This window comes from Scytonema hankhaensis NUACC26 (genome assembly GCF_045865695.1).
Lineage (GTDB): Bacteria > Cyanobacteriota > Cyanobacteriia > Cyanobacteriales > Nostocaceae > Scytonema.
Genome location: NZ_BAACAP010000234.1, coordinates 1 through 57,671 on the forward strand (window position 1 = coordinate 1; position 57,671 = coordinate 57,671).

A 57,671-nucleotide genomic window follows, 5' to 3' on the forward strand; every position below is an offset into this window, starting at 1 on the left:
CCCTATCTCAAGCGCGGAGACGCTTCGCGAACCAGTGACCAGTTAACAATAATGAATCAATTTCTTTTTTTATAGATAAATTCCGAGACTTGTACCGTATAAATAACTGCATAATTATTACTGGTCACTGGTTCGCGAAGCGTCTCCGCGCTTGAGATAGGGTCACTGATTACTGGTCACTGATTTGCCTTTGTTGCGAAAGAATAGAAGGGTTTTGCTAAAGATTTTCTATTGTGGACTAGTCTGTAATGTGTAAATTTATATACTTATTACTTATTGTTTTTTTCCAAGTCTCTTGAACAGCCTTGGAGTTTGACAAAAATCGCATACAGACTATGAAAATCTCCCGTAAAACTATCAGATCGTTCATTCTTGCTGGATTGGTTGCAGTTACAATTGTATTTGGAACCCCAGCAATTTCCTATAATGCTGAGCCTCACAAGCACGAGCAAGCAAGTACTAATACCAAACTAGCAGCACTCGATATTAATCGTAATAGTTCTGCTAGCAAATATTCCGATAGTCTTCGTCTTGCTCGCCAACAGGTGGTGACTGCAAAAGTGAGAAAGAACGTTGTTGATTTGACTCCAGAAGAGAAACATGCATTTGTAAAGGCTCTGCAAAAACTCAAGCATACCTTTTCAGAAGGTAGTCAGATAAGTATATACGACCAATTTGTTGCAGTGCATGTCGCAGCGATGGGCTTAATGTTTGATGGCGCACAAGGTCCGGCAGCTGGACATGATGGTGCTCATGAAAGCGACCTCTTCTTACCTTGGCATCGTGAGTTTATACACAGATTTGAACAAGCATTGCAATCAGTAGACCCCAACGTCACCCTTCCTTACTGGGATTGGACAGATGCTCGAGCATTATCAGTTATCTTTCAAGATGACTTTATCGGACCAAATGGTCAAGGAGTCACCATTAGCATACCCTTAGATTTAGGCAATGCTCAAGGAGGTTCACCTTCATCTTCAAACGATGCTCCAAACGGTGCTCCAAATGGTGCTCCAAATGGTGCCATACCACCGAACAGTTCAGATGAAGGTTCTGGTGCTCCAAATTTGGTAGAGGTTCAAGGGGGACCAGTTTTATCCGGACCTTTCTCATTAGCAAACGGATGGGTTTTAAATCCAAACTTGCACTTTAAGCCATCAGGGGAAACATTAGGCAACACAGTCTTACGGTTTTTGCAAGTGCCTCCCACAAATAATTATCCCGTTCCCAAAGAAGATGTCGAGCAACTCTTCCCCATTAACGATTATCCAACTTTTCGCCTAGCTTTAGAAGGTTTTATCAAACCAAGCTCTACAGGACAACCAACACGAGGAGTTTTTCAACATAACTATTTCCATAGCTTTGTTGGTGGAGCTACGTTTGACCCAACGGTAGGTCGTCCCGAACCTTTAGGTACAATGGCTGACCTTGCTGCTTCTATCAACGATCCCGTATTTTGGCTGATTCATTCCAATGTCGATCGCCTTTGGGCTGAGTGGCAAGAAAAAGGTCATGCTGGTAGTGCTTATTATCCTGCTTCTGGTAACAGATATGGAGAGAACCTCAACGACCGATTATGGCCTTGGGATGGAGGTGAATCCACTCCTGCAAACTGGGGTCCTGGAGATTTATTATCTCTACTGCCTGCTTTCTCTTCAAATGATATTGTTACACCTGCCGATACTTTGAATTACAAAAAGTATGGTTATACTTATGACACTCTGAAAGTTTCATCTCGCCCACATAAAAGTGGAGTAAAGAAAGTAGCAAGTCTTTGAGAACTCATAGGACTTTCCGTCTGTCGATCCGGTGGCTCTGCCTTGCTCGTTCCCAGGCTCAGCCTGGGAATGCATATTAGGAGGCGGAGCCTCCACAAAAGCAGTTTACTGATACTATAACCATAAAACAAAATAATTTAACAAGATCGAGGCAGAGCCTCGAAGTACTCATTCCCAGGCTCAGCCTGGGAACGAGAAGTACTGGTCATACATTTCACACTACTTGATAGATGAAACTTAAACTTGCCCATTGATTCACATCCAATACATAAGAATCAGAGGCTGTACCATTCATGTCCCTAACTGCACTAGCATTGTGTAAATCTTGAAGCACAGCTTGTGCAACTTCTAGAGGATTCATCACAACTTGAATGTGCTGCTGTTCTGCTTTTGGGTTTTTAGCAGTTTCCAGAGCAGCCAGAGTTTGAGTAAAGGGCGCTGTGCTAAAAATAAGTTGGGTTTCAGCTAAAGAAGCTGGTGCTTGTACAACCCATTCAAAACCGGATGTTGTTTGCGGGAAAACACGGATTTCTCCTGGCGGAATTACTAAATTGACAAGCTGTGATTGACTTTCCGAGTTTTCGGTTTCAGTTATTTTATACCAAGGAAATAACGCGATCGCTGTTTTACTGCTATTTAATCCCAACAACATTAAATATACAGGGCGATCGCTTGTATTTTCTATCCGATACTGTATCCGGTTACCAATGGTGACAGTAGGTATATCCCCAGTTTCGGGGCTAAATGTCTTTTTACTCGATGCATCTGGACTTTGAGTTCGCAATGTTTCTCTTTGCATTAAAGTTCGCGGTGCTAGAGTCCCAAGCATCTCTAATGTTGCTTTCACACCCAATAGCGATGAACCCTCATTTGCTGTCAGTCGCCAGAGTTTTGCTGCTAGCAAGGTTTGTAGTTTTGGCACTAAGCGGAGGGCTGCTACTTTTACAGCTTCTCCTGCTTCCCCAAAGGTACTGGGGGTATGTTCGCCACCTAAAGAAAATAAACCGTAACGGCTTGGAGAAACCACTGTTGCATTTGTGATGGTCGATTCTTTACTCTTGGATTCTGGGAGTTTTCCAAACACCCAGTCAGCGAATTGTTCTCCTGCTACCGCAGTAGATACGCGAGACACTGTTGAAAAGGCGCTTGTTGCATCTACTCTTTCTATTCTTTCTAGTTTGGTGTCAAGAGCAACTATTAAGCCCACATTTTTAGGTAACACGCGCACTGCTTCTTGAATGAGTTTCCCTACTTGTGGTTCGCTCTCATTATTGACTATTTGCGCTTTTGCTGTTAAACCAGTGCGCGATCGCAATACCAGTTGAGAGTTTGCTATTGATGGAAGGAGAGTCAGGCGGGAATGAGATCCTAAATACTCCAATACGTTTAAAGGTATACCTCCCAACCACAGATGAAGAGTTTTCCCATCCTCCTCAATTCCCGTCACCACTCCGGACGCCCCCAAGTTTGAGTCTGGAAGAAAATGATTGGCAACAAATGCCCGTGCTTGTTGATTATTTTTATCAATTTTATCAGCTATTATTGCAGGCTGCTGTTTAGTACTACCTATTTGCTGTAAAGAACCTGCCACGTGAGATATACAAACTTGAACTGTTGTTGCTGGGGTCGTTTCCCAGAGATATTGAGTTAGGGCATATGTAAATAATCCCGCACTAAACCCTGATAATTGTATCTCTCGTGCTTGTTGTTTGGGTTGAGAGGTTGCTGTCAGTACAACACTAGGCGAGGAACTAGATGCTTTATCCTTTAATTGTTTTTGTAACTGAAGTTCCTCTGCTACCACAACAGCATCTACTAGAACTGGACGACTCCGAGTTTTCAATCCTGTAGGTAACGATGTTTGGGGAACGTAGTAACTTGTATCCAAGACTGTTGTTGCGCGATGCGTAGGTAGCGATCGCACCAATAACAGCAAAGTTTCCTCTAATAAATAGTTGACATTTTTATCATCTTGTGGATTTTTCTCTTTAACAGGAACTAGAGCGTTGTACAGAGTATCTTGGGAAGTCTCCAGTCCAACGCGACTGCCATAACCACTAAAATGAAACACAGCTGCATCATCGGGCTGAACTTGCTTAACAAAGTGTTCTGAAAAAGCCAGCTCGATATCTTCCCTAGTTGCTTGAGCGTCCGTCAAGCAAAGAATATCCGACGGTTGAAAACCAAAGCGGTGAATCAACAGTTCCTTGTGCAGTTCTACATCTGTCAAACAACCTGCAAGCTGTGAAAGTTGTGGATACTGATTAATGCCTACCAATAACGCCAACTTGCGCGGTGTTGGTAGTGCCAAAGCTTGAGAATAGCGGTTTCCCAAAGTCAACCACTCGTTGTCAGTGACACCCATTACCGCGAGTATAGAGCCAATCCTTTGTAAAAACTTCCGCCGCTTCATAGTTAGCTATCAGCCCTCAGTCCATCCGCCCTTATAGTTTGCCAGATGCTCGCACAAAAAAACTTTCTTTTTGCACTGGATTCACTATCAGCTTAAGGGCTGAGGTCTGTAGTGTAAAGTAAAAATTTATACTTTATTCTTTGTCCCGAATGTGCCTTAGACAGGTAGTGGCACTCGCATTGCTCTTGCCAACTCTGCAGCCACTTCTGGACGAGAAAATTCTGGTGGCGGTAACTCTCCGCGACGCAGCATTTCCCTCACTTTTGTTCCTGATAAGTGAATGCGTTCTTCAAGGCTACTTGGACTAGTTTTACTTGTCGCCATTTGCTGAGTGCGCGTGCAGTAGAAAGCGTGTTCAAACTTCATCGGTATAATGCCCAATTCTTCAGGTTGAAACTCATCAAAAATGTGTTGAGCATCATAAGTCCCATAGTAGTTTCCTACTCCTGCGTGATCCCGACCCACAATAAAATGAGTACAGCCATAGTTTTTGCGAATTAAGGCATGGAAAATTGCTTCCCTTGGGCCAGCATAACGCATTGCAGAGGGATTAATTGCCAAAATGACGCTGTTTTTGGTATAATATCTATCCAGTAAAATTTCATAGCAGCGCATCCGCACATCCGCCGGGATATCATCTTCTTTTGTTGCGCCTACTAAGGGGTGCAAAAATAAACCATCTACAGTTTCTAAAGCGCACTTTTGGATGTACTCGTGAGCGCGGTGGATGGGATTGCGAGTTTGGAAACCAACGATAGTTTTCCAACCCTTTTCCCTAAACATTTGGCGCGATACAATCGGATCGATTTGATAGATGGGAAATATTGGATGGGGGTCGCGTTGCAGCAACCACACATCTCCTGCAAGGTTTATCGCTCCCTGATTGTATAACACCTCTACGCCGGGATGCTTGGGATCGTTAGTACGGTAAACGTTAATCGCTTCGAGGCTCTTATCGTAGTGGTACTTCTGTGTGAGTTCTAAAACACCAATGTACTCACCTTCTGGATTATCCAAACGAATTAATCCGCCTTCCTCCAACGATGCAGCAACAACTTCATCTACAGACAGCGTTACGGGAATTGACCAAACACTACCGTTAGCCAGTCGCATTTCTGTAACAACGCGATCGTAATCCTCCTGGTTCATAAAACCAGTGAGTGGACTAAAACCACCAATCGCGATCATTTGGAGATCGGAAACCGCTCGTTCATCCAGTTGCACTCGTGGTAGAAACTCAGCTTTCGAGAGAAATTCCTGCCTTTGTTCGGGTGTAGCGATACGATTCACCAACTGCCCGCCATGGGGCGCAATAGCGTCAAGATGATAACTCAAGGTTGTGCCTTCTGTGTAATAACTACAGTTTTTTTTAAGCTATCTAACTAAGTTACCAAATATTGAGCACTAGTTAAGTGTTAGTGGTTCGTGGTTAGTTGTTGTCACTGGTCAAGTCGTTACTGGTCAGGTGGTCAGGTGGTCAAAGCGTCATCCTCAAAATATTCCGCTTTTGTCGGATTATGCTGTAAGTCGTAGCGGAATTTACGAAGAAGATTAAAGCATGGCTTTTTTGATTGATACAAATATGGTTCTCCGTCTCGCACAGCTAGAACATCCAATACGCTCTGATTCTTTAAATACTCTTACTACATTGAAAGCACGAGGAGAAGACTATTATTTAACATCATAAAACTTAATTGAATATTGGCGCACTTGCACTCGTCCAATTGAAAAAAATGGTTTGGAAATGAATGTTTTTTTTGAAACATTGGACAAAGAAACAAGATCCCCAACTTCTTTAAGAAGTCAGGGATCTAATTATAATCTTTACAATTCACCCTTTTACACAAACAACTTGCTTAAGAGTTGCTACAACTTCAACTAAATCGGCTTGATTGTTCATCACCTCATCTATAGGTTTGTAAGCACCTGGAATTTCATCCAAAACACCTTCATCTTTACGACACTCTACACCTTTTGTTTGCTCAATTAAATCGTCAAGAGTATAAACATTCTTTGCCTTATTTCGAGATAGCAAACGACCTGCACCATGAGAGCAAGAACAAAAACTATTGGCACAACCTTTGCCTTTAACAATGTAAGATTTTGCCCCCATTGAACCAGGGATAATGCCATAGTCGTCTTTTTCTGCACGCACTGCACCCTTACGAGTGACGTATACATCCTCGCCAAAATGCAGTTCTTTTTCAGCGTAATTGTGATGGCAATTGACCTCTAGTAAAGGTTTAATTGATTTACCACCTGCTAAATGTTTCTCAACGATGTGCTTGAAACGTGCCATCATTACCTCACGGTTGACACGCGCATAGTCCTGCGCCCATTGCAAATCGTGCCAGTATGCTTGGAATTCTGGCGTACCAGCAATAAAATAGGCTAAATCTGGGTCTGGCAATTTATTGTCTGCCATTTTTGCTAAATTTTTAGCAGTGTTGATATGGCATTGAGCAAGATTATTGCCAATATGACGCGAACCGGAATGCAACATCAGCCAAACTTGGTTCTCTGTATCGAGGCAAACTTCTAGAAAATGATTTCCAGATCCGAGAGAACCCATTTGTTTCATCGCTTTACTTTGTAAATCTTGCACCCCTGGATGCAAGTCCTTAAAGTCGCGCCAGCTTTGCCAGTTGGTAATAGTTTTTTCAACCTCTTTATTTTCGTTAAATCCAGTAGGAATTGCTGCTTCAATATCCAAGCGGATTTTTTTCAGTTTTCCTTCTAGTTTGTCACCATTAAATGGTGTTTTTATCGCCATCATACCACAGTTGTGAACGAAGACACCCGCTTTCAAAGCAAAGTTGTGATATTCAGGTACTGTAAAGCAATAAACATCTTGTGTACAGTCTAAAGATAGAACAGCTACAACTTTGTGATTACACTGATGTTCTTTTTTTCGGTGATTGTGTAAACCAATTGGAGTTTTGATTTGTGCATTACAAATGTCACAGGTATAGTGCAAATCACCAGAACGATCGCGATCGCCCATGAATTTTAAATTCTCAGGTCGGTTATCTGATTCATTAAAGTTTTGATGATGAATAACTGTTCTTTGTCCTTCAAATCTAGGAACCTTTCCTAGCAAGCCCGATCTAGCAATAATCCAATGTGCTTTGTGCCATCTACCTGAGTAGGGCTGAGCGATTAAGGTATAACCATCTTTGTCAGTGGTTGAGTAGAACGGCATCAAAGATGTTCCAGATTGAAGATGTTGTGCTTCCTCATAGTTTCCATCTCTAAGCATAAATTGGTGATCTGGAGTGCAGATAATTTCTTCACCATTGTCCAGAATGACTTTTACAAGAGGAGCATTACGTCTAGTTAACCTTGCTTTTGCCTTAGCTGCTACGACTTTTCCAGTGGAGGTACAAGAGTAAACTATAAATTCTTCATTACATTCAGCTAAATCTTTTATAGAATACAATTTACCATCGACTAAAGGAATAAGAGTATCACCTACAAAGCAGCCAATATCCACGCCGACAGCAGCTGGGATAATTGCTTCTTTTGTGGCAATGACTGAACCAACTAAGGCTCCTTTACCTAAGTGAACGTCTGGCATTAATGCTACGTGTTTAAATACAAATGGCAGTGATGCTACATTCTTTGCCATCTTGGTTTCTTCTGTTCCCAATGGGTGGTTTGCCCAAGACAGGACAGGTGATGGTGTGGAAAGTTCTAATTCTTCGTAGGGCATAATTAAATTTTGGATGCGTGGATTTTAGATGCGTGGATGCGTGGATTAATTGGATTGGATACTTTTACACAAGCTAATTGCATGAATTTCACTAACCTTAATACTGCTTGGGTAAGCCATAAATTTCAAACCGCGTAGGTTGGGCTTACCGTGTGAGAAACCCAACTTTGTTCGTGCTTTGTTGGGTTTCGTTCCTCAACCCAACCTACCTGTTTACTATTTCTATTTGTAATATAATTGTAGTATAAGAAATTAGCGATGGCAAGCCTTTAAAGTTCGCCCACAACCAAGCACGAAAATCCCTACTCCCTAACCCCTAACCCCTATTCCCTGTAAATAATGTAACATTAGTTATAATAGGTGAAGAAAAATAAACAAACTTCTATGGCAGTTCGTCAAGATACTATCTGGGAACGCTTTTTATCCCCTGTGGTGCGTCTCCTCATTGATGAACAGGGATGGCGGCGATATGCAGAAAGTGTTGATTGGGAAAAAGAAAGCGATCGCTATCGACGTGCTGATGTAACGATTCCCACATACTACAGCAGTCAAAACTTTCACGGAATTAAGCGCGGGTATCTTAACTCTGGTGCAGCAGTAACCTATGACCCCATTACCCAATATGTTTTACCTCCTAACGAAACCATTGTCCGTCAAGCGTTAATTGATGCGATTCAGGTACAACCGCGAAGGATTTTAGATTTGGGTTGTGGAACGGGTTCGACTACTTTAATGTTAAAACAGGCATTCCCCCAAGCCGAAGTCATAGGTTTGGATTTATCGCCTTATATGCTTGTGAGGGCTTCGCACAAATCACAAAATGCTGGTTTGGATATTTCCTGGAGACATGGTGATGCTGAGAGAACTGGTTTTCCAGATGCTTCCTTTGATTTGGTAACTGCCTCTTTATTATTCCACGAAACACCAACTGTCGTCTGTCAAGCAATTTTACACGAAGCCTTCCGGTTACTAGTATCTGGCGGACAAGTGTTGATTTTGGATGGCAATCAAAAAACTATTCGGCAATTGGATTGGCTGAACAATGTTTTTGAGGAGCCGTATATTGAGGAATATGCATCTGGAAGCGTTGATGCTTGGATGGGTGCTGCTGGATTTGGCTCCGTACAAACTCAGGATGTTTGGTGGATTAACCAAGTCACAAGCGGAATTAAGCCGATTGTGTCTGGCGCTCGCAGTGTTCAAAGAAATGCCATGCATTACACTCCAGGGGACACCACAGTAGATAATGGATTGCAGGGATTTCCATTACCAGCTTGTAGTATACTTCCATGAGTCTAAAGGCGATTCTGTTTGACTTTAATGGTGTCATCATTAATGATGAATCCATTCACGAGCAACTTATAGAGCAACTTCTAATTGAAGAAAACCTAACGATAAAACCAGGTGAGTACCGCAAAGTTTGTTTGGGGCGTAGCGATCGCGCTTGCGTAAAAGAATTGCTAGCCAAACGAGGGCGAGTGGTGAGTGAGAACTATCTCACTCAGTTGCTTCACCGTAAAGCAGAAGGTTATGTTCGGGAGATAGAAAAAATTGAAAAATTACCTCTCTACCCTGGTTTAGAAGACTTACTCTTTCAAGCGCGTGCTCGTAATTTAAAAATAGGAATCGTCAGTGGCGCGATTCATAAAGAAATTGACCTCATACTCAATCGTGCCAACCTAGCTCAACATTTTAACCCGATTGTTGCAGGTGACGATCTTCCCACCAGTAAACCAGACCCACACGGTTATTTGCTGGCGGTAAAACGCCTCAACCAGGAATATCCCGATTTAAACTTTGTACCAGAAGAGTGTTTAGCGATTGAAGATACCTTTGCTGGTATACAAGCGGCGAAACAAGCGGGAATGCAAGTGGTGGGAGTCGCGCATACTTACCCCTTCCATATGCTACAGCGCCAAGCTAACTGGACAATAGATTATCTGAGCGATTTAGAACTCGAACGAGTTCAGGAAGTTTACGAGCAGAAAAATGGTTAACTCACTGTTGGTAGTGTTCTTGTAAATAAAGCAGGAGTGGTGCGATCGCTTCCGCAAACGCAGACAACACAGTTAAACTGTGGGACAAAAACGGCAACTTGTTGCACACCTTAATAGGGCATAATGCTCCGGTAGGGTCAGTCGCTTTCAGTCCTGATGGTAAAACACCTGAGCAAGCGAGGACAGCAGGCTCATTCTCTGGGATTTACAGAGGATTCTCAATTTAAATGACTTGGCATATGCGTGCAATTGGATGCGGGATTATCTGCGGACGAATGCGGAGTTGGGGAAGGGAGTTAACTTAGATCGGACTCAAGAGGCCCGCTCTTTACGTGATGGGATTGTTTCTTACCAGTAGCAATTGATGGGTAATGCAGGTACAATCGATGTTGTAGCTGACGCGATAAGCGCTCTTTCAGCTTCCGCTTCGCGAACGCAGTTAAAATCAAATAGTTAAGCTTAAAGTCTAAATTCTTGAAAGACACAATAATATGACTGAGACTGCGGAAAAACTCAAGCTAGAACTTTCTCAACTCTCTCTACAAGAACGTGCCGAACTTGCACGCTTTTTGATTCATTCCTTGGATGAAGGTGTAAATGATGATGTAGAGGCTGCTTGGGATATAGAATTAACCCAACGGTTGGAAGATATTCATTGCGTAACGGCGATTGGCGAACCATCAAATCAAGTGTTTTCCCAGTTACGAGAGAAGTATTTGTGAAGTTTATAGGTTGTTTAGGTAATTGCCATCGCACATGGAAAGCGCAAACCGGATTACTAGAAAAAGCGACAAATTGAGATGTAAAGCGCTCGCTTGAGACAGATCGATATTTCAACATATAGGCGAAATATGACTACAAAAGTTTTTATTCAACCAGAAGAAATTATTCATTTATCAGGTATCAGTTGGCAAACCTATGAAAGTTTACTTAATGAATTGAGCAAAAATCGCCGTCTTCGGCTAACTTACAACCGTGGTAATTTAGAAATCATGGCTCCTTCTCCAGAACACGAACGTTACAAGACTTTAATGGGACGCTTTGTTGAAACCATAGCTGAAGAATTAGAAATTAGAATTGAACCATTTGGTTCTACTACTTATAAATATCCACAGTTGAGTGGAGCAGAACCAGATGAAAGTTTTTATTTAAAAAACATTGATATTATTCGTGGCAAAAAGAGGATAGATTTACAACAAGACCCTCCACCAGATTTAGTTGTTGAAATTGATATCACTAGTAGTTCGGAGAATCGATTACAAATCTATTCTGATATAGGAATAGCCGAAGTTTGGTGTTACAATGGAGAAGATTTTAGTATTTATATTCTTCAAAATCGAGAATATGTTAAAACAGAGCGAAGTTTAGCTTTTCCAAATTTAGCAATTTTAGAAATTGCAAGGTTTTTAGACAAAGTTGGAGAAAAAGATTATTTGGAGTTAGTAAAGGAATTTCGTCAATGGTTGCGGAATCACAAGTAGAGAATTTAGGTAAAACTTTCTCTAAACATCAGAAACTTGTTTATTTAGATTATTTTCTTGTGGTACGGGCGTCCTCGCCCGTACATAGCTATCTATCTTTCAGAGAGGAGAACCAGATAGCAAGAGGTTAGATAACTTTACGATCGCTATTGTTTTATCATCAGATCCGACACCAACTACAGTTGTACCATCAGGACTCAGCACAGTATGACGATTGAGTCCATCAATATCTGAAATGTGTTTGTTATTCATCCAATCCCACAACTGTGTATAACAACAATCATTAAAAATAATTATTTTGCCATCAGAGCTAATACTTAATGACTCTAAGGAACTACTACTATAACCCTGCAATGTTTTTAGCAGTGTTAAACTTGGAGCATCCCAAATCTTGACCATCCAACGAGTGCTCTCAATATTATTCTTATCAACTTGACGATCCATACCACCAGTGACAAGTAATTTACCATCTGTGCTAGTTGAAATAACCTCTACTTCACGAGAATGAGCAGCTAAGCTTTTTACAAATTGCTGATGTGGCAAATCCCAGATTTTTATATCACCTAACGTTCCAACATATAAAGTTTGACCATCATGACTTTCCGCTACTGAAAGAACTTGAACGTGAGTGTCTATCATATGTTGAATCTGACGGCGATTCAAATCCCAAACTTTCACAGATGTATCTTTCCAACTGCTACTCACTAACCTTTGACCATTATGACTGATTTTTAAAGTTTGAATTGCTCCAAGATGAGCGGGAGATAGTATTTCCTGTAGTATACCAAGCTTATGATTCCAAAGTTGGATTGTACCTGTTGATGTGCCAACAATTAAGGTTTGATTATCTGGACTAAAGACAAGGGATTGTATTTTGCTAGAAGAAACAGTCAAAGTTTGTCGTAGTTTTTTGCTCTGAATATCCCAAATTTGGATCGTACCGTCTTCATTGCCATTAGCAACTGTCTGATTATTGGATGCGATCGCCAAAGCTTGAATATATCCTTTTCCTTCTAAGCGTTGCACAACGCCATCGCTTTTGAGATTTTCTGTTGAAATTTGTTGTTTGAGTTCGGAGTGAATTTGAGGAAGTTTGAACAGTGGTGCGATCGCATATACTCCAAGTAAAAAAACTGTAACAGTCATCCAAATCCATCTTTTTTTCTTGAGTTGTTGCACTTGAAAGTTAGTCTGACTAAGTAATGGTGTATTTTCGCAATTGCAAATAGGTTCTGCATTTTGAACCAATTGTGCTAATAAATCTGTCATTGCTTGATTTGCCAATTTTAGAGGTACGTACCTCCTGAATTGAAAAAACTGGAACTCGAACGGCAATTCTGTACGACTAGCTACAGAGAAACCTAGCCCAGTGAAAAACTGTCTATCTGCAAGCGAGCAATTAAAATAGAGAGGTCGTGATATTTGATGGCTGAGACGTGCTAACAAGAACTTGCTAAGATATTGTTGTTGATATTGCGGTTCAATATGTAAGTTATACAATATCGAACAGTCTCCTCGTTCGGAAAAGTGAATGTAACCAATTGGATAACCATCTTGTTCGAGAATCCACTCTTGGCTCTGAGCAAAGAACCATAACAAACAGATTGAGAATAACAACACCCATAAGGCAATGGTTATTCCTGAAAATTCGATGCCAAAGACAGAAAAGTTAAAATAAGCAAACTCTGTAAACCCAAAAATTGCTTCAAAACCCCAAATAAGTCCACTGAGCACAACAAAAGGACGGCTAGATATCAAAGCAATTACAGTTAACATATTGAATCGAGATTGCCTAAATCGTTTCCTACGCCAAAAAGTTTTGTAAATGTACCATTGCTCCTCAATTTCTTGGAAGGAACGAATTGAGAGATGAGGTAACAGAGGTAGAGTGGATGACTGACTAGTTATTAGTGTTGGTTCGTGCAACAATCTCATCCCAAGTAGTTTGGAAAATTGTAGTTCTTTAGGCATATCTTGTTTGGGAAGAGCAACAAACCCAATACGTGCATAGAATCCTTGTAGGTGAGGAGAACAGATAAGATAAACAAGTTTTCTTGTATTCTTCAAACAGTACCAAAGTAAGTGCGCTCCAACACCTTGTAAGCGATGTTTGGGATCGATGTAAATTGCAGAAAGCACAGTATAATTTGTTCGTATCAAAAGCGATGCCCGTCCAACAATTTGCTGTTTATGCTCGGCTACCCAGATCGCACTATTAGAAGAGCTTCTTGATAGTAACAATATAGTAAGGAAATAAGTTCCAACTCCCGTTCCAATTGCCAGTCCAATTCCCACAAAAATAGATAGATCGATTGAGCTTAGTATCGAGAAAATTTGTTGCCAATCCTGTAGGAAATTATTTGGTAAATTTCCCATCTCGTATATGTAGGCTCGATAATAAACTTGTAGTTTCTCCAAAGCTGTTTCTAGCATTGCTCGGATACCGATCGCAATCGCCAAAATAGATAGAACAAGAAGCGTGCAAAATAGAGTTTTCAAGCTTCGCAATAGTATTTCTCTAACAGTACCTCTCCGGAATGAGTACCCTGGGGGTGGAGTATGGGATTCAAGAGGTAGTTTTCCAGATGAGGACATTAAAATATACCTATGACAAACTGCACGTTTCTCTTAGCTTTTCACGAGCTTCAAATTATCGAGAACCGCAATTACACTGAAAAAAAGGAAAACCTTTTATAGCAGTCTTATCTGATTTGTGAAAAAAATGAAGTACTGTAGTAAGTACGGCTATGCCGTTAAAATTAAATAGTGGAGCCAAAGAATATACACTATGCCTTACAGTCAATTTGATTCTATAGGAAAAGTTAAATCTGCTTTTGGAATCTCCACAGTTGAGGGAGTGCGTTTTTTTCCTCAAATATCACCATGTGAACCTTCAACTTTAACTGAATTTTTAGAAGAAAGTTTACCCTTAGCGATCGCAACTGGAAGTGAAAAAGCTCATTCAGAATTAATTATAAGTCCCGTGCTTTTAGAAGTGCGTAAGATTCTTAAGCGTCAAATTAGTTTATTCTCTGGTGATAATTTTGATGTAGACGCTTCAGTTAGTCTAAATGGTAGATGTGACTTTCTCATTAGTCGTTCGCCGGAATTGTTAGAGATTGAAGCTCCTAGAGTTATTATTGTTGAAGCAAAACAAGCCGATTTAAAGTTGGGAATAGGTCAGTGTGTTGCAGAAATGATAGCCGCTCAAAGGTTTAATGAGTTAAAAGAAAATCCTACTAATACTATTTATGGCAGTATTACAAGCGGTACTCAGTGGCGATTTCTTAAGTTAGAAGGGAAAATTGTTACAATCGATCTTACCGATTATTCTTTACCACCGATAGACCAACTTCTTGGGATTTTAGTTTGGATGGTACAAAACGCTTGACTAAAAGAAATTTAAGCAATTTTTCAGTAATTACCCACTACCATTTAATATTTTATGTGCTACATTAAGTAGTATAGTAATACATCAGCAAAACTGTGGTTCGGGTTCTACATACCCGACTGGTGCGCCAACCTATGGATTGAGCGTATACCGTTCTTGCAATGCATTGCTAAACCGTTTGATTAGCTCAGTTGGTTAGAGCAACCGAAGCCATCGGTCGGACGTAGGTTAAAATCCTACATCAAACTCCCCTCTTTGAAAGTGAGCTCATTGGATAGAGCGATCGACTCATAATCGATTGGTTGCAGGTTCGATTCCTGCACTTTCCACCAAAGAAAGTCCGGGTCAAAAGACACTACCCTGTCACGGTAGCTTTACATGGTATGGGAGAAATCCCAAGACGGTTCGACTCCGTTGTTATGCAAACTCTGCAATGTGGGTGCTCGCGGTTGGACGTTACTCAGTGATGTTCAATCGCCACAGTGAAGAAGCCTGTGCAATTGTCTTCTCCTTAATTTGAGTTTGTTCGAGCGTTTGTCATATCCATTTTCTCTACGAGAATTCTGGAATTGGCAAATGCAACGGCAAATCTGAGTGCTATTTTTCCTTGTAAGAGGAATTATAGCAATATGGCGATAAGCTGGGTACAGCTTGCGCTAAGAGCGATCGCTACAACTGGTAATAACCAGAGTAGTGTTTTGCCCTCTTAATCCAATTTTAGAGACGCAATTTGCCCGCAACTGAACTGCAAACACCCACACTTGTAGAGTTTCAATTAATCACTGGTCACTGGTTACTGGTCACTGGTCACTGTATTATGTGGAAAACATTTTATATCAAACCTAACGAAATCGGAATTTTATATCACAGAAGTGATTTCAAGAAAATTTTACAGCCCGGTACTTACACTTATATCGGACGCCATTGGCAAGTCAAAACCTATGACCTCAACCAACCAGAAGCCAAGATTGAGAACCTCGAACTTTTGTTGAGAGATCGTGGCTCCGAGTTACAACAACATCTCATAGTCGTGCGAACAGCTTACAACCAAGCAGCTTTAGTACGCTTGGGTCAAAATTGGATGAGCATTGCACCCAATCAACTACGGGCTTTTTGGCGCGGTTTTATTGAGGTAGAATCCCATGTCTTCAACTTGGAAGAAAGCTTGGAATTACCAACAGAATTCGTACAGCAAGTACGCGGAATTGCTTTGAACGGACTGAAAAAGTTTCAAATTTCAGAGTCTGAAATTGGTTTGCTGTACGTACAAAATAACTTTGTCCGACCCCTAGAACCAGGAGAGTACGCTTTTTGGTCGCAAGACAAAGATGTTTCACTCCGAACGCTCAGCCGGATTGTACCTAATCCTAGCTTTCCCCTCGAAGATGTATTGATTGAAAAACATCCTGACTTTGTTGCAGCGTATTGTGAAGTCGTACAATCGCTGACTTATCAAGTCGCAATTGTGAGATATCAAGGGAAAGTTATTTCCATCCTACCGCCATGCGATCGCAAATTGTTTTGGAAAGGTGTTGAGGTGGAGACGATCGACATCAGCACTGATGCTAAGTTACCTTCTCGTTTGGTGGCTGAGTTAGTTTCCGGTAAACCTGAAACTCTAGCTTTGAGCCGCAATTCTTTGCATATTCGCGAAGTACCAACACAACACCTGGGGTTACTCTACATCAATCAAGAGTATCAATCACAACTCCAAGCAGGAATGCATGCATGGTGGCTGTTTGGGCGTTCTTTGCAAACAGAAATCTTTGACCTTCGTTACTCAACACTTGAAGTATCCGGTCAAGACATTCTTTCTAAAGATAAAGTCCCTTTGCGTTTAAACTTAACTGCTGGCTACCGCATTCTCGACCCACTTAGAGCCAAGAATGGTTTATCAGATATTACCACTTACCTATACAAAGAACTACAGTTTGCTTTGCGTGGTGCTGTTGGGGAAAGAACTCTAGATGCATTGTTGGAGGATAAAGGCGCAATTGATAGCAGTGTCTCCGAATACATTCGCTCCAAAACTGCTGACTATGGAATTGAAGTCGATTCAGTTGGGGTAAAAGATATTATTCTTCCTGGTGAGATTAAGACGATTCTGAGCAAGGTTGTGGAAGCAGAAAAAGCAGCCCAAGCAAACGGAGTCCGTCGTCGTGAAGAAACTGCTGCAACTCGCAGTATGTTGAATACTGCTAAGGTCATGGAAGATAATCCCGTTGCGTTGCGTCTCAAGGAGTTAGAAGTGCTCGAAAGAATTGCCGAAAAGATTGAGAAAATTCAAGTCAATGGCAGTTTGGATAGTATCTTGACGGAGTTGATTCGGATTAATCGCTAGTAAACTGATAAAGCTAACTAGTCAGGATAGTCATTTGTCATTGGTCAATCGCTCGCTTACATCTGATACAGTTCTTGTGGGGTGGGCATCTTGCCCGCCTAGAATAGTTATTGTAAATTGATTTTCAAAATTAGTGTAATATACGTCAAACAATTAAGAACGCTAGAATTATCAATGTAATGCACGTTATCAGCCGTAAAAAGTTGCGAGAATTTTGTCAACGACATGGAGATTGCTATGAAGTACTAGACGACTGGTATAAAATTGCAACTAAAGCTCACTGGAAAAACTTAGTGGAGGTTCAAGCCGCTTATCCTCGAGCGGAAGCAGTTAATAATTTTACAGTTTTTAATATTAAAGGTAATAAATATAGATTGATTGTTAGTATTAATTATGAAAAACAAGTTATCTATATTAAATATGTCTTAACTCATGCAGAATATGACAAAGATAACTGGAAAAATGACCATTACTATTAATTCAGAAATGTATAGTCAATTACTTTCTAAATATCAACCTCGAATTATTAAGACAGAGGCTGAAAATGAAGAATTTTTAAAGGTAGTGGAGGAATTGTTGGCTCGTCAAAATCTAACTCCAGAAGAAAGTACAATTTTAGAGTTACTGGTAAAGTTAATTGAAGATTTTGAAGATAAACATTATCAATTAAACTATTCTACACCACGTTCTCGAATGATTCATTTGATGGAAGCACAGAATATTACAAAGGATAACTTATTAGAAGTTTTTGGTTCATCTGATATGGTTGATAAAGTCATAAATGGTGAATTAGAAATAGGTTTACCAGAGGCTTTAGCATTAGGGAAATTATTACACGTTGATTCTAGCTTATTTTTCTATGATTAAAAATTAATAGGAATAGGGAGGAACGACCCATTCCCTGTTCCCCGTTGCCTTCTTGTTGAAAATTATTCCGACTTTGTTACGGCTTATTGTAAAGTCGTACAATCGCTAACTTACCAAGTCGCAATTGATAAGATATCAAGGAAAAGTTATTTCCATCCTCCCACCATGCGATCGCTGTCTAAGGAACGTAGTAAATTAGCAATTCCGATTGTTGCTCGTCTTAGTTCTACCCGCTCTTCTTGAGCCTGATTTTCCACTGTAGTTAATCCCTCTATATTGTGCGTGAGTTCAGCAATCCAATCTGTTAATGCTTGGATAGCACGACGACTATTCGCTTCGACAATTTGCTGAAGTTCATAAAATTCCATTGCTAGATATTTTGCGGGTAGTAAAACAGTATTATTTTACTCCCATCCCGTCAGAAGATTACTTAAACAAGTAGGTGGGGCTATGCCCTACAGAGCGATCTGGTGGGCAGTGTCTACCCTACTACCGCGTCCACCTTAAAATGGTCGGTGAAGACAGCAGGGGGAGCAGGGGTGCTCTTGCGCTCTTGAGAAAGAATCTAGACTCATTGACCGATTAATTTCTACCCACCAATTAAGCCTAGATACACTACTACAAAGATCGGGAATTTTAGAGCGTCCAAGGAGTAACGCCAAAATACTACTCTATAGTAAAGAGTGCGTTTCAACACATTAGAATCTAGAGTAATTGGGATTTTGAGGGTAAAAATTCTTTATGTATCAATATAGTATTAGTTTTTTATTTATTATCTTACTTGCGGTAAACTTAATGTTTCCTCAGTTGGCATTAGCAGAAGATGAACTTCAAACACAATTCTTAGCTCAGATACAAAGCCCAAAACAATCAATGTCTCCCAAAGCAGCTTTAGAAAGATTATTTGTTAGCAAACAAATACAACCTGATTGGTTTGCATCAGAATTTTTAGCTCAAGTATCCATAGTGCAAATACGACAAGTCATTGCTGAATTAAAGAAGCAGTTGGGAAATTATCAAGGTATACAAAATAATGAGCGAGATTACTTGGTACTTTTTAGTCAAGCTTCAGTACCTACTAAAGTAGTTTTAAATCCCAAAGGTCAGATTTCAGGTTTGCTGTTTCAACCTCCGCAAGCTAAAGTTGTTAGTTTAGAAGAAGCGATCGCTCAATTTAAAGTATTACCCGGTCAAGTTAGTTTTCTAGTTCAAGAAAACAACACGACAAAAGCTGAATTAAACACTAGAACACCTCTAGCTGTTGGTTCAGCTTTTAAGCTAGCCGTACTCCAAGCACTGAAATCAGAAATGGCTTCAAGCAAAAAGACATGGAAAGATGTCGTGCAACTGATACCGGGTGAGAAAAGTTTACCATCTGGAATGTTACAAACATGGCCAGATGGGTCATACTTGACAGTGCAGACACTTGCAGCTTTGATGATTTCTCTCAGCGATAATACGGCAACAGATATATTAATTAACTTGCTCGGACGAGAGGAAATTGAGTCTGTGTCACCCCGTAACCGTCCTTTCCTGACAACCCGCGAAATGTTTGTTTTAAAAGGTTCTGGAAATCTGGACTTATTGAAACGTTATCAAACAAGCAACGAATCTCAACGCCGTGCAATATTGAGAGAGATTGCCAAAAAACCGCTTCCTGATGTGAACGAATTTATAGGGACTAACCCAGTTGCTTTGGATGTAGAATGGTTTTTTACGGCAGAAGAACTCTGCGAACTCATGAAACAAGTTGCCGATTTGCCACTGATGAGTATTAATCCTGGTGTTGCTAATGCCGAAAATTGGCAACAGGTAGCGTATAAAGGGGGATCTGAGCCTGGTGTTCTGAATTTGACAACTTGGTTACAGGCAAAGAATGGTAAAAATTACTGTATGGTTGCTACTTGGAACAACAGCAATGCAGCTGTAGAAGAGTCGAAGTTTACGGCATTGTATGGTGGGGTAATTGCTAAACTAGCAGCTAATAATTAATGTCATGCACGTTATCAGGCGTAATTTGAGCTACTTATGAGTCGAATACGCATTGTTTGGGCAGAACAGAAGGTAGGAGTTGCAAGGAATGCGAGCGAACAACTTTTGAATTAGCATTGAGTGTAATATGGTATTGCGAGCGCTTCCTTAGTAGCTTGGAATTAAACTCCAGAGCTACAGAGGATACAAAAGAAAGCGTTTCTGTATTTTCCGTACTTTCCAGAAGAAGACAGAGGTTACAATCAAGGTCGTGAAGCCAATGCCTGTAGGACTCGGGGACTATGAGAATTAAGCAAATTTCCGTCAGAGGCTTATTCGGAATTTTCGATCATGTGATTCCATTGAACATGGATGAACGCATCACTATCATTCATGGTCCAAATGGGTTTGGTAAAACTGCAATATTAAGAATTTTAAATAGTTTTTTTAACTCTCGATATGCAGAATTAAGAACTATCGCGTTTAGAAGTTTTCGAGTAGAGTTTAATAATAGTAATGTTATTGAAATTATAAAAAATTCTGATAATGAGAAAGGCGAACCCAGAAATAATCTTGTTTTTTATTTCTATCATCCTAATTCAGATATACTTTCTTTTTCTCCAAGACCAATTAAGATTCGTACTGACTTAGACATTCCTATTAGTAGTATTTTAGATGAATTGATACCAGGATTAGAACGTATAAGTCCAAGAAAATGGTTATATATTCCTACTGAAGAAACACTTTCTTTAGAAGAAGTTATAGAGCGTTTTGAAAATTTATTGCCCTCTGATTTTAAATTGCAAGAATCACGAGAAGAGCCTGAGTGGCTAGAAAAATTAAAGAGCAATATTCATGTGCGATTAATTGAATCGCAACGCTTGCTTAACTTTGTTCCTAACCGTTCTTCCAGAAGAAATCTGACAACACCTTCAATGTTGTCAACTGTATCTGCCTATTCTGATGAACTTGCCAAGCTGATGCAAGATAAATTTAAGGAGTACGGTACAATATCTCAATCTCTCGATCGAACTTTTCCCGTAAGAGTGGTGAAGCAACAACCAGTTTCAGATTTAACAGATGAACAGCTTCGTCATCAACTAAACAACCTTGAAGAGACTCGCTCTCATCTTATAGAAGTAGGTTTGTTAGATAAAGATGAAGATTCAGAATTTCAAATTCAGCCTCAAGATATCGATGAAAGCACTAAAAATGCTTTGTCAGTATACGTTGAAGATGTTGAAAAAAAGCTGAGTGTTTTTGTTGAAATAGCTGACAAGATTGAGTTGTTAAGGACAATTATCAATAACAAATTTGCTTATTCCTACAAAAAGATAAGCTTTAGTAAGGATAAGGGATTCGTTTTTACAACACATAACTCTCCACTATCTAATTTAAAAACTCTTTCATCAACAGATTTATCATCTGGCGAACAACATGAGTTAGTGCTTCTCTACGAACTGCTATTTAAAGTCCAACCTAACTCTCTAGTCTTAATTGATGAACCCGAACTATCTCTTCATGTAGGATGGCAAATACAGTTTTTAAAAGATTTACAAGAAATTATAAAGCTCACAGATGTAGATGTTCTAATGGCTACTCATTCACCAGATATCATTCAAGATCGCTGGGATTTAACAGTTGAACTCAAAGGGTTAGAAAAGTGAGAGAGTTTCTGACGATTGACCGGGAAGCCAACCAAATTCGATTGCGGCGGAGTACTTTTTCAGGAACTTTTTTATTAGTGGAAGGTAGTTCCGACAAAACTTTCTACGAGCGTTTTATTGACAAAGCAGCTTGTCAATTAGCCAGCGTTTCGGGAAAACCTTCAAGTAAGCTGCGTGCGATCGCTGTTTTAGAAATTTTAGAAAAATCAACTTTCCAAGGAATTCTAGCTATTATTGATGCAGACTTTGAGCGCCTTGAAACTTTAACATACACCAGTCCTAATCTGTTTCGCACCGACACTCACGATCTTGAAACTATGCTAATCAACTCACCAGCACTTAACAAAGTAGTTGCTGAATTTGGCTCTGAAGAGAAAATAGCTCAGTTTAATCGAGAGATAAGATTAGCATTGCTTGAAACTGGAATGTCAGTAGGTTATCTGCGTTGGCTTTCTCAGTGTGATGGGTTGAACCTAACCTTTGAGGGTATTACATTCAGCAAATTCATTGATGAGCAAACTCTACAGATTGATGAGCTTAAACTGATTCGAGAAGTGAAAAATAAATCTCAAGCCTTTTCCTTGAAAGATGAAGATCTGCAACAACGGCTCATGAGCCAAAAAAACAAAAGTCACGATTCTTGGCAAATCTGCTGCGGTCACGATCTAGTGCAACTTCTGTCACTCGGCTTACGCAGAGCGATTGGCTCTAACAAAGTTGCTGATGTTGAACCTAACAGTCTTGAGCGTAATTTGCGGCTTGCCTATGAAGAAGTTTACTTCTGTAAGACACAGCTTTACCTAGATGTTCGCATATGGGAAAACAATAATCAACCGTTTAGGGTTCTCCGCAACGAAGTTTAACGATGCATATATTCCGTTTGTTAATATTTACCTTTTTTTGGAAGCACCTTAATTTTTTACTAGTAGCTGGGAACTATATCACTGTAGTCTTTTACAGTGGTGAGTCAGCTATGACGTTTAAAATTCTTAGCTTAGATGGTGGTGGAATCCGTGGTGTAGTTTCGCTACAAATGCTACAAGAGGTGGAACGTGAAATCTGGGAAACTTATAAATTAGAGTTGCATCAATACTTTGACATGATTGCTGGTACTTCCACTGGTTCAATTATCGCTGCTGGGTTGGCAAAGGGCTTAAATACAAAACAACTTCTTGAGCTATACAGAAACAATGCCAAGGACATCTTTCCTTACCCGAAGACAGTATTTGGAAAAGCTTGGCAAAAGGTCAGAAGTATATTTTTTCCCAAATATGCTCATGATGGATTAGAGCAAGCACTTTCACAAAAAGGTGCTTTGGGCGATACAAAAATTTGTGACATTTCCCAAACTCTATTGTTAATTCTTGCTTATGATATGCGTTATCGCAACACAACTTTTTTTACCAATTTCCATCCCGATTTGGGACTACGCTGGTACGATGAACTTCCACTAACAGATATATGTATTAGTTCCGCATCAGCACCTACTTTCTTCCCACCACGTGAATTGAAAGCATTTGATGAAAAGAAGTTTGGTAAATGGTCATTTCCCCATATTGATGGTGGGGTTTGTGCTAATAATCCATCTTTAGCCGCAATTAGCCAAGCTTTAAAGATAAGCCGCAATCCTAAAATCTCTGTAGAAGAGAAGCAAAAATATAACTTAGAGAATCTCAAACTAGAAAATATTTCTGTACTTTCTATTGGTACGGGTAGAAGCGCAAATCCTTATGAATACGAACAAATCAAAAGATGGACTTCATTGAGTTGGGTAGCACGACTTGTGGATGTGTTCATGGAGCCGACAGGTGAAATAAATGCTACCATCTGTCAAAATATTATCGGAGGTTTTGAGTCGGGACGTTACCTTCGACTAGACTTTGATTTGAATGAAAGATATAAAGTTCTAGTTAACGAGGATGATAAAACCGCTCGTTCTCTGATTGGAAAAAAGGAGAAACGAAAAAATAAGTATTTAGTGGAAACTAAGTATTCATTTGAAACTGTTAATGAAGAGATGGATAATTCCACATCAACAAATATTGAGACTTTAATTGCAGCGGCTCAAGCCTTTATTAACTCTGGTCTGATTTATGATTCTAGAGTATACGGCAAAGGACCTAAAGTCAAAAATGCAATTACGGAGTTTATTGCTAACAATCCTGTTGCTCGCAATACTACAGACCAGTTTCAGGAACTATCAAGCATTGAGCCATTAATTCACACATAAGGGAACATCCTTTTTAGCAAATTGCGATTTGGAAAAATCCGGACACAATAACTATTTGTGTCCTAAGAATAGTCCTAAAAATAATCGCTATTCAAGTCATGGAAAACGATTAAAGTGAGCGGTGTTGTGCGTAAATGTGAGTAAGACGCGACCGCTCGCACTTCGATTGGAAACGGACTCATAGGCAACATTTTAATTGATGAATATAATGCGATTGCTGCTCTTATACAGTTTTATCAATAACTGTCAAAAGGTGAAATTGAACCAGCAGAGCAAGAAGCAGGGTTAAATAACGGAGTATGAGGGAGCGCAGAAGGTACAATAGCTACTAAAACTACATTCCCTTTAGTATCAACTACCCATCCTTGGGCTTCTACAATTGGAGACGAATTGACAAAATCTACTTTTTGTGTATTTCTCTGTGTTGCGACAGTCGTGTTTCGGATATCTGTAACATTATTCTCTCCCTCCGCCTTCAACGTTACCCAATTTGCCATCACTGCATCACCCATCAACGGTTCTGTAGGGCTAGATGATATTCCTCCACGTCCTGTCACAATCATAGAACTTTTTCTTTGATTTCCATCTCCACAGCTAGTAGCAACTTGCTGAGAAGCATCAACTAAATTTATGGGAAGTTCCACCAATCCGCCACTAGGGTCAACATCAGGTCTATTAATATTTACCTGACCGCTTAAATTAGGGCTTGTCTGAGAAATTGCCGTAATATCATTTGTTTGTAAGAGTTGAGGATCGAGTTTGGTTGGCTCATTCGTTCCCAATATACTCACTAAGTCGGCGCGATCGCGAAGAATCATACCAAAAATAGCAGTAGCGTTGATATTAATTTTTCCACCCAAACCATTGAATGCATTGGCAACTACATCGCTATTTTCCTTTGGAACAGCAACTATGAAACCGTTGTTAGCATTGATAGTTATATTTCCACCATTACCATTTTTACCAGCAATAGCCGATATCTGACCGTTGCGACGCATGAGTAATAATTTTTGCACGTCGATGGTAATATTTCCACCTTGACTAGATGCTGTATTGGCAAATATGCCAGTAGGAGAATTTGCAGCAACCGAAGTCTGATTCAAGCTAGGTGTACTACCTGAAATAATCAGGCGATCGGCTTTGTTGATGTTAATATTACCTGCATCACCATTTCCAGAAGCATTGGTAATTAATTGTCCGCCACTAGTGAGTTCTACAGTCTTTGCCTCAACAGTGATATTACCACCTCTGAATGCATTTCCACTTTCTGCCCTTATATTTGCTGCATCTGATACTAGTAAAGTCCCAGTAGGAACCATAATGCTAATATCACCTGCTTCATCTCTAGCATAAGTTGTGCTGTTAGTTTGTAAAATAGATACGGGAGAAAATGTACGACGATTTGGGGCATTTGGAAAAAGTTGGCGACCTGAGATTTCTACTTTATCTGTAGCATTAATCTCAATCTTACCGGGTTTGCCACCATCAAAAGATTGACTTGTCACTTCTGCACCAGCAGTTATAGAAACAGACCTTCCACTGATTTTAATATCACCAGCATTGCCCACATTAGGATTATTTTTTTTAGCTTCTGCCAAACCTACTTCAGTCGTAATCCGGCTATTTTGTACAGATACCAAACCCTGAGAGCCAATTGTAATATTGGCAGAATTCCCACTAACAAAGCTTTTGGTATTGATGTTGCTATTATTTGCTATGGACACCGATTCTTTACCAAACAGTGATATGTCTCGCGTACCCGTGACTTCACTAAACGTGGCACTAACAATATAAGCATTATCCAACGAGATCGAACCATTGGCTTTGAGTGATATACCTCCTCCACCTTTTCCCCCTCGGCGATTATAGGTGGATATGACTTTATTTTCTATATCTGTACCCAGCCCTATTAAAGATATAGAACCACTGGCTTCCACGGAAATATTTCCACTACGTCCAAAACCAAAATTACCGATACTGTCGTTTCTATAGTTACTTGCATCCAATGCAGGCTTATCCTCTAGTCTAGGATTCCCACCTGGCTGGATATAAGCCGGGTTAGTAATGAAAATATCACCTGCTTTTATATTGATATCACCTGCATCACCTCTACCCAAGGTACGGCTCCGAAGGAATCCATCATTAAGTTCAACTTTATCTACTGCATTAACTTGAATATTGCCAGATTTCCCACCACCTCTTGAGGATACGGTAGATACTTCCGATCCACCAGTTAGAGAAACAGACCGTCCATTGATTTCAATATTACCAGCGTTAGTAACTACAGATGTATTTGTTGGTGGATCTGTATGAGTAAAAATCCTGCTATTTTGTACGATTACAGAACCCTCAGATTTTACTTTAATATCTCCTGCATTTCCACTCAAAAAGCTAGAGGCATTAATCCTGCTCGCATCCGCCAAAGATAGTCCCTCTTTGCCAAATAGCGATATGTCACCTCCTCCCGCAACCTCGCTAAAGGTAGCACTGACAACATAAGCATTTGATAAACTCAGAGAACCGTTGGCTTTGAGCGATATATCTCCTCCGCCTTTTCCTCCACGGCGATTGTAGGTGGATATGACTTTATTTTGTTGATTGTTCTGTAGATCTTTACCTAGTCCTATTAAAGATATGGAACCATTGGTTTCTAAGGAGATATTACCACTGCGCCCGGTTCCATAACCATTGAGTCCAGAGTCATTACTGTAATTACCTGCATCTATTGCTGGTTTGTCATCTAGTGTCGATCTGTTACCAGGATCGGGATAAGCAGGGTTTGCGATCGCAATATCGCCATTCGCTTTAACATTAATGTTACCTGCATCACCACTCCCCAAAGTGCGAGTCTTCAACCTTCCACCCTTCAATTCCACTGAATTCGCATTAACGTTAATGTCACCAGTATTACCATTCGATCTAGTCCCAGCCACATTTTCAACCAGGCTGTCCCCATCCATTTTTAATGCTCCAGTAGCGTTAAGCGAAATATTTCCAGTCTCATTTGCCACTTTTGTCAAACCGGGCTTAATTCCAGCAGAAATCTGGCTTCCTCCAGAAATATCTAAATTACGAGTGGTAATTGCTATACTCCCAACACCTTTATCCATCACATTAACAGAAGCTCGATTGGTGAGAGATACATCTGCTCTTTCTACTTCTGAGGGAACGCTTAAGAATAAGTTGCTACCATCAAGATTCAGCCCTACCGTTCCCGATCCATTAACTCCAGCCAACTCAATCCGACCATCTGCAGCCTGCAACAAACCGCCATCTACACTGACCTTACCACCCACCAGTGCCAAAGTTTTACCCGGTTGCACCTGTAGACCAACAGCTCGAGCGCTTCCATCCTTTGACTGGGATTGATTGACAATGCTTCCCGCATTACCTCCAAATTGCAGACCAATAGGAACACTAATTGTTAACAAAGAAGTTGTTTGAGGTGCAGCCGCGCTAAACTTTGTACCATCTGCAAAATTCAGACTTGTCGCCGTACTTGCAAAGAACGAGCCGCCGATATTCAGCGCTGCGTTTTTGCCAAAAATAATTCCATTTGGGTTGAGCAAAAATAAGTTAGCTGAACCATTAGTACGAATTAATCCATCAATGTTAGAGATTGACTGACCTGTAACTCGACTGATAATATTTTGAACATTTACAGAGTTATTAAAGAAAGCAGTGCTACCCGTAGGAACAGAAAACTCTTGAAAACTATGAAACAGGTTACCATTAGCTGGCGTGCCTCCTTCAATAATTCTGGTGGCACCATCTAATCTAACGGTAGAATTATTGGGCAGAGTAGTATCTGGAGAGATTTGGGCAATGGCATAATTGGTAGAGAAAAAAAATGTACTGCTTATCGGTATACCTAGTAACAAAACCCAACGGTTACTCATCAGAGACATTGCGCTCTCCCAGTGCTGCATAAAAGTTCTATATACAGTATTAATACATACGTCCGTGGAGAGGCTCAGTGACTATAACTTATTTCTTAACTGAGTGCATCAGCTAGTCTGACTTCAGCACTTCTAAATTGCTAATAATTTTATCGTTTCGGATATCCTCTAACCACTCGTCATACAATAAGGCACATCGAGCAGGGAAAGTACTGAGAGTTGCAATAGCTTTATTTATTTCACTCACCCAGGCTTTTGCCTTCTCTGGAGAATCATTCTGCCGAATCCATTTTGCTGCTGTTTTGATATCAGCTTTTGCTACAGGAAGAATAATGACTCGATATTTCATTTCTCATCCAGCGATTGCATAATCTCTCTAAATACCTCGTCAACAGGCTCCCCTTTTCCTTCCTTCATTTCTTGCAGTGCTACTTTGATCGCTTCAATTGTCTCAAGCCTTTCGACAAGCTCAAGCAACTTTTGATAAGATTCTACATCTTGCACTACAAGCTCGGCTTTTCCGTTAACCGTTAAAACTACTGGCTTACCTGTTTTCCTCAACTGATCCATGAACTCAGCGGTATTTCGCTTGAAGTTTGAGAGAGAATTAATACCCCTGCTGATGTCTAACACATTACCTCCTAAGCAATCACTCTTTTGAGTATACACTAAATTTAGTGCAAATTTAGCGTACACCTATCAATAGATATATTATCGGAGGTTTTGAGTCAGGACGTTACCTTCGACTAGACTTTGATTTGTATCTCCCCTACGTATGTTTCCAATTTTAAACTTTACTAAATACTAGTAGATGACGGACAATAAGCAGTACTTATACACTTCTCATCCTTTGGGTAAGGAGATCGACATAGATAAATATATGATTAAAGCCGTACTTTTTGACCTAGACGATACACTCGTAAATCATGATGCAGCAATTAGAGATACAGCAAGTGTGTTGTTCGATAAAGTCATACCTAATAGTAAACATGAGTTCAATGTATTCCAAGAACAATGGATATTTTTGAATCGAGAATGGTACAAAAAGTTCTTTGCCAAACAAGTCACATTTCAGGAATCAAGCAGAGGGAAACTGCGAGAGGCATTCTCGAAATACGGTTGTCAATTCTCAGACAGGGATGCAGATACCTTATTATTAGAGTATTGGGAAGACTATGTAGGTAAATGTCAACTGTTTAATGATGTCGCTGAGTGTTTTGCACAATTACAGAAATACAAGATCGGAGTGGTAACAAACGGTCAATCGGCGCAGCAGGTTGAAAAACTTAGACGATGCGGTATTTTATCAGTTGTAGATGTGGTTGTTACTTCAGAAATGGCAGGATTTGCGAAGCCTGCACCCCAGATTTTCCAATATGCTTGTGCCGAACTCGGAGCACAACAAACACTTTGTGTTTATGTCGGAGATAGTATTGAACTAGATGCGATCGCCGCCAGAGATGCCGGATTAATAGGAGTTTGGCTTAACCGTTTTCAAAGGGATTTGCAGGTATCTCCTCGGATTGTAAAACAAATCAATCGCCTCACTCAACTACTAGAGGTAGTTTTGTAGAAGCTCCTTCTGCAAAGGTGTTATTTGAAGTATTATCGCCGATCGCAGCAATGGGGAATAGCGCACTGAACTTATTAGATGTATCAAATTCAGTACTAGCTCAAGCAAGAACAGATGTCATTCATTAGCAAGTTATTATGGAACAAATACAAAAACCCTATCAAGTCAATATTAGACCTGGTGAAATTAAAGATGCCGAGCGAATGACTATTCTTTGTAAAGAACTTGGGTATCCTGTCACGCTTCAAGAAATTCAGCAACGTCTCGCCTCAATTCAACGAAATAAGACTCATGCTATTTATGTAGCGACCCTAGCAGATGACTATGTTGTTGCTTGGGCGCACGCTCACATTTGCGACACAATAATTAGCCCTACACAGGCGATACTCTTCGGATTAATTGTAGATGAAAGTTATCGTCATTGTGGAATTGGGAGTCTGTTAATGCAACACATTGAGCATTGGGCGCTTCTAAATAACTGTCAAGGAGTTCTTTTTCGCTCTAATATTAAACGCAAAGAAGCTCACTCTTTTTATGAGAGAATTGGTTATACCAATATAAAACAGTCCCTCACGTTTCAAAAAGTATTAACTTAGGAAAAATATGCAATTAACGGCATCTTCCATACCTCAAGGATTTAGTACATTTGTGACCAACCTAGGAATACGAGATACTAGTGAGGATTTCTTATTTATCAAATCGGACGTTGAAAGTGTTGCTGATGGAGTTTTTACTCAAAGTCTTTTTGCTGGTCCAAGCGTAACAATTAGTCGCGAACACTTAAAGGATTCAAAAGCACAAGGAATTATTGTTATCTCCAAAAATGCCAATGTTGCTAATGGTGTTGTTGGCAAAACGGATGCAGAAGAAGTGATACAACTTGTTTCTGCTGAAACTGGAGTTCCTGCAAATAATATCTTGATTGCTTCTACAGGTGTTATTGGTAGACGTTACCCAATGGAAAAAATCCGAGCAGGTTTATCAGGTATAGGAAAAAAATTAGTTCCTGCTGATTTTCATTTAGCTTCTCGTGCTATTATGACTACCGATAACACACCTAAGTTGGCAACACGGCAAGTCGGGAATGCAAAGCTAGTAGGAATTGCCAAAGGTGTCGGTATGATTGAGCCTAATATGGCAACGTTGCTGACTTTCTTTTTTACAGATGCTGCTCTTTCTCCAGATGTGTTACGTTCTATTTTTCGACCTATTATAGATAAAACTTTTAATTGTCTGAGTATAGACACTGATACTTCTACTAGCGATACTGCTGTCATTCTTGCTAATGGTTTGGCTGGAGAAGTTCAGGAACATGAATTTTCTCGTGCATTATATGAAATTGCTCATGAGTTAACCTTAATGATAGCGCGAGATGGAGAAGGTGCTACTAAGGTAATTGAAGTGACGGTAGATTCAGCTAGCAGTTATTCACAAGCTAGACGAGTTGCCAAAGCAATTGTGAATTCACCCTTGGTGAAAACTGCAGTGTATGGAGCAGATCCAAATTGGGGAAGAGTGGCTATGGCTATGGGGAAATGTGAAAGCGATCGCGAAATCAATCAGGATAATGTTGTTATTAGGTTTGATAATATTCAAGTTTATCCTAATAGTTCCAATGATGAAAATCTCGAACAGTTGCGACAAATTATGTCAAAGGACAAAGTGAATATCCATGTAAGCCTGAATATTGGAGAAGCTTCTGCAACTGTCTGGGGTTGCGACCTATCGGAAGGTTATGTAGACACTAATTCTAAGTACTCAACTTAGTTAGTGGTGAGTGGTTAGTTGTGATTTTAATCGCATTATTACCCCCCATTATCCCCCCGATGTATTGGGGGGAAACAAGAAAAATTCGGTTCCCTCCCCTTTCACGCGTGGAGGGTTAGGGTGGGGTAAAAAATATTTGATACATCAATCATGACTTTTAAAACATCCTCTCAATCCAAAATAGTATTGCTATTGTGTTACATGAAATTCGGTTGTCTTCTTATTGATTGCAGAAAGCAGTCCGCCTTGACGATAGCGGAAGACGATTAGGGGTGTTTGTTCGTAAAACCCAAGTACTTCCATAACATCACCAATATCGTAACGGTAGAAACCACTATAATTAACTAATAATGAAGTGGCTACCGCCATCGCTTTGTGTGCCAAAGAGTAAATTACATACACAAGCATAAATGTACAACTCGTTAACTCCCTTGTGGAAGTGGTGCTAAACCTCTCTCCCGAAGACCAGAAACTTTTTCAATCCAGACTCAATGCCAGATAGGTAGAGGCAGCAACTAACAAAAATTTGACACCAACAGAAAAAGCCGAGCAATTTCGTCAATGGGTGGCTCAATTCCCCAAAAGTAGTGTAAGCCTGTTTGCCGAAGCTTGCCAGCGTGAAAATATTGATGACGAGCTAATCTTCTGACAATCTCACCTCATATTGAACTGGTAACCCAGCAAGAAAAGCCCGGTTTTCACTAATATGAGGTACTTTCAATTGTCCCTCTGGAATTCCATTTTGCAGTTGACGTTGGCGGAGTGTAGTAAAGCTACCTGGGGCTAAAATTCGGAGTCGCGGAGGCGGTACTCGATCCCGGCGATTGGCTTCGTAGGAAATATGAATTTCCTTTAGCTTGCTGTCAAAGCTGGATAGAAAGGCTTGGGGATCGCTAAGTGTATAATCGGGGGTAAGTTCAATGTTGATTAAATAGTAAGATGGGAAATCATTTTCAGCCAAGGTGATACAAAAATCTTCTAAGGATACGCTGAAATCTCGTTGCAAAGCTTGCATCACTTGTGTTACATGAAATTCAGTTGTCTTCTCATTAATTGCTGAAAGCAGTCCACCTTGACGGTAGCGGAAGACAATTAGGGGTGTCTGTTCGTAAAACCCAAGAACTTCTACAACATCACCAATGTCGTAACGGTAGAAACCACTATAATTGGTTACTAAGATGCGATATCGCTCTCCAGTTTTTACCTCATTAGCTAGTAGGGTTTTAGGATGCTCTGCTTCCCACTGGTCTTCTGGTACAAACTCAAAAAAGCCAGTCTCAATTGCTAAGATGCTGCTATCTTCATTTACATCGTGGTAAATACCGAAAATGGCTTCTGAGGTGGAATAACCCGCACCAAATTGCGGTGTATCTCCAAAATAAGTGGGAAATCGTTCAAAATAAAAGTCCGACGTTCCTCCACGCGCAGCAATAATAAACGATAAATTGGGCCAAGCGAGTTTGGGGACTATTCGTCCTTGCGATCTCCAGATTTCTCTTAATTGTGCGGCTCGCTTGGGATTTGCAAACCATCCTTTTTCTAATTTTACTCGCAATTCAGGAGCGATTTTTAACCAACTTGCGATCGCTCCAGTCTCTATATCTCTAATTAACTCTTCAGCGTAACGTTCCAGATAACTACAATTTTGCAATATAAGCATGGGAAAGCTTTCCGCCATCCCCCGCATGGAGTCTTCTCGCAAGGCGAACAGCAAACAAACATAATGACGAGCTAAGCTATCAGCGATTTCTAGGGTTTCATAAGGGTTAGCAAATAGCTGCTGGCAGATAAACTTACTCATACGAAGGTTAACTTCACCAGCTGTACCATACTCAATACCGCCCGTAGTACGTCCTTGCAGCTGTACTGACTTGGTTACCATTAATTTACCAAACTCTAACCCTCTTGCTGACAGCGCCTCACATAAAAAGCCAGTGCTCGTCCAATAAGCCTTTTCTAAAGATTTCTTTGTTTTCCGAGTGACCGGAACTAGTTTCTTTTTTCCAGTCGATCCGCTGCTTTGAATGAGGTGAGCGATGGGTTCGGCTGTGAGAATGTTTGCTTCACCTTTTGCTATACGTGTAGTGTAAGGTTCATAGCTGCTGTAAGGTAGAACTGGAACCTGCTCTCGAAAGCGATCGATAGTTTTAATGTCTCTAAGTCCATATTCCCGACCTAGTTCAGTATTTTGATGTGCTAACAGCAGATTGCGTAAAAAATTCTCTTGCACAGCACTAATTTGACGAGTTTTTCTCACAAAATTGGCTTTCGACTGTCTAGCTATAGCGCCTAAAACTGAAAAAAAGAAATTTTCCATTGAGGTTTCGTAAACGTCCGAGCTTTCTGTGGAAGAAGTACAGTCGTAAATGTACCCTGTTTTTAGTACACCTTAACAGAGGCATCTCCTACTCCCTACTCCCCACTCCCTATTTCTAATAAAGTTGAACAGAACGGGAGCTATTTTGGTCTTTTATATGTCTATTTCTACATCCTGGTATGTTAACTGGTAACTAAGTAACTCGGCATAGATGACCAACATTTCCTTTTCCAAACAGGCTCCCACATTATTGGTACTATTGGCGGCGGGCTGTCTAACTAGCATGACAGGTGGTATTATAGCACCTGTGTTTCCTGAGATTGTAGAACAATTACGGATCGATCCGGGTTGGGCTGGAACTCTTGTCAGTATCCACACTTTGATGACTGCCCTCTCTAGTCCAGTGTTGGGTGTTTTAGCAGATCGTATTGGTAAAGTAAAAGTCTTGATTTTCTCACTGGTTTGCTACGGTTTGTTTGGCGCGGCTGGTGGGTTAATGCAAAGCTTTGACTCTCTGCTATTGATGCGTGCTCTATTAGGCGTGAGTAATGGTGGCATTGCGGCGGCTAGTATAGGTCTGCTGGGAGGGATGTATGAAGGAGAGTCGCGATCGCGAGTTATGGGTTACGCTACTAGTGCGCTAGCAACTGCCAGTATAATATTTCCTCTTTTAGGGGGATGGGTAGGGTCTGCTCACTGGCGATTTGCTTTCTGTCTTTACGTTTTGGCGCTCCCTGTAGCGCTAGCAGCAACCTTGGTTCTACGAAAAAGAAAATTTCAACAGGCAACAACTCTTGACTTAAAAAACACCCAAAATCTCAGTACAAGTCTGTTAAAACCTAGTGTCCTCATGCTCTTTCTAGGACTAGCACTTGCCTCAGCGATGTTCTATGTCGTAATTGTTTACGCTCCTCTTTATTTCAAAGCTGCTATTGGAGCTGATACGGTAATCAACGGTGCGATTCTCGCGTCAAGAGCCATTGGTGCAGCGATCGCATCCGTAGTAGCTGCTAGTCTGCTAGCCAAAAGATTCGGGGTCACCCCAGCCATCGGTATGGGCTTTGGATTGATGGCGCTTACATTAATCACAATTCCCCATCTAGAACACGTTCAATTAGCTTTGTTCGCTGCACTTTTATTTGGAATGGGATTTGGCATCGTCATGCCCAACCTTTACAGCATATTATCTGACTTATCCCCTGTAAATCAGCGTTCTGGTATATTGGCGATCGGCACTGGAATTTCTTCACTCGGACAATTTCTATCTCCCGTTTTTCTCGGACCCATATGGAAAAGCAGTGGTGAAGTCGTGTTTTATGTAGCAGGTGCTGTAGGAATCGTCATTTGTTGTCTCAGTCTCTTAAAATCAGTGACCAGTAACCAGTGACCAGTAATCAGTGACCAGTGACCAGTGACCACTAACCACTAACCACTAACAACTAACCACGCTCCTGTAAAACTTTTTCAAATCGGTTTTCCCAAGTTTTGTGATTGGATTTAGCTTCTTGAACTAAAGGTGACAAAGACAATATCTGATTCACAAGCCAATTGACTACAGAGAGGGGAAACCTTAGCGGTCTGGCAATGTCTAGAAATAATACCGCACGGTATCCCTCTGTATCATTCCAAACTTCATGGGGAAATGTATCATCGAAAAACAGACTCTTTCCTTCTTCCCAGTATGCTATTCGATCGCCTATGCGAATTCGACAGGCAGCTCGTGGTTCGGGTACTATCAATCCTAAATGATATCGAATCAACCCCTTATGCTTTCCTCTATGTTCGGGGATGTGCTTGCCAGGAGCTAGAATCGAAAAAAATGCTGCTTTCAAACCTGGAATTTGCTGCAATAGTTTCCAGGTTTCGGGACACCGTTCGCAATTCTTTTTTGCTGTAAAGCCAAAGGCATAAAAATAATAAGTCTTCCAGCCATCGTCTGGACTAATACGTTGTTGGCGAGGCATAATATCTTGAAAGTTTGGCAACGCATGAGTGTGCTGGAGAACCTGCTCTAACTCCTTGCGAATAACTAACCAATTTGTTTCTAGTTCACTAGCCCAAGGAAACTGCTCATTATCAAAAAAAAGAGAATCTCCAACCTTAGAATATTTAGACACTAAACTCTCTAGTTTTTTTACAACAGGAGTTTTAATAACTTCGCTCACCAAGTCTTTCATTGATTACTGCTCACTGTTAACATATAAACCAATTTAACTAACTACTCCAATTTTGTATAATTTCTGCAAATTCTGCATAACCTGTAGATTGAGGATGAGCACCATCATTAGCTTTATTCAGTTAATTTTTTTGGCTTGAAGCTACGAGCGCTAATGAGTTATCGTTGTAGAGCTAAGAAACTGATTTATCCATTGGCTGTAAATATCGGCAGCACAGTTGGGTATTTCCACAATCGTACCAACACTGCAAGTTAAACCAGATACACTGATAGCTTGTGCGGATAAAGCTTTGTATAATCCTAAACAACAAGGGCGCGATCGGCTCTGTACAGCTTGAGTACAAATTGTTGAACAAAAATGAGAGATTAGTTACAAATGTTTGAGTGGGATCGCTTTTTTCTATAATTAGATGAAAAAATAGTCATAGCAGTCTAGTTGAGAAACTAGTTATGACTCGGCATGAGAATATTGCTCAATCGAAAGCCAATTCGTGTTCCTTACAATGCAGTACAAGACACTGGGGCAAAGTTGAAGTCCTTGAGAAAGGCAACAACTATCGGATTAACCGGATAGAAATCAAACCCAAACACAGTATCAAACAACAAATTCACTATCATAGATGCGAACATTGGGTTGTTGTTTCAGGAACTGCAAAGGTTACCTGTGGTAACCAAGAGTTATTACTAAACCGGAATGAGTCCACGTTTGTGCCTTCTGCAACGTTTCACAGAGTAGAAAATCCAGGGTTTATTCCGCTAATTATCTTGGAGATTCAAAATGGGGAGTATTTAGGCGAAGATGACACGGGACGCGCTGTGGATTTAACGGCAGTTTAATTGCTACTGGTAGTCTGTCGCATTCACTATAGCGCTTCTCACTTGAATCCAATGCAGTTTTTGTGGTACTATGCATCTTGCCCGCCTAGAACGGGCGAGACGCCCGTACCACAACACTATTATCTGCGTAAGAGAACAACTGTAATGTTGTTACAGTTTTTGATACACAAGCCTCCGATCGCACAGACTCCCTACAAAATAGCGATCGTTATCTAGTAGAGAGACTTAACAATTATGACTCAAGCTGAAAATAGTGCTCAGCTAAACGCGAATCCTACCTCCTCCCATGCTGGTACGAGGTATTGGGGAAAGGTTGAGGTCATAGAAGAAGGAGAATATTATCGAATTAGCCGTGTAGAAATTAAACCTAAGCACAGTATTAAACCACAAATTCATTACCATCGTAGCGAACATTGGGTTGTTGTTTCGGGTACTGCAAAGGTTACTTGTAACGACCGAGAAATATTACTAAACTGCAATGAGTCAACTTTTGTACCACCTGCAACGCTTCACAAGGTGGAAAACCCTGGATTTATTCCACTGATTATTCTGGAAATTCAGAATGGAGAGTACTTGGGTGAAGATGATACCGAACGCCCCATGGATTTGGCTTTAGTTGAATCTTGAGCAGGTAGTTAATTTGCGTAGAAGCAAAAGTGCTTAGGAGCGGGTAAGGTTTGAGGGTCGCCCCTCGCCCCTCAAACCTTACCCGCTCTGATTCATTACTCGATCGCGCCCTTGTTTTTTGGCTTGATAAAGTGCTTTATCGGCTAATGTGACTAACTCTTCAGGTAAAGTCTCTGATGTTGGAATCAAACTACTGACTCCCAAACTTAATGTTACATAGCCCTCACACTGGGATTGGGGTAATGGTAATTTAAGTTTTTGAATTTCTGCTCGTATGAGTTCTGCTACTTGTATTGCTCCTGTTGAGTTAGTATTCGGAAGGAGAATTGCAAATTCGTCTCCACCATAACGAGAAACTAAGTCAGCAGAGCGTTTTACACAATTACTAATCGCACTAGCAACTTTTTGCAAACAATAATCTCCGGCTAGATGACCGAGTGCGTCGTTATAGCCTTTAAAATTATCAATATCGCATAGAATTAACGACAAAGGTAACTGCTCTCTTTGTAGCCTCCGCCATTCTTTTTGTAAAGCTTGGTCTAATTTGCGGCGATTAGCTACATGAGTTAACCCATCTAAATGAGCAAGGCGTTCTAGTTCTTTATTGGCTTGTTCTAATTGCTGATAAAGCTGTGATTGTTGGATTGCGATCGCTAATTGATCGGCGATTACTTTAACAAGTTGCAAATCGGATTCCGTCCAAGGACATGATTGATGTCTCACAATACAGAGGCTTCCCCAAACCTTTTCGTTTAAATAAATAGGGATAGGCAAACAAACTTTTGAATACTGTTCGAGCCAATTTAGACTATCAGTTGATTGCTTCACTCGATCTAAACAAAAATTTTGTAACTGTTCGAGTTGTTCAGCTAAAAAATTATTTGTAGGAAAAATTTCTTGTTTTTGTAAACTTAGAAATGATGTTCCAGGCAAATACTGTTCTACGAGTTGCCATGTTTCTTCGTTGGATGAATACTGCATAATTCCAACCCACATAGCCTCGACTAAATTACCGATACCCGTCACAGTTGTAGAAAAGATAGCCTCTAAATCTAAAGAATTGCGAATGGCTTGAATCATACGGTTTAGAGTTTGCTCGCGTTGATATTGCGATCGCAATGCTGCTTCTGTTTGTTGGCGTTGTAAAATCTCTCTTTCAAGTTGTTGTTTTTGAGAAATAATCATTATTTGATTATTCACTCGTGCCAAAATTTCCTGAATTTGAAAAGGTTTAGTCACATAATCTGCTGCCCCAATCTGAAATGCTTTAGCTTTATCTAAGCCTTCACTTAAAGCGCTTAGAAAGATAATTGGAATGTCTCTAGTTTGCGGGTCTAGTTTCAACTTTTGACAAACTTCATATCCACTCATATCTGGCATAAGAATATCCAGTAAAATTAAATCTGGTGGAGAAATTAAAGCTACCTCCAGCGCTACTTGACCGCTTGTTACAGGTCTAATTTTATAACCATTTTTTCCTAAAATTTTAAAGAGTAAACCTAAATTACTTGGTGTATCATCTACTACTAAAATTTCTGCTCTTAAAGTGTTTTTCTTTGTATAACTCATTGGTTAATATGACAAAAGTATAAAAACAAGTCATTCATATAGAACTCCTATTTGATTTATGAAATATAAGTAGTAGGGTGGGCAATGCCCAACGCCACTCCTCTCAACGCGCACAAAGACGCGCACTCCAGGTGGCTCCCCTACAGTACTTAGATTTTTTCACCAATCAGGTAGGATTCCTATATTTATACTTTTGCTTTAGAAAAATTAAAATAACCATAGTATTTCTGATGAAAAAATAATCGAGCAATTAAATCTACGTTATTGTACTTAATTTCTTGAATCTTATACTTGTCGTTGTGTTATTAATTTTATCTGAAAGAATACTGAATTCACTAATAAAGAGTTACAAGGTTTATTCCGGATAGTTATGGAATTTTATATTAAACAAGTAAAATTTTTACTAACGGAAGATAGTATCAAGGAGTGAGGATAAAGGATGGAATTTTGAGAAGTCCCTAAATTTACTTAGGAAAAAAAGAAAGAGAAGCCGTTAATTTTTCAAATACATGACTGCTCAGTCCCTTCTTCCTTTAATAAAAAGCAAAAAAAATTAAGTATTATTACAAGCTTATCTTGCATCACTTATTGTGTAAAAGTGAACTTTTGGTTAAGCAAAACGATAATTTTGCGTTTCCCCCATCAGTTCATAGCCCATCGCTTCATACATCCGGGTGCTGAAAGCATTATTTTTATCCGCATACAAAAAGCAGTAACGCTGACCGTCATTTAGCAATCTTTGAGTCAGAGCTGCCGTGCAGGTTTTTCCATAGCCTTTCTGGCGATGTTCTTTTGGAGTGAAGACAATGGAGACTCGAAATCCATTGGCAGTTTGTCCAATTGTGCATCCCATGGAAACGGGTTCGCCATCTTGCCAGAGAAACACATGACCGCCATCGATTTGACGAGTTGCCCAAGCCTGACAATCGTTTGGAAGTCTGCCCAAGGCTTCTTCGGAAAAGGCAGCATACCATTGGCTAACGAGAGAGACATCTGTTTCGGTAGCTTGTCGTAACTGACCTGGTGCCCAGGTGAAGGGGCGAAGCTGTTCTAAGCGGTAGGCACATAGAGTTGTTTCAGGCGTATGAGGTTGTCCGGCGATTTGTGTCCAGATTTGGGCGAAGCGTTGAGCGATCTCTGGTGGAGCATTTACCATCGACAAAGTGCTATGCCGCTTCAAATGTTCCGCCAGTAAATCGACTCCGCTCAGATGAGTCAGCATTGAAATGAAAATGGATTTGCCTGAAGGATTTATTGCTACAGCGACGACTTCTTGATTGGACTCTAAGGTGAGCAGATCGAGGGATTGCTTTAACGGTTCTGGTGGTGTATAAGCGAGTGCATAACAGTGGGATAGGATGGCGTGATGCAACGCTTCGTTACGCAGTAGGAAATCGCGCACCCGTCGATCAAAACTATAAGCATTCTTATGCTGAATGAGTTCTACGCGATCGCTCACCTTGTTTTTCTCACAAATCAGTGGGTCAAATAGCACTCTTTGATTATTGAACTGTAGGTAGGGCTAAAGCCCACCCTACAGTACTACCCTCTTGCTAACGGGCGAGACGCCCGTTTCACAAGAAATTCTTGGAGATTTTTTTCTTTGGAAGTCCCTAAGCTAAATTTCGACTTCTGAAACTAAAGTAGTCTGAGACTTGGCAGGTAAAACATTTCGCATAATGTCAACAATTGACCGACTTCGTGGTTCTCGAACAAAAAGCAAAGGCAGTAGGGCAATTAATCGCAAAACAGCCGAAAGAGCAAACAGTCCGGGTAAACCCCCAATAATATTTAGCCCAGCTACAAAGCCACCAAATGCTGAACCTAGACCTCCACAAACTCCAGCAACAGCAGCCGCAATGGCAAAATACTGAGAAGGACGATCGAGTGGTGCTACTGACATTTGAATATTACTGCTGCATAACTCAATGGCTGCTATGGAACCACCAGTTACTAAATGGATTGTTGGTAACAAGACCCATAGAGAAACGGAATCGACACCAACAAACAGCCAAAATATTGGTGTTACTGCCATCAAAATTCCAACTAACAGTAAAAGCGGACGGTTTCCTATTCTGTCAGCTAACTTACCCCACAACACAAGCAGGACTAAGTTAGCACCTGCTGCTAAACTGGTATAAAGCGTGACTGTATTTAGATCCAACGCTAAATCTCTCATCATATAAAGATTAAAGAATGGTGCGCTCAAATTGAGTGCAAACGTCCACAGACCTAAGTACAATAGTAATTTGATAAAGTTAACGTCTTTGAAAATACTTGTCTTTTGAGGTTGACTGTCTTTATTCTCTTGCGGATTGGGTAAAGTTTCAGCATGAGTCACTTGTGGATTCACATCTTGCATCCAAAACTGACATATCAAACTTACTATCCCAAGAATGATTCCACCCAACAGCATCACTCCAAAACCTTGAATTGTACCACCAGGCCAAGCGGATATGCCAAAGCCTAGCAACGGTAGACACAATAAGTTTGTTAGGCTTGCGGTACTATTGCGAAAACCAAAATATCTTCCTCGCAACTGTTTAGGAACTAAAGCTGCCATCCAGCTGAACCAAGCTGAAGAACCTAAAGCACTTAATACATTAGCAATAAAGATGATACTTAATGTTAGCGTAACTAGTTGATGGTTCTTGGAAGACCCCATCCACGCAATACCTAATAATAAAATGAACCATAACAGCCTTGATGGAGCAAAAATGGCTAGCACGTACCAATGACGGCTCTTAGTACGATCTGCAATGAATGCTCCTAGTGGTTGTAAAAAGTTAACCAGCATGGGAATTGACGATAGCAACCCGATTTCTACTGGTGTTGCACCTAGTTCTAGAAGAAAGTTCACCAGCAAGACACCACTTGTAATGTTGGAGAAGATAGCAGCTAAGATGCCATCTATCGTGGATGCTGTCAGGCTAGTTCTTATGCCTTGTTTAGAAATTTTTGCGATCGCATTCTTTTTTTGTACTGGTGTTAAGCTAGGAAGAGGTTCCAGCGCTTCTAAAGTAGCAGAAGATAAATTGTTCACTAAAATTAAGTTAATAAGCTACAAAATTAGGTGAGTAAAGACTGACCATACCAGTGCTAGAGCTTCTACACTGAAGCTTAGCGCGACCGTCCCCGCTTATGTAACGGTCAGCAGTATGATACATTTTTCAATCTATCGAAACATTAACTTAAAGTAAAATTCTTCCAAAGGATGAAATACCATTGTAGATTGTTTATTTTTGTTAAGCTTCTTTGAGGAAGGTTGATGGGATGGCAGTAGTTTTTATCTGAGAAAAGCACAGGGCACAGGGCAGAAGGGAGGAATAAGTATTGAAGGAGAGATGTGGCTGGAGTCACGGAACTGACAAAAATGTTAGCGCTAAGAAACTTTAAAAGTTTTTTGCGATTTAGGAATTCAGTGAGACAATCAAACCTAATTCTTTTCAACTCAAGTAAGACATGGACGAGCGCACAAAAGCTATTCAAGCCCTCACTGCTCAACGCTGGCGCGTATCGCTGATCCTAAGTGGAGCCATGATGTTAATCTACTTTGGCTTCATTCTGCTGATTGCTTTCAATAAACCGTTATTGGGTTCATCGATCGTTCCAGGACTCAGTCTTGGTATTTTGTTGGGAGCACTGGTGATTGTCTCAGCATGGATATTAATTTTTCTTTACGTGCGCTGGGCAAACAATAATTACGATGACAAAATTGCAAGACTGACACGTAAATAAAGGCTAGTGGTTTGTCAAACAACCAATAACTCACAATTGTTTAATTCTTAAATCCAAAATTACAAATCCAACATCAATTATGAATAGTTTGTGGTGTCACCTGCCACTGGCTGAAGTGGATCTTAAAAACCTCGGTCACTTCAACCCACTGGCAATATTTTTTTTCTTAGTGTTTGTCGCTAGTTCTCTTGTTATTACTTACTGGGCTGCAAAGCGTACCAACAGCACATCTCACTTCTACACTGCTGGTGGTAATGTCAGCGGTTTCCAAAATGGGCTGGCTTTAGCAGGAGACTTCATGAGCGCCGCTAGCTTTTTGGGGATTGCTGGACTCGTCGCACTCAATGGCTTTGATGGTCTTATTTATTCTATCGGCTTTTTGGTGGGTTGGCCGATCCTTATGTTCTTAGTCGCAGAACCTCTGCGTAATTTAGGCAAGTACACCTTTGCTGATGTGGTGGCTTATCGTTTGCGACAAGCACCAGTGCGAATAGCTGCTGCGATTGGTTCATTAGCAACGATCAGCTTCTACTTAATTGCCCAAATGGTAGGTGCTGGCGAACTTGTGAAGCTGCTATTTGGGTTTGACTATGAATTAGCTGTTGTCATCGTCGGTTGCGTGATGATGGCTTACGTGATTTTCGGTGGGATGATAGCCACAACTTGGGTACAAATTATTAAGGCTATTCTATTGCTGGGTGGAACTATTTTACTCGCCATTTTGGTATTATCAAAATTTGGCTTTAACCCATTGGTACTTTTTAGCAGTGCAGCTGCTAAATATGGAGCAGGTGTGTTGGCTCCTGGTAAACAAGTTTCCGATCCCTTCGATGCGATCTCTTTGGGAATGTCGTTGATGTTTGGGACAGCAGGATTACCCCACATCCTGATGCGGTTCTACACAGTACCCGATGCTAAGTCAGCGCGAATTTCTGTAACATATGCTACAGCTTTTATTGGTGTTTTTTACCTTCTCACCTTTATTCTTGGCTTTGGAGCGATGGTGCTAGTCGGTCAAGATGCAATCAAGCAAATTGGGACTGGTGGTAACATGGCAGCACCAATGCTAGCTGACTTCTTGGGTGGTGATGCCTTTTTAGGCTTTATTGCTGCTGTTTCCTTCGCGACGATTTTGGCGGTTGTTGCGGGGTTAACTCTTTCGGGTGCAGCGGCATTGTCTCACGATTTGTGGGTGAATGTGGTAAAATCTGGCCATGCTAGCGAGACGGAACAGCTGAAGGTGGCTCGTTTTGCAACTATGATGTTGGGAGCATTAGCGATATTGTTAGGTATCTTGTTTAAGGGGCAAAACGTTGCTTATATGGTGGGTTTAGCATTTGCGATCGCTGCCAGTGGAAACTTCCCCGCGTTGCTTTTATCAATGCTTTGGCGACGCTTCACTACCAATGGTGCAGTAGCCAGTATGTTGGTGGGTACTCTCTCCTCTTTGGTGCTGATTTATTTCTCACCCACAATTCAGGTGACTATCCTCAAGCATGCTTCTGCACCCTTCCCATTGAAAAATCCAGGGTTAATCAGCATTCCTCTGGCATTTTTGGTAGGTATTGTCGTTTCACTTTTAACTAGCGAACAACAAGCACAGGAAAAATTTGCAGAAGTTGAAAACCGCATTCATATTGGTTTTGACAATTAAGGTTAGGCGTTCCTGTTAATATCTCTTTCACTTCAAGACTGTTACAACAATTGAAGGGGAAAGCCCACGAGACTAGGACTCTACGCCGTGCTACGAGTCTTAGTAATCCTTGAGGCGTGGGATGAACCCAAATCAAATAGGATTGCTATATAAACACAAATTTATTATGATTACAATTCGCGCAAATACGCCAAGACGCTATATTTGCGTAATTTTCATGTGACGGAATGATATTTATGCATAAGCTGATTTTGCCTAACGCTATTTAAATACGTAGGTGAATAAATAGCTTAAGCAGTTCTAGATAACTTCCGATTATGTCCAAGCACGAGTTTCAGCGTAATTTTGCCGTCATTATTGGGATTAATGATTATTCAAATGGCATCCCACCTTTAGAAACGGCGGTTCCTGATGCTCGCAAACTCGCTGAGATTCTAGAAGATTACAAATATAGCGTGCGGCTTCTTCTAAACCAAGAAGCTTCTCTGGAAGGACTAAACCAACTACTTGCTGCTTTTCACGCACAGAAAATTCCTCTTGCTCAAGAAACGATCGCACTCAATGAAAATGATAGGATTGTATTTTACTTTGCCGGACACGGGCTTGCTTTAGATGCATTAGAAAATGAAGAAGGTCCGGCTGGCTATCTCGTACCTGCTGAAGCTCGACCCGGTAATATCAATACTTACCTGCAGATGCAGAAACTACATGATGCTCTGCTTGCGCTACCTTGCAAACATTTGTTGGTTATCCTTGATTGCTGCTTTGCAGGCGCATTCCGTTGGTCAAGTCACAAAAGAAATGTCGTGCGTTTGCCAGTTGTCTACCAAGAACGTTACGATCGCTTCATCCAAGACCGAGCTTGGCAAGTCATAGCATCTGCGGCTGACGATGAGAAGGCTTTGGATTTTGTTGCATCTCGTGGAACTGTAGAACATCACTCTCCTTTTGCTACAGCACTGTTTCAAGCATTACGCGGTGATGCCGATATTTTTTTACCAGTTCAAGATGGCACACCAACTGGGGATGGAGTCATTACAGCAACAGAACTCTACGTTTATCTGGGGGCGAAATTGGCGACAATGACTCAAAAACTCCACAGTCGCCAAACTCCTGGTTTATATCACTTAGCAAAACATGACAACGGGGAATACATTTTTCTAGTTCCCGGTCACAAATTGAACTTACCATCTGCTCCTCAATTGAATCTTGAGAATAACCCTTATCGAGGTCTAGAATCCTTTGATGAGGCTCATAGCGATTTGTTTTTTGGCAGAAAGCAATTAACACAAGAGTTGAGTCAAGTGGTTTGCGATCGCCAACTGACGGTAGTCTTAGGAGCTTCAGGAACAGGTAAATCCAGCCTTGTGAAAGCCGGATTATTGCCCTACTTGCGTAAATCTACTACAGATCAGTGGCATATTATTGACCCAATTCGTCCCGGTATCTCTCCAATAACTGCGCTTTCTCTTGTTCAAAAGCAACTCTCAACCCCGAAAGAGAAAAAACTGCCACTGCTTGATGTTGTAACTACTTGGTGCAATGCCAATCCTCAAAGCAAACTACTGCTTGCAATCGACCAATTTGAAGAATTAGTGACCATGTGTCAAAACGATAAGGAGCGATCGCAATTTTTCAAAGAACTGGAACAAGCACTGACTCAACCGCAATTCCATATTGTCATCACATTACGCTTGGACTTTGAACCACAATTTTTAACGTCTGCTTTTCCCAGTCGTTGGAGGAATGCCCGATTTATGATACCCCCAATGACTCAAAACGAGCTTCGAGAAGTCATTGAAAAACCAGCAGCAGAACAAGTGCTTTATTTTGAACCACCACAATTGGTAGAGCAATTAATTAATGAAGTGGTTCAGATGCCTGGAGCACTCCCACTACTTTCTTTTACTCTGAGCGAACTTTATTTGAAATATTTAAACCGTCGAGGCGATAACCGCGCTCTCACAGAACAAGATTATAACGATTTGGGAGGAGTTGCTGGCTCTCTTACCCGTAGAGCTACCCAAGAATATGAAAAGTTAGTAAAAATGGATTCAGCTTACGACTACACTATTCGTAAAGTTATGTTGCGAATGGTGACTGTAGATGGCGGTGCGATGGCTCGCCGACGAGTCCCTTTGCGCGAATTTGAGTATCCCAATGCAGAAGATAACGAGCGAGTTGAAGAAATTATTCAACGCTTTACCGATGCTCGATTGATTGTGAGTGGAAAAGAAGTTAATGGGGAACCTTACGTAGAACCAGCTCATGATGCTTTAGTGTTGGGATGGAATCTTTTACAAAAGTGGAAAGACGATAAGCATCAAAATGAGAGTGTAGTGCTACGCCAACGTCTAACGCTTGCAGCTAATGATTGGTATAACAACGATCGCAAATCGGACTATCTCTGGAGTCACGATCCCCGCATTGCCGTGTTAGAAAAAGTCTTAGAATATCCTCCTCAGAAGAACTGGTTGAATCAACTAGAAACAGAATTTGTAAAAAGTAGCATTCACAAAAGACAAGATGAACTTGAAGAAGCCAGAGAGCGTTGGCGAATCTCACAAGAACGACAGCAAATTGCTCAGGCTCGCCTATTAGCAACTCAAGCCCAATTGATACAAAGAGAGGATATTAGTTTATTACAATTGAGTACTTTGCTAGCTGTTGAATCTATGAAACGGTTCAACAAGCTGGAAATGAGATATCTTTTAGCAGATCAAACCCTACGTCAAGGGTTAGCTTTGCTTCCACGCTCCATCGCTCGTATTAATAAACAGAACCAGCAGAATTATACTTGTTCAAATTCATTAGCTTTTTGTTCTGATGGCAAACATATAGCGATCGCTAATGATGCCATAAGACTGTTAGAAATAAAAAGCGGTCAAGAAGTGGCTAGTCTGGAGTATGAAAAAAATGTAACTGTTGCTACCTTAAGTCCAGATGGTAACTATGCTGCTACTTACTGTGCTGCTACTTGCGCTCAGAAGGGAGTCGTCAAAGTTTGGCAGTTAAAAAACCAACAATTAATTGCAGAAATAGTTCGTGCCGAACCCGTACAGTATATTATTTTCAGCCCCAATAGCCAATATATACTTATTGTGAGCGGAGGTTTTAGAGGTGTATGGCAATTGACCGATTCTTCAGATGTCATACCTGTAGCATTACCATTGTTAAAATTGCCAGATTTTTCTAGCGCTCAAGAGCCAATTTCTTTCAGTCCCGATGGCAAATATCTAGCTGAATTTGTTGAAGATAGCCCTGGTTCCGGAGAAGGTAGAAGACAAGTTTGGAAACTTTCTAGTAGGCGGCGAGTTATCAACGAAACAGTAAATTTATCTTCACCTTCTAGCTCTGAAGTCAATTTAGCTGTTTCCGAAAATATCGACGATATAGCATTTAGTTCAGATGGTCAATTTTTTGCGGCAACAGTGACTCTAACTACTATAAAAGTATGGAAAATTCCTAGTGGTAGAGAAGTTATGACTATGGAGCATAATGCATGGATTAATACGATTGCAGTGAGCTTTAATGGTCAGTATATAGCGGTTGGAGACAGAAAAGGAGAAGCAATTGTTTGGGAGGTTCCTCACGGTTATCAAGTGGCATATATCAAAGATAACCCGACAACTTGGTTGGGTCGTGTTATTTTTAGTCCCGATGGAAATCATTTAGCTACTGTTGGTAAGGGATTTAATAAAATTGCCAGAGTTTATCACGTGTTTCGCGGTCAAGAAGTTGCCCGCTTGCTTCATGAAAATTATGTTGTCAATATTGCCTTTAGTCGAGATGGTAAGTATATAGCAACTCAGGAAGATTCCAATCCAGAAAAAGGGTATAGCGATACTGTACGCCTATGGCAAATCGTTGATAACTTTGATGGTAAAATTGCGATTGAGCTTGACCTTGAGAACTTTATAAATAGCATCACTACAAGTTCTCGCGGTAAGTATTTGGGGATGACTTGCAGTCAAGCTAGTGGGTTACAAGTTTATGATATGGAGCATTATCAGAAGGTAAGATTTATTCATCATGAAGGAGCACATTATGCTGCCTTTAGTACAGATGAAAAATTGGTAGCTACTGTTGGTGAAGATCGAACGGTAAAACTTTGGGAGTTAGCCAGCGGTGAGGAATTGCTAGCAATCGAACATAATGCACCCGTTATTGCGATCGCCTTTAGTCAAGATGCAAAGTTTTTAACTACATTGGTTCACCTGACAACTATATATAGAGACAACATTGAAGTTTTAATTTGTGATGTTATTGTGTGGGACATTACAACTTATCAACAAGTTGACAAATTAGAAAATATAAAGTTCATCAGCATGAGTCCTGATGGAAATTATTTAGTGATTCTTCCGGAAAATGCAAACTTTTTGGATAAAAATTTATTAATTATAAAAGTTGTAGGAAGAAAAGAAGTGACACGGATAACGCTAGATAATGAGGGATTAAGTGAATTTATCCTAAGTACAGATGGAAAGTACTTGGCTGGTTTTGGCGGATTTTATGGCTCGGATACATCCGTAGATAGTGATGGATTCATCCAAGTGTGGGACTTGTCCGGTGAAGAAGTTTTACCCGTTATAAAACTCGGTAGATCGGTAACAAAAGTAGTTTTCAGCCCAGGGAGTCGTTTCTTAGCAGCAGCTGTTGGTGGTGATACTGTAAGAATATGGGATTTAATAAGTAAGCAAGAAGTGTCACGTATTGAAGTATATGGCGGTATAAATCATATTATTTTTAGCTGGGACAGCGAACATTTAGTGACTGTTAATTGTTTAAACAAAGTTCAAATCTGGAATTTACAGCCAGAAATTTTAATTGAAGAGGCTTGCAGTCGATTGACTTGCAATCTAACTTTAGAAGAGTGGAATTTGTATTTAGGCGAACCTTATCAAAAAACTTGCCCTAATGTCTAGGAAATGGGGATTGGGGATTGGGGAACTCGGAGTCCCCTCCTTGTTGAGGGGCAATGGGGATTGGGGATTGGCGATTGGCGATTGGCGATTGGCGATTGGCGATTGAGTTTTGGAGCGAAGCAACTTTACCTTTTTAGCTTGTTGACTAACTCCCCTGGCAAAAGCCTAGGGGATTCTTCAGCGTTGAATTAGATTTGGTTGTCCACAGTTTATAAGGTGGCCCCATTTTTTCTTGCCCAATTCTAGCCCTTGCCTTAAGGACGGCAGAAACACTTCGCCACGCTTCGTGTTTCACCCTCAAGGGTTTTCAGCCGTTTTTCCTATAATATTTACTTAAGTAAGTCAGCAAGAATAGACAGAATTGTGTAAAGATGTGTAAATAAGGGTGAAATCTTTACTGATGACCAATGACAAATGACGAAGACTGACTAGTTAACTTTAATTGTGCTGACCTACTCACTGTAAGCTTTGCCTTGTAAAACTAAAACCGAACAAGGGGCGTTGTGAAGGACATAACTGCTGACACTCCCTAACAAAACTTCCGTAAAACCTCTAAAACCTCGGCGACCAAGTACGATCAAATCAGCCTTCCAACTTTTTGCTAAATTGCAAATTGCTTTTCCTGGTTCTCCCACTCGACATGAGGACTCTACTATAACTCCTTGCTCTTGCGCCTTTCTCTGGTAGGTTTTAAGTAGTTCTTCGCCTTCTTGAGTTTTTTCTTTAATTTCAGATGGAAAAGTGAGTTTTGAGCCAAAATCCACACAGTTGAAGATCGTTAAGCTAGCTGAGTCCTTTTTGGCTAATTCTAAAGCTTCCTCAAATACCATCTGTGTTTCAGGAGATGCATCAAGAGCTACTAAAATTTTTTTAAAACTCACGGACAACCTCCTATTGCGTAGCAACCTTCTTTAGTTGTTATTTTCCTACAAAAACGGCTCTCGGCTATTTTTTCTTTGAAATCACCTCAAAATTGAAAGAAGCAATACAGCGATCGTTTACGTAAATTTCTATAGTATGCTTACCAGTCGGATCGCCGGGAGTAATAGTCCAAAAATTTTCAATCGTTCCTTTTTTTGCTTGCTGTATGCGTTTTGTGACTGCTTCTGTCCCGTTGGTTGATAGTGAAAAGTCTTCTCCGCTATCTGTACTCCATGTCTCTGGTACTTTAGGTAATTTGATAACTTCACGCCATGTCACCGCACCGTGGTAGTTTTTGAGATGAATTCGCCATCCGTATTTGTTTCCTTCTTTTAATATCACCTTACTTGTAGGTATAAAGGTAGCTTTACGACTATTGTTATCTCTTAAAACTCCAAACTCCGCTTTATTGACAGTAATAGATTTAACATTCGCTGGTTGCGAATAGACTATATCGTTAATTGTAAAAGAAGCAATACTCCAAGGAATTAATCCGCAAGTGGTTAGTACAATAAAGTAAGACCAATGTTTTCTTTGCATGAGTTTCTTATCCTATCATGCTAACTATTCATCAATAAAAAATATTATTTTTTTGATAAAATGACGACACTTTATAGAGATTTTATACAAACGGTCACTGGTCATTGGTCACTGGTTACTGTCTCCTGCATATTTCTAACAATTTTTGCGATCGTTTTCCTTGTGCCAAATCTTACACTTGCAGCTAAGATTTTGTTTTTAATTCCAGTAATAACAACCGTCTTACCTTCCATTAAGGAAGTGTAGCCAATTCGAGCTACAGTTTCCGCATTCATGAGCTTTTTACCGTTAACTATCTTAGAGTCTTCCATAGCCGCCCTTTGCTGAAATCCAGATTCTGTTGGTCCCGGACAAAGTGTTGTTACGGTGACACCAGTTCCCTCTAATTCATTAGCAATTGCTTCGGAAAAAGACAAAACATAAGCTTTGGTTGCAAAATACACTGCCATCAGAGGTCCCGGCTGAAATGCTGCAGTGGAAGCAACATTCATTATTCTGCCGTAACCTTGCTTAACCATATCTTTAAGAAAGAGCTTTGTTAAATGGGTAAGACTCACCATATTAACTTGCAGCATTTGCAATTCAGTATTAAGGTCAGTTTCATTAAACAAACCATAGATAGCAAATCCAGCATTATTAACTAAAATATCTACACTAATCTTTTCTTGTTGTAATTCTTGAAAAATTTCTTCTGGAGAAGCAGGATTGGATAAATCTTTGGTAATAACTTTAACTGCAATACTATATCTTTGGTTTAATTCTTGTGCAATTTGAACTAATTTTTCACCATTTCTTGCTATTAGCACGAGATTATAACCTTCTCGAGCAAATAACTTCACTAATTCATAACCAATTCCACCAGATGCTCCAGTAATGAGTACTGTTTGCTTCTGATTCTTTTGGGTTGTTGTTTTCATGATTTTTCTGACAAGTATTACTTTTTCCTTTGTTAGATTACATAAAAAGGGAAAGCGAGTACTGCTATATCTGTCACCGATTGAGATAAGATTTTTATCTTATATCGTTTCTCCATTTGTTAGCGACAGAAGATCCCCCCTAGCCCCCCTTAAAAAGGGGGGAAATACTTTTAAAGTTTCCCTTGAAAAGGGGGGGGAGACTTTTAAAGTTTCCCTTAAAAAGGGGGGAAATACTTTTAAAGTTTCCCTTGAAAAGGGGGGGAGACTTTTAAAGTTTCTTTGAAAAAGAGGAAAAAATAATTTCAAATCGTCCCTTTAAAAAAGGAAAAATAATTTCAAATTGTCCCTTAAAAAGAGGGGGAAAATACTTTTAAAGTCCCCCTTGGGAAGGGGGATTTAGGGGGATCTTGAATATTGTGCTACTGATGAAAAGACTTTTCAAACATCCACTTAGAAAGTTTTTACAAACTCAATGAGCGCTTTTTTATCTTCATCTGATAATTCCAAGCCAAAAGTATGAGCTTTACAATTTTGATTTTTTAGTAATTTATACTAAGTAGCTGCCTGAGATACGTACACTTAGGGATTGGGTATTAATTGTCTAATTCCCAGTTTCTAGACCCTCAGTAACTATTTTTTATAGTTTTATCTTGGCACTTTGGCACGCTCGGAACTTGTAGAGTGAGTATAGTATAGATCGAGTGCAAGAGTGTCGAAAGACATCATACCCCGGTAAAACACCGGGGATTTTTATAAAATCTCATAAACTTTACACTTTAATACAAAAATTGATACAGTTGTAGCTTTCCGAGAGAGAATAAAGAGAATTGCCTCTGTGGTTAGCTAAGTATGAAAAAATTGATTAGGGGTCTGCGCGAATTTAAAGCGAGTTACTATTGTAGATATCAAGAGTTATTTAAGCAACTTACTCACGGTCAAAATCCTAGAGTATTGTTTATTACCTGTTCTGATTCCCGTGTCGATCCAAACCTGATTACCCAAGCTGGACTGGGTGAATTGTTTGTCATTCGCAATGCTGGTAATATTATTCCGCCGTATGGTGCAACTAACGGTGGTGAAGGTGCCACTATTGAATATGCTGTTCAAGCATTGGATATTCGACAGATTATTGTTTGCGGTCACTCACATTGCGGTGCAATGAAAGGGCTGATGAAGTTAGACAAGTTGCGCGAGGAAATGCCTCTCGTACATGATTGGTTGAAGTATGCAGAAGCAACCCGACGTTTGGTAAAAGACCATTACAGCAATTACGAAGGGGAAGAATTACTAGAAATTATCATTGCCGAAAATGTACTGACTCAAATTGAGAATTTACGAACATACCCTGTGATTCGCTCTAAGCTCTACCAAGGACAATTAAGTATTTATGCTTGGATTTATCAAATTGAGACAGGAGAGGTTTTGGCATACGATGCGGAAAATCACGCTTATGTCCTCCCTCAAGCTCAACTTCCTCCAACAGAGGTAGATGAAACCCTACTTCTTCCCCTTCCAGCTTGCGAGATCTGGAGCACTCCTGAAACTCGAGCAAAAGAGGTTCAACCAATCCAGGAAATAGACATAACTCATAATCATCGGTTTCCAATGACATCTCTTTCTCAAGAGCAACTAGAGCGAATTTATCGAGGCTCTTTCAGTGACCAGTGACCAGTGACCACCTGACCAGTAACCAGTGACCACCTGACCACCTGACCAGTGACCACCTGACCACCTGACCAGTGGTCACTGATTACTGATTACTGATTACAACAGTCTTAATTGAGTGTCTCTACCTTCTGCTAGGACAAAGTCTTGTTCTTGGGTCAGTGGTTCGAGTGACACTTCTACATCATTAGCTAATAAGTTATGTGCCGCATCTAACATTAACTCTGCTATGTCTTTGAGGTCATTACGGTTGTTTAAGTACGTTTTTAATGCTTCCATTGGGTCAATACTGTTACTTGCACTTAACTCTGGAATACGGGGACGAGCCAATTGGCTGATTAGTTCTGGTTGGATGCTATGGGTATGTGCCGCACTGAGAGCGCGATGCAATTCAGATGTATCAATTAAATCTAATTGTTCCGAGCGAAGTTTGTAAATCAACCGTACCACAGCATCCTGGATGTTGTGTTTTGCGATCGCTTTCACAATTGCTGCTTGCGGATCTTCTATCTTAGAGACATCAATTTCAATAGTCTGAAAAGTTCGTGCGGGGAGGGGGCAAAATTCCCACTGAGTATCGCCCCGCTCAATTTCTAACATCACATACCCTTTCTCTTCCTTTTCTTCACTAAAATCAACCCGTTCGATACTTCCTGGATAAACAACAGGAGGATTGTTAGACTTATTGAGATTTTGGTGGCGATGGACGTGACCCAAGGCGACATAATCAAAGCAAGGTCGTGCTAGCAAAGAGACAGGAAGTGTAAAGCCTTTTCCTACTGCTAAATAGCGTTCTGCTCCTAGAGATGCATTATCCGCCATTAAATGACCTAAAAGAATAGTTGGTACATTGGGATCGAGACGGCGAATTTCTGCTTCTAGTACTACCTCAAGACGTTCGATCAGCAGCTGGTTAATTTCTACTAACGATAAACCTTCCGTTTCTTGACGAGTCATCAAAGTCGAGCGAGTGAGCCAAGGAAGGGTGAGAATTTGTATTAATCCATTACGAGTCGTAATGCGATGAGTTGTTAGGCTATCACCTACAATCACTCCCGGTACGCCCAAAGTCCGATAAATACAAAGACTAGCGCCTCCTAACCCTTGAGAATGTTGATCGTGATTTCCAACAAGCAGAACTGTGGGGATCTTGGCATCTGCAAGGCGACGAAACTGAGCAGCAAAAGCTTCTTGTACGTATGGAGGGGGCGTTGCGTCGGGAAAAGCATCTCCTCCAAATATAACTAAATCGACTGGTTCCGATATTGCTTTGTTAATACACTGAGATAGAGAATTGACAAAATCTTCCAATCGCGTATTTAATCCGGTTTCGGGGTTAATTTTTCCGTGGGAAAAACCACTTCCCATATGAATATCAGAGAGATGAAGAATTTTTATCATATATTTGTCATTGGTCAGGTGGTCATTAGTCATTGGTCAGGTGGTCACTGGTCAGGTGGTCACTGGTCAGGTGGTCACTGGTCACTGGTCAGGTGGTTATTTCACTAATGATAAATGACTTATGACAATCATTAAAAATTCAAAATCAAAAAAATTGTTGGTTATCAACAAATTGTTCATTGCAAACTTCTTATTTAAGAATTATATATAGGTTAAGAAGTAGAAGCAACTTTCAATGACAAATGACAAATGACTATTGTAAAAAGTACCTAAACATACATAAATTCTCCGGAACTACAAATAACATTAGGTATACAAGTACATGGATGCTAAGAGGAAGAATCGGGAAAAAAACAATGCCCAATGCCCACTACTTATTTTCATCCGTCCTCGTGTACTCAATTCATGATGACTACTTAAAAGTTTGCTTTCATTAACCCATGTATGCATTTGTAAATTTGTTGAGAATTTTCCTCATGTGTCATTCTTTTTTGTAGCTTTGGCAACAAAGTAAAGGAAAAAATTATCCCTATTGGGTGAGGCTATGCTTGACAAATCTGTGCAAATATGCATTCAATAGCTAAAGAAACGAAGGAGTTTGCTATGTATAAACAAATGTGTTGGTTATCACAGTTTGGCGAAAGAGGGGAAAAAGTTCTGCATTTGCAGACTGCACCTAATCAACCTTGGCGTCCTTACACTACGTTTCCACAATTTTCTGTCCCCGATTACCCAATACCAGGAGGTTCTAAGGGTTGGGCAACTTATCAAAAACTTCTAAAAGCAGGCTGGACATTAGTGCATAGCGCCCGTGCTAATGAATTTAGCTCTAAATCTATTGAAGTTAAGAGTTAACACCATTACCATTTTGGATTTTAGATTTTGGAGCCACTGCATTGGTCGGGTTCCCCGGCTCGTTCGCTGAGCGTCTCCGTGTTTGAGATAGCAAGTGGCGTGATTTTAGATTGAGAAAGTCAATTTAATAGCCTTTTGCGGAACCTTCTCCACGCGGATCGGCTGCGCCTTCTAAAGTTCCATCAGGTGCAACTATAATTGTGTTGATATTTCCCCAAGGCGCAGTTTGCTGAATCTTATGTCCCCGTCTTTGTAATTCTGTGATGGTAAGAGCATCTAAACCTAAAGGTTCTACTTTCAATTCATCTGGTAACCACTGATGATGTATGCGCGGCGCAGATACGGCAGAACCTGCATCCATGTTGTATTCTAGTACATTAAGAATAACTTGCAGCACTTGAGTGATAATCGTGCCGCCACCGGGCGCACCTACTGCCATGCGGAGACGGCCATTTTCACTAATAATAGTAGGAGTCATACTCGATAAAGGAATTTTGCGAGGTGCGATCGCATTGGCTTGATTACTAACAAGTCCAAAAGCGTTGGGAACTCCGGGTGCTTTTGCAAAATCATCCATTTCATCATTAAGCAATATACCAGTTTTAGGCACTACGACTCCAGAACCAAAACCATAGTTGACGGTGAACGTCAAACTAACTGCATTGCGCTGTTCATCGATAACCGTCAAATGACTTGTCTCCGGCGACTCAGCAGGTAATTTTTTCTTAAATCCGCGTGCATCCGCTACAGGGTGCGGTTTCAATTTTGGGTTTTGAACCGCACCCTGTAGCAGACGGACGCGGACATTTTTTTGCTTTAATGTTTGGAAGTCTGCAGGTTTTACCTCGCTAGAAGATCTCGCCCGTTGCATATCTATTTCTTGACGGCGTTGTTTAGCATAAGCATCGCTAAGCAATTGTGTAACGGGTACTTTCACAAAATCAGGATCGCCCAAATGTTGAAAGCGATCTGCATAAGCGATTTTCATTGCTTCCACCATCAGGTGTAACGCATTTGGGTGATGCCATCCCAAGGATTTCAGATCTGTGTCACCAATAATATTTAAAATCTGTAATAAATGAACTCCTCCTGAAGAAGGTGGAGGCATAGAACACACTTTAGCTTTGCGAAAATTTCCACAAATAGGGGGACGCCAAGTTGTTTTGTAAGATTTTAAGTCTTCTAAAGTTATTAGCCCCCCGTTTTTTGCCATGTCAGCAGCAATAGTGCGGGCGATATTTCCGGTGTAAAAACTTTGGGGATTTTTAGCAATTTCTTCTAAAGTTTTGCCTAAATCTTGCTGTACTAACCTTTCACCTGGTTGATAAAATTCTCCGTTACGAGTGAAAATAGATCGTGCAGCTGGATTGTTGAGAATAACTTTTTTGCGCTCTTCATAGACTTTTAAAGAACGCCAGGTCATGCGATCGCTGAGAATAAAACCGTCTTTTGCAAGAGCGATCGCGGGCTTCAATACCTCTTGCCAAGATAGTTTACCATAGCGTCGGTGAACTTCATACATTCCTGCTACAGTTCCTGGTGTTGCCACAGCTAAGTAACCATCAACACTGATATTAGGTCTAACTTTGCCTTGTGCATCCAAGTACATATTTTTGGTTGCTGTGATTGGCGCACGTTCACGAAAATCTAAAGCTTTAATTTCACCAGTCTTTGACTCGCGCAATAGTAAAAAACCACCACCGCCAATTCCAGCTGAGAAAGGTTCGACAACAGAAATTGCAAAAGTCGTCGCAACGGCTGCATCAACTGCATTCCCACCCTTACGTAACAGACTCACTCCTGCTTCACTCGCTAGGGGATGAGCAGAAACAACCATTGCCTTTTTTGCTCGTAGTGGTGGAATAACGGTAGCTACTACAGTTTGGCTGTAAAATAAAATACTAAAAGAAAATGCGGTAAATGCTACCCGTTTGCCTTGATTAAAAATAGGGTTTGTCATAAAGAGCGATCGTGGATAGCGTACACTGGGACTGATAAAAATATTATCGCGTCTACAATCACTTGAATTGACGGCAATACAATGTTCGCAGATTGGAGAAGGTTGTAAGGTTAAGGCGTAACAAGTGAGTGCCTAACCGAAAACCCCTTAGAGAAAACTATAGAGGGAATGAGTACAGTTTTGGCAGCAGGAGCAGCTTTTGGTGCAGCATGGCGGTTACGTCATGAAAACTAAACTCCAGTGGAGAGACAGCCACTTCAATCTATTCTACAGTAGATGTACAGGGTATAAAAAGGTGACCCTATTGTCGAACCCACAGGAGTTTATCAATTGGATAACGGGCGATTGGTCATGAGTAGAGACTGTCTCTGATTCTAGTAAAAGTGGTGTTTTACGTCAGGTAATTGCATTAATATTGGTAGAGTTAGCAAGCGATCGTATTATTTTGAATAGGAGTTACATGTGACAAAAGTAAATATAAA

At 40.5% G+C, this 57,671-nt stretch carries 47 protein-coding genes, 2 tRNA genes and 1 pseudogene (1 of these 50 running past the window's edge); 31 read left to right on the plus strand and 19 right to left on the minus strand.

Going from position 1 to position 57,671, the window contains the following annotated elements; all coding sequences use genetic code 11:
• The first annotated feature begins 335 nt into the window (after positions 1-335).
• Positions 336-1,778 carry a tyrosinase family protein gene (locus tag ACKTT2_RS36685; RefSeq protein WP_407895906.1) on the plus strand — a complete coding sequence of 481 codons (1,443 nt, stop codon included), beginning with the start codon at positions 336-338 and terminating at the stop codon, positions 1,776-1,778.
• Between the two features lie 214 nt (positions 1,779-1,992).
• On the opposite strand, the gene ACKTT2_RS36690 is transcribed toward ACKTT2_RS36685, so the two are convergent.
• A complete protein-coding gene (locus tag ACKTT2_RS36690; protein ID WP_407895907.1) occupies positions 1,993-4,191 on the minus strand; it encodes a caspase family protein in 2,199 nt (732 codons plus the stop codon).
• 156 nt (positions 4,192-4,347) lie between these two features.
• Complete coding sequence (gene sat / locus ACKTT2_RS36695; RefSeq protein ID WP_407895908.1) at positions 4,348-5,526, minus strand: sulfate adenylyltransferase; 1,179 nt, start codon at positions 5,524-5,526, stop codon at positions 4,348-4,350.
• A gap of 223 nt (positions 5,527-5,749) precedes the next feature.
• Between sat and ACKTT2_RS36700 the strand changes: the two genes are divergently transcribed.
• On the plus strand, positions 5,750-5,878 hold the full coding sequence (locus ACKTT2_RS36700; RefSeq protein ID WP_407895909.1) for a hypothetical protein: 129 nt from the start codon (positions 5,750-5,752) through the stop codon (positions 5,876-5,878).
• Positions 5,879-6,022: 144 nt separating this feature from the next.
• Here the strand turns inward: ACKTT2_RS36700 and ACKTT2_RS36705 are convergent, their stop codons facing one another.
• Positions 6,023-7,903: an intein-containing RctB family protein gene (locus ACKTT2_RS36705; RefSeq protein ID WP_407895910.1), complete on the minus strand. Its 1,881-nt coding sequence runs from the start codon at positions 7,901-7,903 to the stop codon at positions 6,023-6,025.
• 384 nt (positions 7,904-8,287) lie between these two features.
• On the opposite strand from ACKTT2_RS36705, the gene ACKTT2_RS36710 reads away from it, so the two are divergent.
• The 5 genes from ACKTT2_RS36710 (at position 8,288) to ACKTT2_RS36730 (ending at position 11,381) form a co-directional block, all read left to right on the plus strand.
• Complete coding sequence (locus tag ACKTT2_RS36710) at positions 8,288-9,196, plus strand: class I SAM-dependent methyltransferase (RefSeq protein WP_407895911.1); 909 nt, start codon at positions 8,288-8,290, stop codon at positions 9,194-9,196.
• On the plus strand, positions 9,193-9,900 hold the full coding sequence (locus ACKTT2_RS36715; RefSeq protein ID WP_407895912.1) for an HAD family hydrolase: 708 nt from the start codon (positions 9,193-9,195) through the stop codon (positions 9,898-9,900). Before ACKTT2_RS36710 ends, ACKTT2_RS36715 begins: the two co-directional genes overlap by 4 nt.
• A 101-nt stretch (positions 9,901-10,001) precedes the next feature.
• Positions 10,002-10,127: a hypothetical protein gene (locus ACKTT2_RS36720; RefSeq protein ID WP_407895990.1), complete on the plus strand. Its 126-nt coding sequence runs from the start codon at positions 10,002-10,004 to the stop codon at positions 10,125-10,127.
• 264 nt (positions 10,128-10,391) lie between these two features.
• The gene (locus ACKTT2_RS36725) at positions 10,392-10,622 is read left to right on the plus strand and encodes an addiction module protein (RefSeq protein WP_407895913.1); all 231 of its coding nucleotides are present in this window, start codon (positions 10,392-10,394) and stop codon (positions 10,620-10,622) included.
• A gap of 129 nt (positions 10,623-10,751) precedes the next feature.
• Complete coding sequence (locus tag ACKTT2_RS36730) at positions 10,752-11,381, plus strand: Uma2 family endonuclease (protein ID WP_407895914.1); 630 nt, start codon at positions 10,752-10,754, stop codon at positions 11,379-11,381.
• 99 nt (positions 11,382-11,480) lie between these two features.
• Here ACKTT2_RS36730 and ACKTT2_RS36735 read toward each other — a convergent pair whose 3' ends face one another.
• Complete coding sequence (locus ACKTT2_RS36735) at positions 11,481-13,880, minus strand: GNAT family N-acetyltransferase (RefSeq protein ID WP_407895915.1); 2,400 nt, start codon at positions 13,878-13,880, stop codon at positions 11,481-11,483.
• Positions 13,881-14,169: 289 nt separating this feature from the next.
• On the opposite strand from ACKTT2_RS36735, the gene ACKTT2_RS36740 reads away from it, so the two are divergent.
• The 6 genes from ACKTT2_RS36740 (at position 14,170) to ACKTT2_RS36765 (ending at position 17,980) form a co-directional block, all read left to right on the plus strand.
• Positions 14,170-14,772 carry a hypothetical protein gene (locus ACKTT2_RS36740; protein ID WP_407895916.1) on the plus strand — a complete coding sequence of 201 codons (603 nt, stop codon included), beginning with the start codon at positions 14,170-14,172 and terminating at the stop codon, positions 14,770-14,772.
• A 176-nt stretch (positions 14,773-14,948) separates the two neighbouring features.
• Positions 14,949-15,020: transfer RNA gene (locus ACKTT2_RS36745), tRNA-Gly, on the plus strand.
• 8 nt (positions 15,021-15,028) lie between these two features.
• Positions 15,029-15,104, plus strand: a tRNA-Ile gene (locus ACKTT2_RS36750).
• Positions 15,105-15,589: 485 nt separating this feature from the next.
• Positions 15,590-17,113: a slipin family protein gene (locus tag ACKTT2_RS36755; protein ID WP_407895991.1), complete on the plus strand. Its 1,524-nt coding sequence runs from the start codon at positions 15,590-15,592 to the stop codon at positions 17,111-17,113.
• 179 nt (positions 17,114-17,292) lie between these two features.
• Positions 17,293-17,592 (plus strand): type II toxin-antitoxin system HigB family toxin, encoded by a 300-nt coding sequence (locus tag ACKTT2_RS36760; RefSeq protein ID WP_407895917.1) that lies wholly within the window; start codon positions 17,293-17,295, stop codon positions 17,590-17,592.
• Positions 17,576-17,980: a helix-turn-helix domain-containing protein gene (locus ACKTT2_RS36765; RefSeq protein WP_407895918.1), complete on the plus strand. Its 405-nt coding sequence runs from the start codon at positions 17,576-17,578 to the stop codon at positions 17,978-17,980. Before ACKTT2_RS36760 ends, ACKTT2_RS36765 begins: the two co-directional genes overlap by 17 nt.
• Positions 17,981-18,126: 146 nt before the next feature.
• Here ACKTT2_RS36765 and ACKTT2_RS36770 read toward each other — a convergent pair whose 3' ends face one another.
• A complete protein-coding gene (locus ACKTT2_RS36770; RefSeq protein ID WP_407895919.1) occupies positions 18,127-18,348 on the minus strand; it encodes a hypothetical protein in 222 nt (73 codons plus the stop codon).
• 373 nt (positions 18,349-18,721) lie between these two features.
• On the opposite strand from ACKTT2_RS36770, the gene ACKTT2_RS36775 reads away from it, so the two are divergent.
• The 4 genes from ACKTT2_RS36775 to ACKTT2_RS36790 all read left to right on the plus strand — a co-directional run bounded on the left by ACKTT2_RS36775 (position 18,722) and on the right by ACKTT2_RS36790 (position 23,848).
• Positions 18,722-19,972, plus strand: coding sequence for a serine hydrolase (locus tag ACKTT2_RS36775; RefSeq protein WP_407895920.1), 1,251 nt, complete (start codon positions 18,722-18,724; stop codon positions 19,970-19,972).
• Between the two features lie 281 nt (positions 19,973-20,253).
• Positions 20,254-21,618: an AAA family ATPase gene (locus ACKTT2_RS36780; protein WP_407895921.1), complete on the plus strand. Its 1,365-nt coding sequence runs from the start codon at positions 20,254-20,256 to the stop codon at positions 21,616-21,618.
• Positions 21,615-22,481 (plus strand): DUF4435 domain-containing protein, encoded by an 867-nt coding sequence (locus tag ACKTT2_RS36785; RefSeq protein WP_407895922.1) that lies wholly within the window; start codon positions 21,615-21,617, stop codon positions 22,479-22,481. Before ACKTT2_RS36780 ends, ACKTT2_RS36785 begins: the two co-directional genes overlap by 4 nt.
• 110 nt (positions 22,482-22,591) lie before the next feature.
• Positions 22,592-23,848: a patatin-like phospholipase family protein gene (locus tag ACKTT2_RS36790; RefSeq protein WP_407895923.1), complete on the plus strand. Its 1,257-nt coding sequence runs from the start codon at positions 22,592-22,594 to the stop codon at positions 23,846-23,848.
• 236 nt (positions 23,849-24,084) lie between these two features.
• On the opposite strand, the gene ACKTT2_RS36795 is transcribed toward ACKTT2_RS36790, so the two are convergent.
• From ACKTT2_RS36795 to ACKTT2_RS36805, 3 genes are all read right to left on the minus strand, one after another.
• Positions 24,085-27,756: a two-partner secretion domain-containing protein gene (locus ACKTT2_RS36795; protein ID WP_407895924.1), complete on the minus strand. Its 3,672-nt coding sequence runs from the start codon at positions 27,754-27,756 to the stop codon at positions 24,085-24,087.
• A gap of 103 nt (positions 27,757-27,859) precedes the next feature.
• Complete coding sequence (locus ACKTT2_RS36800) at positions 27,860-28,096, minus strand: type II toxin-antitoxin system RelE/ParE family toxin (protein ID WP_407895925.1); 237 nt, start codon at positions 28,094-28,096, stop codon at positions 27,860-27,862.
• On the minus strand, positions 28,093-28,380 hold the full coding sequence (locus tag ACKTT2_RS36805) for a type II toxin-antitoxin system Phd/YefM family antitoxin (protein WP_407895926.1): 288 nt from the start codon (positions 28,378-28,380) through the stop codon (positions 28,093-28,095). Before ACKTT2_RS36805 ends, ACKTT2_RS36800 begins: the two co-directional genes overlap by 4 nt.
• 178 nt (positions 28,381-28,558) lie before the next feature.
• Here ACKTT2_RS36805 and ACKTT2_RS36810 point away from each other — a divergent pair, with 178 nt between their 5' ends.
• The 3 genes from ACKTT2_RS36810 to argJ all read left to right on the plus strand — a co-directional run bounded on the left by ACKTT2_RS36810 (position 28,559) and on the right by argJ (position 31,087).
• On the plus strand, positions 28,559-29,320 hold the full coding sequence (locus ACKTT2_RS36810; RefSeq protein WP_407895927.1) for an HAD family hydrolase: 762 nt from the start codon (positions 28,559-28,561) through the stop codon (positions 29,318-29,320).
• A gap of 137 nt (positions 29,321-29,457) precedes the next feature.
• Positions 29,458-29,916: a GNAT family N-acetyltransferase gene (locus ACKTT2_RS36815; RefSeq protein ID WP_407895928.1), complete on the plus strand. Its 459-nt coding sequence runs from the start codon at positions 29,458-29,460 to the stop codon at positions 29,914-29,916.
• A gap of 7 nt (positions 29,917-29,923) precedes the next feature.
• Entirely contained in the window at positions 29,924-31,087 is a 1,164-nt protein-coding gene (gene argJ / locus ACKTT2_RS36820; protein WP_407895929.1) for a bifunctional glutamate N-acetyltransferase/amino-acid acetyltransferase ArgJ, read from the plus strand.
• Between the two features lie 192 nt (positions 31,088-31,279).
• Here the strand turns inward: argJ and ACKTT2_RS36825 are convergent.
• Positions 31,280-31,438 (minus strand): annotated as a pseudogene (locus tag ACKTT2_RS36825) (hypothetical protein); the annotation flags it as partial.
• Positions 31,439-31,613: 175 nt separating this feature from the next.
• On the opposite strand from ACKTT2_RS36825, the gene ACKTT2_RS36830 reads away from it, so the two are divergent.
• On the plus strand, positions 31,614-31,736 hold the full coding sequence (locus ACKTT2_RS36830; protein ID WP_407895931.1) for a hypothetical protein: 123 nt from the start codon (positions 31,614-31,616) through the stop codon (positions 31,734-31,736).
• Here ACKTT2_RS36830 and ACKTT2_RS36835 read toward each other — a convergent pair.
• Positions 31,725-33,404 carry a GH3 auxin-responsive promoter family protein gene (locus ACKTT2_RS36835; RefSeq protein ID WP_407895932.1) on the minus strand — a complete coding sequence of 560 codons (1,680 nt, stop codon included), beginning with the start codon at positions 33,402-33,404 and terminating at the stop codon, positions 31,725-31,727. The two genes, ACKTT2_RS36830 and ACKTT2_RS36835, sit on opposite strands and share 12 nt — an antisense overlap.
• A 211-nt stretch (positions 33,405-33,615) precedes the next feature.
• On the opposite strand from ACKTT2_RS36835, the gene ACKTT2_RS36840 reads away from it, so the two are divergent.
• Positions 33,616-34,791: an MFS transporter gene (locus ACKTT2_RS36840; protein ID WP_407895933.1), complete on the plus strand. Its 1,176-nt coding sequence runs from the start codon at positions 33,616-33,618 to the stop codon at positions 34,789-34,791.
• Positions 34,792-34,843: 52 nt separating this feature from the next.
• On the opposite strand, the gene ACKTT2_RS36845 is transcribed toward ACKTT2_RS36840, so the two are convergent.
• Positions 34,844-35,581 carry an aspartyl/asparaginyl beta-hydroxylase domain-containing protein gene (locus ACKTT2_RS36845; protein WP_407895934.1) on the minus strand — a complete coding sequence of 246 codons (738 nt, stop codon included), beginning with the start codon at positions 35,579-35,581 and terminating at the stop codon, positions 34,844-34,846.
• 449 nt (positions 35,582-36,030) lie between these two features.
• Here ACKTT2_RS36845 and ACKTT2_RS36850 point away from each other — a divergent pair, with 449 nt between their 5' ends.
• Genes ACKTT2_RS36850 through ACKTT2_RS36860 form a run of 3 tightly spaced genes read left to right on the plus strand, consistent with a single transcriptional unit; the run spans position 36,031 to position 37,044 of the window.
• Positions 36,031-36,417: a phosphomannose isomerase type II C-terminal cupin domain gene (locus ACKTT2_RS36850; RefSeq protein ID WP_407895935.1), complete on the plus strand. Its 387-nt coding sequence runs from the start codon at positions 36,031-36,033 to the stop codon at positions 36,415-36,417.
• Between the two features lie 51 nt (positions 36,418-36,468).
• On the plus strand, positions 36,469-36,633 hold the full coding sequence (locus ACKTT2_RS36855) for a hypothetical protein (RefSeq protein WP_407895936.1): 165 nt from the start codon (positions 36,469-36,471) through the stop codon (positions 36,631-36,633).
• Between the two features lie 18 nt (positions 36,634-36,651).
• On the plus strand, positions 36,652-37,044 hold the full coding sequence (locus ACKTT2_RS36860; protein WP_407895937.1) for a phosphomannose isomerase type II C-terminal cupin domain: 393 nt from the start codon (positions 36,652-36,654) through the stop codon (positions 37,042-37,044).
• A 78-nt stretch (positions 37,045-37,122) separates the two neighbouring features.
• Here ACKTT2_RS36860 and ACKTT2_RS36865 read toward each other — a convergent pair whose 3' ends face one another.
• The 3 genes from ACKTT2_RS36865 to ACKTT2_RS36875 all read right to left on the minus strand — a co-directional run bounded on the left by ACKTT2_RS36865 (position 37,123) and on the right by ACKTT2_RS36875 (position 41,656).
• Complete coding sequence (locus ACKTT2_RS36865; RefSeq protein ID WP_407895938.1) at positions 37,123-38,613, minus strand: diguanylate cyclase domain-containing protein; 1,491 nt, start codon at positions 38,611-38,613, stop codon at positions 37,123-37,125.
• A 610-nt stretch (positions 38,614-39,223) separates the two neighbouring features.
• Positions 39,224-40,072, minus strand: coding sequence for a GNAT family N-acetyltransferase (locus tag ACKTT2_RS36870; RefSeq protein ID WP_407895939.1), 849 nt, complete (start codon positions 40,070-40,072; stop codon positions 39,224-39,226).
• A 159-nt stretch (positions 40,073-40,231) separates the two neighbouring features.
• Complete coding sequence (locus ACKTT2_RS36875; protein WP_407895940.1) at positions 40,232-41,656, minus strand: MFS transporter; 1,425 nt, start codon at positions 41,654-41,656, stop codon at positions 40,232-40,234.
• Between the two features lie 419 nt (positions 41,657-42,075).
• Here ACKTT2_RS36875 and ACKTT2_RS36880 point away from each other — a divergent pair, with 419 nt between their 5' ends.
• The 3 genes from ACKTT2_RS36880 (at position 42,076) to ACKTT2_RS36890 (ending at position 48,930) form a co-directional block, all read left to right on the plus strand.
• Positions 42,076-42,351: a DUF485 domain-containing protein gene (locus tag ACKTT2_RS36880; protein ID WP_407895941.1), complete on the plus strand. Its 276-nt coding sequence runs from the start codon at positions 42,076-42,078 to the stop codon at positions 42,349-42,351.
• A 79-nt stretch (positions 42,352-42,430) separates the two neighbouring features.
• The gene (locus ACKTT2_RS36885; RefSeq protein WP_407895942.1) at positions 42,431-44,005 is read left to right on the plus strand and encodes a sodium:solute symporter family transporter; all 1,575 of its coding nucleotides are present in this window, start codon (positions 42,431-42,433) and stop codon (positions 44,003-44,005) included.
• Between the two features lie 317 nt (positions 44,006-44,322).
• The gene (locus tag ACKTT2_RS36890) at positions 44,323-48,930 is read left to right on the plus strand and encodes an nSTAND1 domain-containing NTPase (RefSeq protein ID WP_407895943.1); all 4,608 of its coding nucleotides are present in this window, start codon (positions 44,323-44,325) and stop codon (positions 48,928-48,930) included.
• 452 nt (positions 48,931-49,382) lie between these two features.
• Here ACKTT2_RS36890 and ACKTT2_RS36895 read toward each other — a convergent pair whose 3' ends face one another.
• From ACKTT2_RS36895 to ACKTT2_RS36905, 3 genes are all read right to left on the minus strand, one after another.
• Positions 49,383-49,811: a universal stress protein gene (locus ACKTT2_RS36895; RefSeq protein ID WP_407895944.1), complete on the minus strand. Its 429-nt coding sequence runs from the start codon at positions 49,809-49,811 to the stop codon at positions 49,383-49,385.
• Positions 49,812-49,875: 64 nt separating this feature from the next.
• A complete protein-coding gene (locus ACKTT2_RS36900; protein WP_407895945.1) occupies positions 49,876-50,391 on the minus strand; it encodes a PM0630 family protein in 516 nt (171 codons plus the stop codon).
• A 101-nt stretch (positions 50,392-50,492) separates the two neighbouring features.
• Positions 50,493-51,308, minus strand: a complete 816-nt coding sequence (locus ACKTT2_RS36905) for an SDR family NAD(P)-dependent oxidoreductase (protein WP_407895946.1) — start codon at positions 51,306-51,308, stop codon at positions 50,493-50,495.
• A gap of 849 nt (positions 51,309-52,157) precedes the next feature.
• Here ACKTT2_RS36905 and ACKTT2_RS36910 point away from each other — a divergent pair.
• Complete coding sequence (locus ACKTT2_RS36910; RefSeq protein WP_407895947.1) at positions 52,158-52,976, plus strand: carbonic anhydrase; 819 nt, start codon at positions 52,158-52,160, stop codon at positions 52,974-52,976.
• A 96-nt stretch (positions 52,977-53,072) separates the two neighbouring features.
• On the opposite strand, the gene sbcD is transcribed toward ACKTT2_RS36910, so the two are convergent.
• The gene (gene sbcD, locus ACKTT2_RS36915; RefSeq protein ID WP_407895992.1) at positions 53,073-54,374 is read right to left on the minus strand and encodes an exonuclease subunit SbcD; all 1,302 of its coding nucleotides are present in this window, start codon (positions 54,372-54,374) and stop codon (positions 53,073-53,075) included.
• Between the two features lie 603 nt (positions 54,375-54,977).
• Here sbcD and ACKTT2_RS36920 point away from each other — a divergent pair.
• Entirely contained in the window at positions 54,978-55,229 is a 252-nt protein-coding gene (locus ACKTT2_RS36920) for a hypothetical protein (protein WP_407895948.1), read from the plus strand.
• A 124-nt stretch (positions 55,230-55,353) separates the two neighbouring features.
• On the opposite strand, the gene ggt is transcribed toward ACKTT2_RS36920, so the two are convergent.
• Complete coding sequence (gene ggt, locus ACKTT2_RS36925; RefSeq protein WP_407895949.1) at positions 55,354-57,189, minus strand: gamma-glutamyltransferase; 1,836 nt, start codon at positions 57,187-57,189, stop codon at positions 55,354-55,356.
• Between the two features lie 462 nt (positions 57,190-57,651).
• Between ggt and ACKTT2_RS36930 the strand changes: the two genes are divergently transcribed.
• A protein-coding gene (locus ACKTT2_RS36930) for a type II toxin-antitoxin system Phd/YefM family antitoxin (protein ID WP_407895950.1) crosses the window boundary here: on the plus strand, positions 57,652-57,671 show its beginning. Its footprint extends 382 nt past the window's final position; 20 of the gene's 402 nt are visible here — the first part of the coding sequence; the start codon lies at positions 57,652-57,654; its stop codon lies off the right edge, out of view.

Coding starts and splice junctions, on each gene's coding strand:
- ACKTT2_RS36845 (WP_407895934.1), bottom strand. CDS start 35,581: ATGAAAGACTTGGTGAGCGAAGTTATTAAAACTCCTGTTGTAAAAAAA.
- ACKTT2_RS36880 (WP_407895941.1), top strand. CDS start 42,076: ATGGACGAGCGCACAAAAGCTATTCAAGCCCTCACTGCTCAACGCTGG.
- ACKTT2_RS36865 (WP_407895938.1), bottom strand. CDS start 38,613: ATGAGTTATACAAAGAAAAACACTTTAAGAGCAGAAATTTTAGTAGTA.
- ACKTT2_RS36770 (WP_407895919.1), bottom strand. CDS start 18,348: ATGGAATTTTATGAACTTCAGCAAATTGTCGAAGCGAATAGTCGTCGT.
- ACKTT2_RS36685 (WP_407895906.1), top strand. CDS start 336: ATGAAAATCTCCCGTAAAACTATCAGATCGTTCATTCTTGCTGGATTG.
- ACKTT2_RS36705 (WP_407895910.1), bottom strand. CDS start 7,903: ATGCCCTACGAAGAATTAGAACTTTCCACACCATCACCTGTCCTGTCT.
- ACKTT2_RS36840 (WP_407895933.1), top strand. CDS start 33,616: ATGACCAACATTTCCTTTTCCAAACAGGCTCCCACATTATTGGTACTA.
- ACKTT2_RS36725 (WP_407895913.1), top strand. CDS start 10,392: ATGACTGAGACTGCGGAAAAACTCAAGCTAGAACTTTCTCAACTCTCT.
- ACKTT2_RS36715 (WP_407895912.1), top strand. CDS start 9,193: ATGAGTCTAAAGGCGATTCTGTTTGACTTTAATGGTGTCATCATTAAT.
- ACKTT2_RS36835 (WP_407895932.1), bottom strand. CDS start 33,404: ATGGAAAATTTCTTTTTTTCAGTTTTAGGCGCTATAGCTAGACAGTCG.
- ACKTT2_RS36700 (WP_407895909.1), top strand. CDS start 5,750: ATGGCTTTTTTGATTGATACAAATATGGTTCTCCGTCTCGCACAGCTA.
- ACKTT2_RS36780 (WP_407895921.1), top strand. CDS start 20,254: ATGAGAATTAAGCAAATTTCCGTCAGAGGCTTATTCGGAATTTTCGAT.
- ACKTT2_RS36790 (WP_407895923.1), top strand. CDS start 22,592: ATGACGTTTAAAATTCTTAGCTTAGATGGTGGTGGAATCCGTGGTGTA.
- ACKTT2_RS36885 (WP_407895942.1), top strand. CDS start 42,431: ATGAATAGTTTGTGGTGTCACCTGCCACTGGCTGAAGTGGATCTTAAA.
- ACKTT2_RS36710 (WP_407895911.1), top strand. CDS start 8,288: ATGGCAGTTCGTCAAGATACTATCTGGGAACGCTTTTTATCCCCTGTG.
- argJ (WP_407895929.1), top strand. CDS start 29,924: ATGCAATTAACGGCATCTTCCATACCTCAAGGATTTAGTACATTTGTG.
- ACKTT2_RS36760 (WP_407895917.1), top strand. CDS start 17,293: ATGCACGTTATCAGCCGTAAAAAGTTGCGAGAATTTTGTCAACGACAT.
- ACKTT2_RS36860 (WP_407895937.1), top strand. CDS start 36,652: ATGACTCAAGCTGAAAATAGTGCTCAGCTAAACGCGAATCCTACCTCC.
- ACKTT2_RS36815 (WP_407895928.1), top strand. CDS start 29,458: ATGGAACAAATACAAAAACCCTATCAAGTCAATATTAGACCTGGTGAA.
- ACKTT2_RS36765 (WP_407895918.1), top strand. CDS start 17,576: ATGACCATTACTATTAATTCAGAAATGTATAGTCAATTACTTTCTAAA.
- ACKTT2_RS36855 (WP_407895936.1), top strand. CDS start 36,469: ATGCAGTTTTTGTGGTACTATGCATCTTGCCCGCCTAGAACGGGCGAG.
- ACKTT2_RS36900 (WP_407895945.1), bottom strand. CDS start 50,391: ATGCAAAGAAAACATTGGTCTTACTTTATTGTACTAACCACTTGCGGA.
- ACKTT2_RS36755 (WP_407895991.1), top strand. CDS start 15,590: ATGTGGAAAACATTTTATATCAAACCTAACGAAATCGGAATTTTATAT.
- ggt (WP_407895949.1), bottom strand. CDS start 57,189: ATGACAAACCCTATTTTTAATCAAGGCAAACGGGTAGCATTTACCGCA.
- ACKTT2_RS36775 (WP_407895920.1), top strand. CDS start 18,722: ATGTATCAATATAGTATTAGTTTTTTATTTATTATCTTACTTGCGGTA.
- ACKTT2_RS36850 (WP_407895935.1), top strand. CDS start 36,031: ATGACTCGGCATGAGAATATTGCTCAATCGAAAGCCAATTCGTGTTCC.
- ACKTT2_RS36910 (WP_407895947.1), top strand. CDS start 52,158: ATGAAAAAATTGATTAGGGGTCTGCGCGAATTTAAAGCGAGTTACTAT.
- ACKTT2_RS36730 (WP_407895914.1), top strand. CDS start 10,752: ATGACTACAAAAGTTTTTATTCAACCAGAAGAAATTATTCATTTATCA.
- ACKTT2_RS36810 (WP_407895927.1), top strand. CDS start 28,559: ATGACGGACAATAAGCAGTACTTATACACTTCTCATCCTTTGGGTAAG.
- ACKTT2_RS36890 (WP_407895943.1), top strand. CDS start 44,323: ATGTCCAAGCACGAGTTTCAGCGTAATTTTGCCGTCATTATTGGGATT.
- ACKTT2_RS36920 (WP_407895948.1), top strand. CDS start 54,978: ATGTATAAACAAATGTGTTGGTTATCACAGTTTGGCGAAAGAGGGGAA.
- ACKTT2_RS36800 (WP_407895925.1), bottom strand. CDS start 28,096: ATGAAATATCGAGTCATTATTCTTCCTGTAGCAAAAGCTGATATCAAA.
- ACKTT2_RS36740 (WP_407895916.1), top strand. CDS start 14,170: ATGCCTTACAGTCAATTTGATTCTATAGGAAAAGTTAAATCTGCTTTT.
- ACKTT2_RS36690 (WP_407895907.1), bottom strand. CDS start 4,191: ATGAAGCGGCGGAAGTTTTTACAAAGGATTGGCTCTATACTCGCGGTA.
- ACKTT2_RS36795 (WP_407895924.1), bottom strand. CDS start 27,756: ATGTCTCTGATGAGTAACCGTTGGGTTTTGTTACTAGGTATACCGATA.
- ACKTT2_RS36905 (WP_407895946.1), bottom strand. CDS start 51,308: ATGAAAACAACAACCCAAAAGAATCAGAAGCAAACAGTACTCATTACT.
- sbcD (WP_407895992.1), bottom strand. CDS start 54,374: ATGATAAAAATTCTTCATCTCTCTGATATTCATATGGGAAGTGGTTTT.